The 56,453-nt window shown below is 63.0% G+C and carries 53 protein-coding genes (2 of these 53 cut by a window edge); 31 read left to right on the forward strand and 22 right to left on the reverse strand.

Annotated features, from left to right (window positions below):
- On the forward strand, positions 1-1,366 hold the 3' portion of the coding sequence (locus CUR21_RS17255; protein ID WP_100198314.1) for a YifB family Mg chelatase-like AAA ATPase. It extends 149 nt beyond the left edge of the window; the window shows 1,366 of its 1,515 coding nt (coding positions 150-1,515); its start codon lies beyond the left edge, outside the window; the stop codon is at positions 1,364-1,366.
- A gap of 76 nt (positions 1,367-1,442) precedes the next feature.
- Here CUR21_RS17255 and gshB read toward each other — a convergent pair whose 3' ends face one another.
- Genes gshB through rsmI form a run of 3 tightly spaced genes read right to left on the reverse strand, consistent with a single transcriptional unit; the run spans position 1,443 to position 3,706 of the window.
- Positions 1,443-2,387 carry a glutathione synthase gene (gshB, locus tag CUR21_RS17260; protein ID WP_100198315.1) on the reverse strand — a complete coding sequence of 315 codons (945 nt, stop codon included), beginning with the start codon at positions 2,385-2,387 and terminating at the stop codon, positions 1,443-1,445.
- A 57-nt stretch (positions 2,388-2,444) separates the two neighbouring features.
- Positions 2,445-2,798, reverse strand: a complete 354-nt coding sequence (locus tag CUR21_RS17265) for a YraN family protein (protein ID WP_100198316.1) — start codon at positions 2,796-2,798, stop codon at positions 2,445-2,447.
- Entirely contained in the window at positions 2,795-3,706 is a 912-nt protein-coding gene (gene rsmI, locus CUR21_RS17270; RefSeq protein WP_232622846.1) for a 16S rRNA (cytidine(1402)-2'-O)-methyltransferase, read from the reverse strand. Before rsmI ends, CUR21_RS17265 begins: the two co-directional genes overlap by 4 nt.
- An 87-nt stretch (positions 3,707-3,793) precedes the next feature.
- Between rsmI and CUR21_RS17275 the strand changes: the two genes are divergently transcribed.
- From CUR21_RS17275 to murJ, 3 genes are all read left to right on the forward strand, one after another.
- A complete protein-coding gene (locus CUR21_RS17275) occupies positions 3,794-4,972 on the forward strand; it encodes a penicillin-binding protein activator (RefSeq protein ID WP_100198317.1) in 1,179 nt (392 codons plus the stop codon).
- A 108-nt stretch (positions 4,973-5,080) separates the two neighbouring features.
- Positions 5,081-7,816: a [protein-PII] uridylyltransferase gene (locus CUR21_RS17280; protein ID WP_232622857.1), complete on the forward strand. Its 2,736-nt coding sequence runs from the start codon at positions 5,081-5,083 to the stop codon at positions 7,814-7,816.
- On the forward strand, positions 7,813-9,360 hold the full coding sequence (gene murJ, locus CUR21_RS17285; protein WP_100198319.1) for a murein biosynthesis integral membrane protein MurJ: 1,548 nt from the start codon (positions 7,813-7,815) through the stop codon (positions 9,358-9,360). The genes CUR21_RS17280 and murJ overlap by 4 nt, the downstream gene beginning before the upstream one ends.
- A gap of 124 nt (positions 9,361-9,484) precedes the next feature.
- Here murJ and CUR21_RS17290 read toward each other — a convergent pair whose 3' ends face one another.
- Positions 9,485-10,171, reverse strand: coding sequence for a rhomboid family intramembrane serine protease (locus CUR21_RS17290; RefSeq protein ID WP_100198320.1), 687 nt, complete (start codon positions 10,169-10,171; stop codon positions 9,485-9,487).
- Between the two features lie 89 nt (positions 10,172-10,260).
- Here CUR21_RS17290 and trpS point away from each other — a divergent pair, with 89 nt between their 5' ends.
- From trpS to CUR21_RS17370, 16 genes are all read left to right on the forward strand, one after another.
- Positions 10,261-11,307, forward strand: a complete 1,047-nt coding sequence (gene trpS, locus CUR21_RS17295) for a tryptophan--tRNA ligase (RefSeq protein WP_100198436.1) — start codon at positions 10,261-10,263, stop codon at positions 11,305-11,307.
- 82 nt (positions 11,308-11,389) lie between these two features.
- A complete protein-coding gene (locus CUR21_RS17300) occupies positions 11,390-12,442 on the forward strand; it encodes a hypothetical protein (protein ID WP_100198321.1) in 1,053 nt (350 codons plus the stop codon).
- Positions 12,443-12,662: 220 nt separating this feature from the next.
- Positions 12,663-13,145: a VOC family protein gene (locus CUR21_RS17305; protein ID WP_100198322.1), complete on the forward strand. Its 483-nt coding sequence runs from the start codon at positions 12,663-12,665 to the stop codon at positions 13,143-13,145.
- A 70-nt stretch (positions 13,146-13,215) separates the two neighbouring features.
- Positions 13,216-14,472 (forward strand): Hsp70 family protein, encoded by a 1,257-nt coding sequence (locus CUR21_RS17310; RefSeq protein WP_100198323.1) that lies wholly within the window; start codon positions 13,216-13,218, stop codon positions 14,470-14,472.
- Positions 14,473-14,539: 67 nt separating this feature from the next.
- On the forward strand, positions 14,540-14,995 hold the full coding sequence (locus tag CUR21_RS17315) for a universal stress protein (protein ID WP_100198324.1): 456 nt from the start codon (positions 14,540-14,542) through the stop codon (positions 14,993-14,995).
- A gap of 102 nt (positions 14,996-15,097) precedes the next feature.
- The gene (locus tag CUR21_RS17320; protein WP_100198325.1) at positions 15,098-15,313 is read left to right on the forward strand and encodes a hypothetical protein; all 216 of its coding nucleotides are present in this window, start codon (positions 15,098-15,100) and stop codon (positions 15,311-15,313) included.
- Between the two features lie 67 nt (positions 15,314-15,380).
- A complete protein-coding gene (locus CUR21_RS17325) occupies positions 15,381-15,944 on the forward strand; it encodes a NifU family protein (protein ID WP_100198326.1) in 564 nt (187 codons plus the stop codon).
- Positions 15,934-16,563 carry a tRNA (adenosine(37)-N6)-threonylcarbamoyltransferase complex dimerization subunit type 1 TsaB gene (gene tsaB, locus CUR21_RS17330; RefSeq protein ID WP_198431741.1) on the forward strand — a complete coding sequence of 210 codons (630 nt, stop codon included), beginning with the start codon at positions 15,934-15,936 and terminating at the stop codon, positions 16,561-16,563. The genes CUR21_RS17325 and tsaB overlap by 11 nt, the downstream gene beginning before the upstream one ends.
- The gene (locus CUR21_RS17335; RefSeq protein WP_100198327.1) at positions 16,556-16,969 is read left to right on the forward strand and encodes a GNAT family N-acetyltransferase; all 414 of its coding nucleotides are present in this window, start codon (positions 16,556-16,558) and stop codon (positions 16,967-16,969) included. The genes tsaB and CUR21_RS17335 overlap by 8 nt, the downstream gene beginning before the upstream one ends.
- A 191-nt stretch (positions 16,970-17,160) precedes the next feature.
- Positions 17,161-18,165 (forward strand): BMP family protein, encoded by a 1,005-nt coding sequence (locus CUR21_RS17340; RefSeq protein WP_100198328.1) that lies wholly within the window; start codon positions 17,161-17,163, stop codon positions 18,163-18,165.
- A complete protein-coding gene (locus CUR21_RS17345) occupies positions 18,165-19,760 on the forward strand; it encodes an ABC transporter ATP-binding protein (RefSeq protein WP_100198329.1) in 1,596 nt (531 codons plus the stop codon). Before CUR21_RS17340 ends, CUR21_RS17345 begins: the two co-directional genes overlap by 1 nt.
- Positions 19,760-20,863 (forward strand): ABC transporter permease, encoded by a 1,104-nt coding sequence (locus CUR21_RS17350; RefSeq protein ID WP_100198330.1) that lies wholly within the window; start codon positions 19,760-19,762, stop codon positions 20,861-20,863. The genes CUR21_RS17345 and CUR21_RS17350 overlap by 1 nt, the downstream gene beginning before the upstream one ends.
- Positions 20,863-21,831, forward strand: coding sequence for an ABC transporter permease (locus CUR21_RS17355; protein ID WP_100198331.1), 969 nt, complete (start codon positions 20,863-20,865; stop codon positions 21,829-21,831). The genes CUR21_RS17350 and CUR21_RS17355 overlap by 1 nt, the downstream gene beginning before the upstream one ends.
- A gap of 169 nt (positions 21,832-22,000) precedes the next feature.
- The gene (locus CUR21_RS17360) at positions 22,001-22,804 is read left to right on the forward strand and encodes a purine-nucleoside phosphorylase (RefSeq protein WP_100198332.1); all 804 of its coding nucleotides are present in this window, start codon (positions 22,001-22,003) and stop codon (positions 22,802-22,804) included.
- Positions 22,805-22,883: 79 nt separating this feature from the next.
- The gene (locus CUR21_RS17365; RefSeq protein WP_100198333.1) at positions 22,884-23,804 is read left to right on the forward strand and encodes a sulfite exporter TauE/SafE family protein; all 921 of its coding nucleotides are present in this window, start codon (positions 22,884-22,886) and stop codon (positions 23,802-23,804) included.
- Positions 23,801-24,559 carry a TIGR02186 family protein gene (locus tag CUR21_RS17370; RefSeq protein WP_100198334.1) on the forward strand — a complete coding sequence of 253 codons (759 nt, stop codon included), beginning with the start codon at positions 23,801-23,803 and terminating at the stop codon, positions 24,557-24,559. The genes CUR21_RS17365 and CUR21_RS17370 overlap by 4 nt, the downstream gene beginning before the upstream one ends.
- A 15-nt stretch (positions 24,560-24,574) precedes the next feature.
- Here the strand turns inward: CUR21_RS17370 and CUR21_RS17375 are convergent, their stop codons facing one another.
- Together CUR21_RS17375 and CUR21_RS17380 are read right to left on the reverse strand one after the other, a co-directional pair.
- Complete coding sequence (locus CUR21_RS17375; RefSeq protein ID WP_100198335.1) at positions 24,575-25,090, reverse strand: PaaI family thioesterase; 516 nt, start codon at positions 25,088-25,090, stop codon at positions 24,575-24,577.
- Positions 25,087-25,521, reverse strand: coding sequence for a PaaI family thioesterase (locus CUR21_RS17380; RefSeq protein ID WP_100198336.1), 435 nt, complete (start codon positions 25,519-25,521; stop codon positions 25,087-25,089). Before CUR21_RS17380 ends, CUR21_RS17375 begins: the two co-directional genes overlap by 4 nt.
- A 116-nt stretch (positions 25,522-25,637) precedes the next feature.
- Between CUR21_RS17380 and CUR21_RS17385 the strand changes: the two genes are divergently transcribed.
- From CUR21_RS17385 to CUR21_RS17420, 8 genes are all read left to right on the forward strand, one after another.
- Positions 25,638-26,018 carry a MerR family DNA-binding transcriptional regulator gene (locus tag CUR21_RS17385; RefSeq protein WP_100198337.1) on the forward strand — a complete coding sequence of 127 codons (381 nt, stop codon included), beginning with the start codon at positions 25,638-25,640 and terminating at the stop codon, positions 26,016-26,018.
- 126 nt (positions 26,019-26,144) lie between these two features.
- Entirely contained in the window at positions 26,145-26,537 is a 393-nt protein-coding gene (locus CUR21_RS17390; RefSeq protein WP_100198438.1) for a MerR family DNA-binding transcriptional regulator, read from the forward strand.
- A gap of 30 nt (positions 26,538-26,567) precedes the next feature.
- Positions 26,568-28,343: an acyl-CoA dehydrogenase C-terminal domain-containing protein gene (locus CUR21_RS17395; RefSeq protein WP_100198338.1), complete on the forward strand. Its 1,776-nt coding sequence runs from the start codon at positions 26,568-26,570 to the stop codon at positions 28,341-28,343.
- Positions 28,344-28,408: 65 nt separating this feature from the next.
- Entirely contained in the window at positions 28,409-28,621 is a 213-nt protein-coding gene (locus CUR21_RS17400; RefSeq protein WP_100198339.1) for a hypothetical protein, read from the forward strand.
- A 105-nt stretch (positions 28,622-28,726) separates the two neighbouring features.
- The gene (locus CUR21_RS17405) at positions 28,727-29,362 is read left to right on the forward strand and encodes a glutathione S-transferase family protein (protein ID WP_100198340.1); all 636 of its coding nucleotides are present in this window, start codon (positions 28,727-28,729) and stop codon (positions 29,360-29,362) included.
- Between the two features lie 12 nt (positions 29,363-29,374).
- Positions 29,375-30,586, forward strand: a complete 1,212-nt coding sequence (locus CUR21_RS17410; protein WP_100198341.1) for an acetyl-CoA C-acetyltransferase — start codon at positions 29,375-29,377, stop codon at positions 30,584-30,586.
- A gap of 3 nt (positions 30,587-30,589) precedes the next feature.
- Positions 30,590-31,039, forward strand: coding sequence for a hypothetical protein (locus tag CUR21_RS17415; protein ID WP_100198342.1), 450 nt, complete (start codon positions 30,590-30,592; stop codon positions 31,037-31,039).
- Positions 31,036-33,222 carry a 3-hydroxyacyl-CoA dehydrogenase NAD-binding domain-containing protein gene (locus CUR21_RS17420; RefSeq protein ID WP_100198343.1) on the forward strand — a complete coding sequence of 729 codons (2,187 nt, stop codon included), beginning with the start codon at positions 31,036-31,038 and terminating at the stop codon, positions 33,220-33,222. The genes CUR21_RS17415 and CUR21_RS17420 overlap by 4 nt, the downstream gene beginning before the upstream one ends.
- On the opposite strand, the gene CUR21_RS17425 is transcribed toward CUR21_RS17420, so the two are convergent.
- The 15 genes from CUR21_RS17425 to CUR21_RS17495 all read right to left on the reverse strand — a co-directional run bounded on the left by CUR21_RS17425 (position 33,219) and on the right by CUR21_RS17495 (position 51,397).
- The gene (locus tag CUR21_RS17425; RefSeq protein ID WP_100198344.1) at positions 33,219-33,836 is read right to left on the reverse strand and encodes a Hint domain-containing protein; all 618 of its coding nucleotides are present in this window, start codon (positions 33,834-33,836) and stop codon (positions 33,219-33,221) included. The genes CUR21_RS17420 and CUR21_RS17425 overlap by 4 nt on opposite strands.
- Positions 33,837-34,004: 168 nt before the next feature.
- Positions 34,005-34,952 carry a D-glycerate dehydrogenase gene (locus CUR21_RS17430; protein ID WP_100198345.1) on the reverse strand — a complete coding sequence of 316 codons (948 nt, stop codon included), beginning with the start codon at positions 34,950-34,952 and terminating at the stop codon, positions 34,005-34,007.
- Positions 34,952-35,284 (reverse strand): tRNA-binding protein, encoded by a 333-nt coding sequence (locus CUR21_RS17435; protein WP_100198346.1) that lies wholly within the window; start codon positions 35,282-35,284, stop codon positions 34,952-34,954. Before CUR21_RS17435 ends, CUR21_RS17430 begins: the two co-directional genes overlap by 1 nt.
- Positions 35,281-36,102, reverse strand: coding sequence for a pyrroline-5-carboxylate reductase (proC, locus tag CUR21_RS17440; RefSeq protein WP_100198347.1), 822 nt, complete (start codon positions 36,100-36,102; stop codon positions 35,281-35,283). Before proC ends, CUR21_RS17435 begins: the two co-directional genes overlap by 4 nt.
- 27 nt (positions 36,103-36,129) lie before the next feature.
- Complete coding sequence (locus tag CUR21_RS17445) at positions 36,130-36,633, reverse strand: YbjN domain-containing protein (RefSeq protein WP_100198348.1); 504 nt, start codon at positions 36,631-36,633, stop codon at positions 36,130-36,132.
- A gap of 460 nt (positions 36,634-37,093) precedes the next feature.
- Positions 37,094-38,095, reverse strand: a complete 1,002-nt coding sequence (locus tag CUR21_RS17450) for a sensor domain-containing diguanylate cyclase (RefSeq protein WP_100198349.1) — start codon at positions 38,093-38,095, stop codon at positions 37,094-37,096.
- Positions 38,085-38,333: a hypothetical protein gene (locus CUR21_RS17455; RefSeq protein ID WP_100198350.1), complete on the reverse strand. Its 249-nt coding sequence runs from the start codon at positions 38,331-38,333 to the stop codon at positions 38,085-38,087. Before CUR21_RS17455 ends, CUR21_RS17450 begins: the two co-directional genes overlap by 11 nt.
- 293 nt (positions 38,334-38,626) lie before the next feature.
- Positions 38,627-40,237, reverse strand: coding sequence for a diguanylate cyclase (locus CUR21_RS17460; RefSeq protein ID WP_100198351.1), 1,611 nt, complete (start codon positions 40,235-40,237; stop codon positions 38,627-38,629).
- Between the two features lie 549 nt (positions 40,238-40,786).
- Positions 40,787-42,277 (reverse strand): hypothetical protein, encoded by a 1,491-nt coding sequence (locus CUR21_RS18815; protein ID WP_198431742.1) that lies wholly within the window; start codon positions 42,275-42,277, stop codon positions 40,787-40,789.
- The gene (locus CUR21_RS17470) at positions 42,274-43,368 is read right to left on the reverse strand and encodes a glycosyl hydrolase family 8 (protein ID WP_232622847.1); all 1,095 of its coding nucleotides are present in this window, start codon (positions 43,366-43,368) and stop codon (positions 42,274-42,276) included. Before CUR21_RS17470 ends, CUR21_RS18815 begins: the two co-directional genes overlap by 4 nt.
- Positions 43,365-45,731, reverse strand: a complete 2,367-nt coding sequence (locus tag CUR21_RS17475; protein ID WP_100198352.1) for a cellulose biosynthesis cyclic di-GMP-binding regulatory protein BcsB — start codon at positions 45,729-45,731, stop codon at positions 43,365-43,367. The genes CUR21_RS17470 and CUR21_RS17475 overlap by 4 nt, the downstream gene beginning before the upstream one ends.
- Positions 45,728-48,049, reverse strand: a complete 2,322-nt coding sequence (bcsA, locus tag CUR21_RS17480; protein ID WP_100198353.1) for a UDP-forming cellulose synthase catalytic subunit — start codon at positions 48,047-48,049, stop codon at positions 45,728-45,730. The genes CUR21_RS17475 and bcsA overlap by 4 nt, the downstream gene beginning before the upstream one ends.
- Positions 48,050-48,113: 64 nt before the next feature.
- Complete coding sequence (locus tag CUR21_RS17485) at positions 48,114-48,779, reverse strand: hypothetical protein (RefSeq protein ID WP_100198354.1); 666 nt, start codon at positions 48,777-48,779, stop codon at positions 48,114-48,116.
- Positions 48,780-48,911: 132 nt separating this feature from the next.
- Positions 48,912-50,228 carry an EAL domain-containing protein gene (locus tag CUR21_RS17490; RefSeq protein ID WP_100198355.1) on the reverse strand — a complete coding sequence of 439 codons (1,317 nt, stop codon included), beginning with the start codon at positions 50,226-50,228 and terminating at the stop codon, positions 48,912-48,914.
- 290 nt (positions 50,229-50,518) lie between these two features.
- A complete protein-coding gene (locus CUR21_RS17495) occupies positions 50,519-51,397 on the reverse strand; it encodes a LysR family transcriptional regulator (protein WP_100198356.1) in 879 nt (292 codons plus the stop codon).
- Between the two features lie 102 nt (positions 51,398-51,499).
- Between CUR21_RS17495 and CUR21_RS17500 the strand changes: the two genes are divergently transcribed.
- The 3 genes from CUR21_RS17500 (at position 51,500) to CUR21_RS17510 (ending at position 56,047) form a co-directional block, all read left to right on the forward strand.
- Positions 51,500-53,050 (forward strand): proton-conducting transporter membrane subunit, encoded by a 1,551-nt coding sequence (locus tag CUR21_RS17500; protein ID WP_369802548.1) that lies wholly within the window; start codon positions 51,500-51,502, stop codon positions 53,048-53,050.
- A 24-nt stretch (positions 53,051-53,074) separates the two neighbouring features.
- Complete coding sequence (locus CUR21_RS17505) at positions 53,075-55,480, forward strand: YbcC family protein (RefSeq protein WP_100198357.1); 2,406 nt, start codon at positions 53,075-53,077, stop codon at positions 55,478-55,480.
- A 312-nt stretch (positions 55,481-55,792) separates the two neighbouring features.
- The gene (locus CUR21_RS17510; RefSeq protein ID WP_100198358.1) at positions 55,793-56,047 is read left to right on the forward strand and encodes a hypothetical protein; all 255 of its coding nucleotides are present in this window, start codon (positions 55,793-55,795) and stop codon (positions 56,045-56,047) included.
- A 113-nt stretch (positions 56,048-56,160) separates the two neighbouring features.
- Here CUR21_RS17510 and CUR21_RS17515 read toward each other — a convergent pair whose 3' ends face one another.
- Positions 56,161-56,453, reverse strand: partial view of an ABC transporter permease gene (locus CUR21_RS17515; RefSeq protein WP_100198359.1) — the end only. It continues 823 nt past the right edge of the window; 293 of the gene's 1,116 nt are visible here — the last part of the coding sequence; its start codon lies off the right edge, out of view — the gene reads right to left on this strand; the stop codon is at positions 56,161-56,163.

The following is a 56,453-nucleotide window of genomic DNA, read 5'->3' on the forward strand; positions in this document are numbered from 1 at the left end:
CGCGCTCAGCGCCATGTCGATCGCGCTTCCGACCAAGAAAATCACCATCAACCTCTCGCCCGCCGACCTGCCGAAAGAAGGGTCACACTTCGATCTGCCCATCGCACTGGCCTTGCTGGCCGCCATCGACATCCTGCCCCGGGATGAGGTGGAGGGCACGGTGGCCTTGGGAGAACTCGCGCTGGATGGCCGCCTGATCGCGGTGATCGGCGCCCTGCCCGCCGCCATGGCCGCCGCCGACAGCGACCGCGCGCTGCTCTGCCCGCGCGCCTGCGGCGCCGAAGCGGCATGGGTGGGGGCCACCGAAGTGCTCGCCGCCGCCTCGCTGGACGAGGTGGTGCGCCACTACACCGGGCAAAGCCCCCTCCCCCCCGCCGAAGCGGGCGAGGTGGTCTCGGCCCGCAACGGCCGCGACATGGCCGAGGTCAAAGGCCAAGAACGCGCCAAGCGCGCGCTGGAAATCGCAGCGGCCGGCCGCCACCACATGCTGATGGTGGGCACGCCCGGTTCTGGCAAATCGATGCTGGCCGCCCGCCTGCCCGGCATCCTGCCCCCCCTCTCGGCGGTCGAGGCCTTGGAAACCTCGATGATCCACTCGCTGGCAGGGCTTTTGTCCGAAGGCGGCATCTCCCGCGACCGCCCGTTTCGCGAACCCCACCACACCGCCTCGATGGCCGCGATCGTGGGCGGCGGCAAAGGCGCCAAACCCGGTGAGATCTCGCTGGCCCATAACGGGGTGCTGTTTCTGGACGAATTCCCCGAATTCCCGCGTCAGGTTCTGGAAACCCTGCGCCAACCCATCGAAACCGGCGAGGTGATGGTGGCCCGCGCCAATGCGCATATCCGTTATCCCTGCCGCTTCCTGCTGCTCGCCGCCGCCAACCCCTGCCGCTGCGGCTATCTCTCCGATCCGGCCCGCGCCTGCGCCAAGGCCCCGCTCTGCGGCGACGACTATCTGGGACGCATCTCCGGCCCGCTGATGGACCGCTTCGATCTGCGCGTCGATGTGCCCCCCGTCGCCTATGCCGATCTCGACCTGCCCGCAACGGGCGACTCATCGGCCAGCATCGCGGCCCGCGTGGCCGCGGCCCGCGCCCGCCAAGCCAGCCGCTACGCCGACACCCCCGGCCTGCGTGTGAACGCCGATCTCGAAGGCCACCGGCTGGAAGAGGTGGCCACCCCCGATGCCCAAGGCCGCGCGCTGATCACCCGCGTCGCCGAGCGCATGGGCCTCACCGCACGCGGCTATCACCGTGTGCTGCGGGTGGCGCGCACCATCGCCGACCTCGACGCCTCCGCCCAAGTCCGCGCGCCCCATGTGGCCGAAGCGGTCAGCTACCGCTTCTCGCCCACCGCCAAAGAATAGCACCCCCGGCCACAAATTTTCTGCGAAAATTTGCTCTCTGCCCCACCCCCGAATTTTCGCAGAAAATTCGTATCAGCTAGGCCCGGCGCTTCGCCTCGATCACCTCCCAGATCCGCGCCGCCGTATTGGTGCCGTCGAATCGCTCCAGCTCCTGTATCCCGGTGGGCGAGGTCACGTTGATCTCGGTCAGCCAATCACCGATCACGTCAATGCCCACAAACACCTGCCCATTGTCGCGCAGCACCGGACCGATCTTGGCACAGATCTCCAGATCCCGCGCGGTCAGCCCCACCTTCTCGGGGCGCCCGCCCGCATGCATGTTTGACCGGGTCTCGCCGTCCTGTGGCACGCGGTTGATCGCCCCGACCGGCTCCCCGTTGACCAGAATCACCCGCTTGTCCCCTGCCGAAACCGCCGGCAAGAACTTCTGCACGATCAGCGGCTCGCGGTTCATGCCAGTGAACATCTCATGCAGACTGGCCAAATTGCGGTCATTCGGGTCCAGCCGAAACACCCCCGCGCCCCCATTTCCATACAGCGGCTTCAGGATGATATCGCCATGCCGCGCCTTGAAGGCACGGATCGTCTGCAAATCCCGCGCAATCGCCGTCGGCGGCGTCAACTCCGGAAAGCGCAGCACCAGCAGCTTCTCCGGGAAGTTGCGCACCCAGAACGGATCATTCACCACCAAGGTCCGCGGATGAATCATCTCAAGCAGATGCGTCGTCGTGATATAGCCCATGTCAAACGGCGGGTCTTGCCGAAGCCAGACCACATCCATCTCCGACAGGTCCACCTCCACCTCGGGCCCGTAACTCACATGGTTCCCGACCTCGCGCCGCAGCTCGATCCAGAACCCCCGCGCCATCACCCGACCTTCAACAAAGGCCAAGCGGTCTGGCGTGTAATAAAACAACGTATGGCCCCGCGCCTGCGCCTCCAGCGCAATGCGGAACGTGCTGTCGGCATTGATATTGACCGACCCGATCGGGTCCATCTGCAAGGCAACCTTGAGCGGCATGGGCAATCCTCCGTGATCGCGCAAGCTTTGGCGCAAACCCAAGGAAGATGCAAACCGTCAGGCCGCGAAGGCGTTTTCCAACACCGCGATCCGGCCGGCGCCATCCACCAGCGCCACGTCAAACCGCACAGGCGTGGCCTGCCCTGCAGGCTCCCCCCCCAGAAAACAGGCGGCCGAGGCCGTGATTCGCGCCATCTGCCGCGCAGTCACCCGCTCGGCCGCGATGGCATGGCTGCGCGCCTGCTTCACTTCGATGAAAATCACCTCGGCGCCGTCACGCGCGATCAGGTCGATCTCTCCGCCGGGCCCGCGCCAGCGCCGCGCCACCACCGGACGGCCGGACCGATCGTAAAGCCGCGCCACCTGATCTTCGGCGGCAACCCCGGCATGAAAGCTTCTGCGCCCTGTCATTCTGCCTCCTCCCCCGCGCGTCCCCGCGCCAAAGCAAGTTGATACACATCACGCTTTGGCATGCCGAACGCATCGGCGATGGCCGCAGCGGCATCTTTCACCGTCATCGTGGCCAAGGCGCGGTCCAGCGCCGCCTCCACCGTTCCGGCATCGGCCTGCACCGCTTCCCCGCGATCAATCAGCAACACGATTTCGCCCTTCACATCCCGCCCTTCATAGGCGGCCACAAGTTCGCCCAAGGTGCCCCGGGTGACCTCTTCAAACCGTTTCGTCAGTTCCCGGCACACCACCGCCTGTCTCTCTTCTCCGAAGCATTGCACGCTGACCATTAATGTTTCCCGAATTCTCTTCGGGCTTTCATACAAAATCACCGTCGCCCCGACATGGGCGAGTCCGCTCAGAAAGCTGCGGCGCGCGGCCTTGGCGCTTGGGGGAAAGCCTGCGAACAAGAAGCGGTCCGAGGGCAGGCCCGACACGGTCAGCGCGCACAGCACCGCCGAAGCGCCGGGGGCGGCCAGCACCGGCAGCCCCGCGCCGATCGCCGCGCGGGCCAGGCCGAAGCCGGGGTCCGAGATCAGCGGCGTGCCCGCCTCGGAGGCATAGACCACCGATTTTCCCTCCTGCAGCGCCCGCATCAAGCGCGGCAGCGCCTGCGCCTCATTGTGCTCATGATAGGGCACCAGCGGCCGGTCTTTCAGCGCAACGCCATGAATTTCCATCAGATGTCTCAGGCTGCGCGTGTCTTCTGCCGCAAGCACATCCGCCCCCGCCAGCAGATCCAGCGCCCGCAGCGTGATGTCGCGGGCCGCACCGATCGGGGTCGCGATGAAATGCAGTCCCGGCGCGATCTGGCGGGCCGCGGCCACAAAGGCAGGCATATCGGGCAGGTTTGGGCTTTCGGCTGGCATCGGGCTGGTCCTGACAAGTTTACTTCGTCCGCCATTGCCCGTAAGTTCAGCCTCAGAAGCTGCGCCTTTCGGGAAAAGGAAGTCCTTATGTTGTCTGTTCTGAGCCGGGCCCGCAAGTCGCTGGGTCGTGCCGCCATTGCTGCCGCAGCGCTTGCCTTGGCGGCCTGCCAACCCGCTGCCGGCCCGGGGGCCAGCGGTCCTGCCATCGATTCGTCCGCCCCTGTCGTCGTCGCGCTTCTGGTGCCCTCGGGCTCCGGTCAGGCCAGTGACGAGCTTCTGGCGCGCTCCTTGCAGAATGCGGCGCGGCTCGCCGTCTCGGATCTGGGCACCAACCGCATCGACCTGCGCGTCTACAACACGTCCGGCCAGCCGGCGACCGCACAGGCGATGACCACGCAGGCCATCGCCGACGGGGCAAAGATCATCCTCGGCCCGGTGTTCGCGCAAGAGGCCAATGCCGCCGGGGCCGCCGCGCGCGCCCAAGGGGTCAATGTGCTGGCCTTTTCCAACAATCCCGATATCGCGGGGGGCAATGTCTTCATCCTCGGCCCCACCTTCGGCAACACCGCCGCGCGTCTGGCCACCTATGCCGTGCGCAACGGCAAGCGCCGGATCATGGTGGTGCATGACCAGAACACCGCAGGCCAGCTGGGCCGCGCCGCCATCGAACAGGGCGTTGCCCGCGCCGGTGGCACGGTGGTCGGGGTCGATTCCTATGAATTCTCGCAAAACGGCGTCGTGTCGGCCGCGCCGCGCATCGCCGCCACCGCGCGCGACACCAGCGCCGATGCCGTCTTCCTCACCGCCGATACCGCAGGCGCCCTGCCGCTGATCAGCCAGTTGCTGGCCGACAATGGCATGGGTCCCGCCGCCACCCAGTTCATCGGCCTGACCCGCTGGGATATCCCGCAGGCGACCCTCGCGCTGCCGGGCGTGCAAGGGGGCTGGTTCGCCCTGCCGGATCCGGCGCTTTACCAGCAGTATCAGTCGCGCTATCAGGCCGCCTTCGGCGAGGCACCGCACCCGATTTCAGGCCTTGCCTATGATGGCATCGCGGCAATCGGCGCGCTGCTCAAGCAAGGCCGCGCCACGGCGCTGACCGGACAGGCGCTCACCCAATCGGCAGGCTTCGTGGGGGTCAACGGCATCTTCCGCCTGCGCTCCGATGGGCAGAACGAACGCGGGCTCGCAGTGGCCGAGATCCGCAACAATCAGGTCATGATCATTGACCCCGCCCCGCGCAGCTTCGGCGGCGCCGGCTTCTAAGGCGGCACCCCGCCGATGGCGCAGGCCCATCCGCCGTCGCAGCCCCTCTCTGGCGCCGCCCTTACGGCTGCGCCAGAGAGCGATCTTGTCGCCGCTCCCCTGCCCGACATGCTGCTCCCCCCCGCGCAGATCTTCGACCCGAAGGCCTGCCTCTCCGCGATTGCCGCCGAGGCCGCCACCGCGCCCGACAGCCGGGCGCTGCGCAGCCTTGCCGTGCAGCACCTGAGCGAGGCGCGCCACCGTGGCAACGCCGCGCTGGCCGAGGCCTTCACCCGCCGCCCGCGTGACGCACGCGCGCTGGTGCTGGGCCAGTCGGTGTTGACCGATGGGCTGGTGCGCGTGGCGCTCGAAGTCGCCTGCCGCTGGCTCCACCCGCTCCCGAACCCCACCGAGTCCGAGCGCATCGCCGTCGTCGCCGTCGGCGGCTATGGCCGCGCCGAGATGGCCCCCGCCTCCGACGTCGATCTGCTCTTCCTCACCCCGTGGAAGACCACGCCTTGGGCAGAGAGCGTGGTGGAATCCATGCTCTACATCCTGTGGGACCTGAAGCTGAAGGTCGGTCACGCCACCCGCACCGTCAAGGATTGCATCCGGCTCGGGCGCGAGGACATCACCATCCGCACCGCCTTGCTCGAACACCGTTTCATCGCCGGTCACCAGCCGCTGGCCACCGAACTCGGCGACCGGCTCTGGGCCGAACTGTTCCGCAACTCCGGCCCCGAATTCATCGAAGCCAAGCTCACCGAACGCGCCGAGCGTCACAAACGCCAAGGCGGTCAGCGCTATGTGCTGGAACCCAACGTCAAAGAGGGCAAGGGCGGCCTGCGCGATCTGCAAACCCTCTACTGGATCGGCAAATACCTGCACCGCGTCCCCGCCGCCCGCGAACTCGTCGCCATCGGCCTGTTCCGCCCCGAGGAATATGAAACCTTCCGCACCGCCGAAGAATTCCTCTGGGCCGTGCGCTGCCATCTGCATTACATCACCGGCCGCGCCATGGACCAGCTCACCTTCGACCTTCAGGTCGAAGTCGCCGACCGCATGGGCTACCGCGATGCCGGTGGCCGCCGCGCGGTGGAAATCTTCATGCAGGATTACTTCCGCCACGCCACCCGCGTGGGCGAGCTGACCCGCATCTTCCTCACCGAACTCGAAGCCCGCCACGCCAAGCCCGAAGCCAGCCTCTTCGGCATCTTCAAGCGCAAGAAACGCGTCCGCGAAGGCTACCGCCTGATCCAAGGCCGCATCGATGTGGTGGATGAGGTCGCCTTCCTGCAAGACCCGCTCAACCTCTTGCGCATCTTCGAAGAAGCCCTGCGCACCGGCTATCTGCTGCACCCCAACGTGATGCGGATGATCGCCGCCAATCTTTCACTCATCGACGATTCGGTGCGCGACACCCCCGAGGCCGTGCGGCTCTTCACCGACATGCTGCTCAAACACGGCAACCCCGAACGCGCGCTGCGCCGGATGAACGAGCTTGGCGTGCTCGGCGCCTTCATCCCCGATTTCGAACGCATCGTCGCCATGATGCAGTTCAACGTCTACCACCACTACACGGTGGACGAACACATCATCCAATGCATCTCCGTCCTCGCCCAGATCGAACGCGGCGAGCTGGTGGAAGAACTGCCCATCGCCTCGCGCATCCTCGCGGGCGGCGTCAACCGCAAGGTGCTCTACGTCGCCCTTTTGCTGCATGACATCGGCAAGGGCCGCCCCGAAGACCATTCCATCATCGGCGCGCAGATGGCGCGGCGCATCGCGCCCCGGCTTGGCCTCACGGCGGAAGAGGTGGAAACCGTCGAATGGCTGGTGCGCTATCACCTCTTGATGTCGGATGTCGCGCAAAAGCGTGACATCGGCGATCCGCGCACGCTGCGCGATTTTGCCAAGGCGGTGAAAACCCGCAAACGGCTCGATCTGCTGACCGTGCTCACCGTCTGCGACATCCGTGGCGTCGGCCCCGGCACGTGGAACAACTGGAAAGCCATGCTGCTGCGCAGGCTTTACAACGAAACCGCCGAGGCGCTGGAAAACGGGCTGGAAAACGTCAACCGCACCAAGCGCGAGGATGAAGGCAAAAAGGCGCTGCGCATCGCGCTGGCCGATTGGCCACAGGCCGATATCCGCGCCGAACTGGCCCGCCATTACCCGCCCTATTGGCAAGGCCTGCCCACGGAAACCCAAGCCGTCTTTGCCCGTCTCTTGCGCGGACTGGGCGATGATGAAATCCGCATCGACCTGCACCCCGAGCCCGACCGCGATGCCACCCGCGCCGCCTTTGCGCTGGCCGATCATCCGGGCATCTTCTCGCGCCTTGCCGGTGCGCTGGCGCTTGTGGGCGCCAATGTGGTGGATGCGCGCACCTATACCTCGAAAGATGGCTATGCCACCGCCGTTTTCTGGGTGCAGGACAGCGAAGGCAAACCCTATGACGAAGCCCGCCTGCCCCGCCTGCGCAGCATGATCGACAAAACCCTGCGCGGTCAGGTCGTCGCCCGCGACGCGCTCAAGGACCGCGACAAGGTGAAAAAGCGCGAAAGCGAATTCCGCTTTCCCACCCATATCACCTTCGACAACGAAGGCTCGGATATCTACACCATCATCGAGGTCGATACCCGCGACCGTCCCGGTCTGCTCTATGATCTCACCCGCACGCTGGCCAACAACAACATCTATATTGCCTCCGCCGTGATCGCGACCTATGGCGCGCAGGTGGTCGACAGCTTTTACGTCAAGGATATGTTCGGGTTGAAAATGCACGCCAAACCCAAGCAGGACGCCTTGGAAAAGAAACTGCGCCAAGCCATCCTCGAAGGCCGGGAGCGCGCCGCCACATGAAACCCATCCGCCTGATCCGCTCGATCATGGTGGTCGGCGGCTGGACGTTGCTGTCGCGCGGCGCGGGCTTTGCCCGCGACATCCTGATGGCCGCCTATCTTGGTTCCGGCCCGGTGGCGCAGGCCTTTCTGATCGCCTTCTCCTTGCCCAATATGTTCCGCCGCTTCTTTGCCGAAGGCGCCTTCAACATGGCTTTCGTGCCGATGTTCGCCAAAAAGCTGGAAGCCGGCGAAGACCCCAAAACCTTTGCCCGCGATGCGTTCAGCGGGCTTGCGGGCATCTTGCTGGTGTTTTCGGTGCTGGGCACCTTGGCAATGCCTTGGCTGGTCTGGGCCATGGCCTCGGGCTTTGCGGGCGATGAACGCTTTGATCTGGCCGTGCTTTATGGCCGGATCGGCTTTTCCTACATTCTCTTCATCAGCCTCGTCGCGCTGCTCTCGGGCGTGCTCAATGCCTTTGGCCGCTTCACCGAAGCCTCTTTCGTGCCCGTGCTGATGAACCTCATGTTCATCGCCGCCATGCTCATGGCCGACCGCTTCGGCTGGGATATGGGCCTGACACTGGCGTGGACGGTGCCGATCACCGGTGTGGCGCAATTCGCCTTCACGTGGTGGGCGGCAGCCCGCATGGGCTTTGCGCTGGTGCCGACATGGCCAAAGCTCACGCCCGAACTGAAGCGCCTGTTCGTCATCGCCGCCCCGGCTGTGCTGGCGGGCGGGGTGGTGCAGATCAACCTGCTTGTGGGGCGTCAGGTCGCCAGCTTCACCGATGGCGCGGTCGCTTGGCTGTCTTACGCCGACCGGCTTTATCAGCTTCCCTTGGGCGTGGTGGGCATCGCCATCGGCACCGTGCTCCTGCCCGATCTCTCGCGCCGCCTGCGGGCGGGGGATGCCCAAGGCGGGCGGGACAGCTTCAACCGGGGCAGCGAATTCGCCATGGTGCTGACGGTTCCTTCGGCGGTGGCGCTGGTGGTGATCGCGATGCCGCTCTGCGCGGTGCTGTTCGAGCGCGGCGCCTTTGGCCCCGATGACACCGCCAATACCGCGATGGCCTTGGCGGTCTATGGTCTGGGCCTTCCCGCCTTCATGCTGCAAAAGATGCTGCAACCGCTGTATTATGCGCGCGAAGATACGAAACGGCCGTTCCGCTATGCCGTGATCTGCATGATCGTGAATGCGATCATCGCCGTGGGCCTGTTGCCGCTGATCGGTTTTGTCGCGGCGGCACTGGCCACCACGCTCTCGGCTTGGGTCATGGTCTGGCAACTCTGGCGCGGAAGCCGTGGCATGGGGCCCGAAGCGCAGTTCGATGACCGCTTTCGCGCGCGGGCGTGGCGGATCGTGCTGGCGGCGCTGGGGATGGGCGGGGTGCTGTTCGTCGCGATGATGGCGCTGGCGCCGATGCTGGGCACCGACGGGCTGCGCTACCCGGCGCTGGCGCTGCTGATCCTCGCAGGGGTGCTGGCCTATTTCGGCGCGGGCACCCTGCTCGGGGCGTTTCACTTGTCTGATTTCAGATCGGCGCTGCGCCGCAACCGCGGCTGACCCGCCGCGACTGCGCCTGTGCCTGCGCTTGCGCTTGCCCTCGCGCCAAACCTTAACAGAGCCTTAAATCGAAATCCTAACCCCTTGATTTCACCGCACTGCCCTGCGTGTAACACAGCGGGCACTACCGCTGGCGGAGTTTCTCAAGCACCCGCCCCCAGCCCCCCGGGCTGACCACGAAAGACAGGGCAAATCCGGTGGCAAAACCGGTCAGGTCCGCCACCCACTCATACCCGCCCCCGAACAGCAGCCCAAAGATCAGCTGGATGCCCAGCAGGAACCCGATGAGCGTGAAGGCCCGGTATTTGTTGGCCCCCACCGCCGCAAGGTTCACCCACAACAGGAAGGTGAACCCTCCGATCAACCCATAGACCGAAGGATACCCCCCGATCAAAGGCGCGCGCACCCCCGGCAGAACCAGCGTGTAGACCAAGGCCCCCACGATGGCCGAGGCAAAGAAGATGAGCAGCACCGCCCACCACCGGAACACCTCCCCCACCATCTTCCCCAAGGCCAGCAGGATGACGACCACGAACAGCACATGCGTCACCCCCCCATGCACGAAGGGATAGCTCACCAACCGATGCAGCCCCTCCAGCGGATACTGCCCGGTGTCGAGGAAATACCGCATCAACTCGGGCGAGAAGGCAAAGCGCTCCAGCGCCTGCAACCGCCAGCCGATCCCCTCCGCCCCGCCCACCAGCCCCGCGCCCGCAGCGCTCAGGACCAATTCCATCGCGATCATCGGCAAGGCCAGCACCCACACCACCACCGGCAACGGGTTCAAAGGGGCGGCGTTTGTGTTCTGCATGGCATGCTCCTGCGCGAAGGCGCCCCGATTGACGCCCCCTTGCCCATGGATTACGCCAGCCTCAGCACTTTATCCAGATGGAGACGACCATGTCAGAGCCTTCGGCGGTCCAAACGCCGCAAGCCTTTCCGCCGCGGATTTTCTCAGGCATCCAGCCCTCGGGCGGGCTCACGCTTGGCAATTACCTCGGCGCTCTGAAACGCTTCGCCGAAAAGCAGAACGAAGGCATCGAGACAATCTATTGCCTCGTCGACATGCATGCGATCACCGTCTGGCAAGATCCGGCCAAGCTGCGCCAGCAAACCCGCGAAGGCGCGGCGGCCTTCATCGCCTCGGGCGTCGATCCGGCGCGGTCCATCCTGTTCAACCAAAGCCAAGTCTCTGCCCATGCCGAACTGGCGTGGATCTTTAACTGCGTGGCGCGTCTGGGCTGGATGAACCGGATGACCCAGTTCAAGGACAAGGCGGGCAAGAATGCCGAAGCCGCCTCTCTTGGGCTTTACGCCTACCCGGCGCTGATGGCCGCCGACATCATGGCCTATCACGCCACCCATGTGCCCGTGGGCGAGGATCAGAAGCAGCATCTGGAACTGACCCGCGACATCGCGGCCAAGTTCAACCATGACTTCGGCGTCGATTTCTTCCCCATCGTCGAGCCGCTGATCGAGGGCGCCGCGACGCGCGTGATGTCCTTGCGCGACGGCACCAAGAAGATGTCGAAATCCGACCCGTCCGACCAAAGCCGCATCAACCTGACCGATGATGCCGATGCCATCGCCACCAAGATCCGCAAGGCCAAAACCGACCCGGAGCCGCTGCCAGCGCACCTTGACGGCTTGAAGGACCGCCCCGAGGCGCGAAACCTCGTGAACATTTACGCGGCCCTGTCTGGCATGACCGCGGCAGAGGTGATCGCCGAGAACGCGGGCGCGCAATTCGGCACCTTCAAGCCCAAGCTGGCCGATCTGGCCGTCTCGGTGATGGCGCCGATCACCACCGAGATGAACCGGCTGATGCAGGACCCGGCCGAGATCGACCGTATATTGGGCGAAGGCGCAGGCCGGGCGGAGGCCATTGCACGGCCCGTTCTGGACCAAGTCTACGACATCGTCGGCATGATCCGCAAAGCACGCTGATGCGCGGGGGGGCATCTTGCCGCCCCCGTTTCCCCACGGGGAAAGTTGATGCCCGGACCACCCACTCTGGCAGGGTAACGCGATGAAACGTCTGGCGCGTCTTGTCTTGTTCTTGCTGTTTGTTGGCTCGGTCGGGCTGACGCTGCGGTCGGCGGCGGAGATAAGCGCATCCCCGGCCCTTCAGCCCGTGATCACCCGCAGTGCTGCCGAGATCGAGGCGGTGACTGATCGCATGATGGCGCGCGCGGCGACGCCAGAGCGGCTGAACACCCTGATCGAGGCGCGGCTGGCCGAGGTGCCGCGCAACTGGGTGGCCTTGCAGGCACTGGCCGAGGTGGTCGAGGCGCAGGGGCATCCGCTGCCCGCCGCCTATGCACAGGCTTGGGACGACGAGTCCGGCCTGATGGCGCTGTCGGGGAACTGTCTGGCCTGTATCTGGGACATCGGCACCTGCTCCCTGTCCACCGCCTTGATCTGCAAGGCACCGATCCTGTTGACCCCGGTCGAGGATCTGCGCGGCGTGGTCAAGGCGGGGGCGGATTACACGTTTGGCAACCCGATTGATCAGCTGGATCTGGGCCTGTCGGTGCTGGGGCTGGGGGCGACGGCGGCCTTTGTGGCGACGGGCGGCACCTCGGCCACCGTGAAGGCCGGCACGGCAACGATCCGGCTGGCGCGCGGGATGGGGCGGCTTTCGCCCGCGCTCGCAGCGCGGATGGGGGCCGCGGTGACCGATGGCATCCGCTGGGCGGATTTGCCGATGGTGCGCAGTGCCGATGATGCGGCTGCCCTGCTGCGCACCGATGCCTTGCGCCCGATGATCGACACGGTGGCCGATCTTGGTCGGGTCGCCGATGCCACCGGGCCGGTGCCTGCGCTGCATCTGCTGCCCTTGGTGGATGATGCTTCCGACGCGCGGCGGCTGGCACACGCCGCCGAGGCTTTGGGGCCAAAGACGGTCTCACGTGCGGAAGTCTTGGGAAAATCGCGGCTTTTGCGCGCCACCTTGCGCTATGGCGATGAGGCGGTTGCACTGATTGTGGGGATGGTGGGGGCGCTGTTGTCTTTGGCGCTGATGCTGGCCGGAGCGGTGCAAAGCGCAATGCTGCGCTGGCTGCAGGCCCGTGTCACATGACTGACGCCAATCCGCGCTAAGACAACAGACGGCGGGTCTGTCCCCTCTCTGCTGCTGATCGGGGCGTCCCCTGCCCCGTGGCGTCCCGCCTTTTGCCCCCGGATCGCCTTGGCGACACGGGGGCCTTTTTCACACGAGTTGTGCATTCTTGGAGGCTTGGTCGGTGGCAAAAGCCCGGCTATCCTGCTGCTGAAAGACTTTCAGCCCAAGGGAGGGCACCATGACCAGTATTCACCCCGGAACCCGCGTCGGCCATGTCCATCTGAAGGTGGCGGATCTGGACCGTGCCATTGGGTTTTACTCTGGCTTGCTGGGGTTTGGCGTGACACAGCGCTATGGGCCACAGGCGGCCTTTCTGGCGGCAGGCGGCTATCATCATCACATCGGGCTGAACACATGGGAGAGCGCCGGGGGCACACCGCCGCCGCCCGGGCACACCGGGCTGTATCACACCGCCTTTCTGTTCCCCGACCGCAAGGCGCTGGCGCAAGTGTTCAAGCGGCTGGTCACAGCAGGCTGGCCGATTGACGGCGCGGCCGACCATGGGGTGAGCGAGGCGATCTACCTGCGCGATCCCGACAACAATGGGGTCGAGCTTTACGTAGACCGCCCCGAGAGCGACTGGCCGCGCGATGCGCAGGGCACGCTGGCGATGGTGAACAGGCGCTTTGACCTCGCGGCCCTGTTGTCCGAAGCCGACTGACCGCACCCGGCAGGGGTTTACAGAAAGGAGCAAAGCGCTTACCTCCGCCCGCTTGCGATCAGGGGGCATCATGGCACAGGCACGCGTTTGCGGGGTGGATTTCGGCACCTCAAACTCCACCGTCTCAATTCCCGCCGACAGCGGCGCGCGGCTGATTGCGCTGGAGGGCGCTCATGTCACCCTACCCTCGGCAGTGTTCTGGGATGCCGAAGGCGCGCCGCCTCAGTTCGGACGCGCGGCGATGGCGGCCTATATCGAAGGCGATGACGGGCGGCTGATGCGCGGTCTGAAATCTGCGCTGGGGTCGGATCTCATTCATGAAAAGACCAAGGTCGGCAACCGGGCGATTGCCTTCACGCAGATCATCGGTCGCTTCTTTGCGCATCTGCGCACCAAGCTGGAGGCAGAGCAGCCGGACACCGACCATGTGGTGCTGGGCCGTCCGGTGCATTTCGTGGACGATGACCCCGAAGGCGACAAGGCGGCGCAGGATGTGCTGGAGACAATCGCGCGCGAACAGGGCTTCCGCCAGATCGGATTTCAGTATGAACCCATCGCGGCGGCGCTGGATTATGAAAGCCGGGTCAGCGCAGAGGAATTGGTGCTCATCGTCGACATCGGCGGCGGCACCACCGATTTTTCGGTGATCCGCGTGTCACCGGGCGCCGCGCAGCGGGCCGACAGGGCCGGAGATATTCTTGCCAACCATGGGTTGCGACTGGGAGGCACCGATCTGGACCGGATGCTCAGCCTAGACCACATCATGCCCGATCTGGGGCTTGGCAGTCTGGTGCATGGCGGCAAGGCCGCGATGCCGCAGCATTATTACCTTGATCTGGCAAGCTGGCACCGCATCAACGCCATGTATGCGCCGGGGGTGGCGCGCGAGATCAAGGAGCTGCGCCAGCGTGCGATGCAGCCAGAACTGTTGGAGCGGATGCTGTCGGTGCTGGAAAACCGGCAGGGCCACGCGCTTGCGATGGCGGCAGAGGCGGCCAAGATCGATCTGTCGGATCGCCAGACCACTCAGATCGCGCTTGCCCGGTTGACGGGCGGGCGGGACAGAACATTGTCGCGCACAGGCTTTGAGGAAACCGTCGCCCAGTCTGTCCTGCGGCTGACCGGCGGGCTCGCAGAGGTGCTGCGGCGGGCGGGCGTGACCCCTCACGAGATCGGGACAGTCTTCATGACCGGGGGCTCTGCCAGCCTGCCGGTGCTGCGCGAGGCAGTGACCCGCTGCCTGCCCGGCACCCCGATCGCCACGGGAGACATGTTTGGCAGCGTCGGCACCGGGCTCGCCCTTGATGCCGCCCGGCGATTTGCCTGACGCGCAGGGAAGGCTTGCCAGCCCCCCCGGCCATCCGCCATGATGCCCGCTCTTGGGGAGATCACAGATGCGGAAGTTTCTTGTCGTGCTGGACGACAGTCGGGAATGCCTCAACGCCATGCGCTTTGCCGCGTTGCGGGCGTCACATACGGGGGCCGGGGTGACCATCCTCTCGGTCATCCCGCCCGAGGAGTATCAGCACTGGATGGGGGTGGCAGATCTGATGCGGGCCGAAGCCCGCGAGAGGATCGAGGCGCATTTCGAGGTGTTTGCCAAATGGATGCGGGACAAGCAGGGGGTGAACCCGGATCTGGTCATCCGCGAAGGCGATCCGGTCACAGAAATCTTGAAGCTGGTGAACGAAGAGCCACAGATCGGCGTTCTGGTGCTGGGCGCAGGCAGCGACAAATCCGGGCCGGGGCCGCTGGTCACACAGATGTCGAAGAATGCCGGGAACTTGCCCATTCCAATCACCATTGTTCCGGGCGAAATGTCCAAGGAACGGTTGGAAAAGATCACCTGAGCCTTGCGCGGGGTGCAGAACGGGGATGCGAAGGTGAGCCTTTTCCGGCCTTTGCGCAGTGACTAGTTCTCGGTCAGGGCGGAGCAGACTGAAAAGGCACAGATGATGACCGCCCTTCCCAAACCGCACAGCTTTCTTGACACCCCGACGCCCGCGATGCGCAACGCGCGCGCCTTGGCGCGGGCCGAGACAGGAACGCTTGACTATTGCACCTCGCTGACATCGGAGCTGCCCGCAAAACCTGTGCGCGCGCTGACCCCGCTTGAGGCGATGTATGCCTATTTCGGGTCCGATGAGGCCTCGGCCGGAGCCTCTTGACCCGGGCCCCAAGGTTGACTTGTTCTCGGCAAAGGCCCATATCCGAGCAGAACTGTCGGAGATAGCCATGTTCATCCAGACCGAGTCGACCCCGAATCCCGCAACGCTGAAGTTCCTGCCCGGCCAGACCGTGCTGGACTTGGGCACCGCTGATTTCCCGAATGCCGAAGCGGCGAGCAAGTCGCCGCTGGCGCGTCGCATCTTTGCAGCCGGCGGCGTGACAGGCGTCTTCTTCGGCGCGGACTTCGTGACTGTGACCAAGGCGGATGACACCGATTGGCAACACATCAAGCCAGCCATTCTGGGCGCCATCATGGAGCATTACCAATCTGGTGCCCCAGTGATGGAAGGCGAAGCAAAGGCCGCTGGCGGCCATGCCGAGCACACCGGTGAAGATGGCGATATTGTGCGCCAGATCAAGGAATTGCTTGATACCCGGGTCCGGCCCGCAGTGGCGCAGGATGGCGGCGATATCACGTTCCACGGCTTTGAGCGCGGCGTGGTCTACCTGCATATGCAAGGCGCCTGCGCGGGCTGCCCGTCTTCGACGCTGACCCTGAAGATGGGGATCGAAAACCTGCTGCGCCATTACATCCCCGAGGTCACCGAGGTGCGCCCGGTTGCCGCCTGACATCGTTTTGGCCTTTGACACATCGGCGGCGCATTGCGCCGCCGCTTTGCTTTTGCCCGATGGATCTTGCCTGATCCGGCAAGAGGAGATGGCCAAGGGGCAGGCCGAGCGGCTTTTGCCGCTGCTGGACGCGCTTCTTGCCGAGGCGGGGCTTCACTGGGGCGATCTGTCGGGGATCGGCGTGGGCACGGGGCCGGGAAATTTCACAGGGGTGCGCATCTCTGTCGCTGCGGCACGCGGATTGGCGTTGTCTTTGGGCATCCCCGCCATTGGGGTGACACGGTTGGAGGCCTTGGCGCATGGCCTGCCGCATCCTGTCACCGTGGTCGAGGATGCGCGGCGCGACGAAGCCTATGTCCAATCTTTCCGCGCCGAAGGTGCCGATCCGGCGCGGTTGGTTGCGTTGGCAGAGCTGAAGGTTGCCGGACCGGTGACAGGCTCGGCGGCGGCGGGTCTGCAAGGCCCGGTGCTGCCTGCGGCGATGCCACTGGTCGAGGCGACCGCACGGCTGGCGGCACAGCGTTTGAACAGCCCCCAGCCGCGCCCTGCCCCGTTTTACCTGCGCGGCGCGGATGCGGCTCCACCAAGCGATCCACCGCCGGTGATTCTTGATGACTGACGCGGCAGACTTGGCGGCGATCCACCAAAGCAGCTTTACCCTGCCCCGGCCATGGTCGACCTTGGAAATCAGCGCCTTATTGCAAAGCCCGCATGTTTTCCTCCATGCCGAACCCGGCGGGTTTCTGATCGGACGGGCCGTGGCGGGGGAAGCCGAATTGCTGACCGTCGCCGTTTTGCCCTCGTCCCGTCGGCAGGGCATTGGCACCCGGCTGGTGCGGCAGTTTATGACCGAATCTCGCAGACGCGCCGCCACAGAGGCGTTTTTGGAAGTGGCCGCCGATAACAGCGGCGCGCTTGGGCTGTATCAGGCAGAGGGATTCGTGATTGTTGGCCACAGAAGCGGCTATTACACAGGACCGGATGGTCGGCAGGTCGATGCGCTTGTTCTCTCCTGCGCCTTGTGACGCAAGGTCACAGGCGCCGCGAACCGCCTTGGTTTTGATCGGAAGATCAAAAGTCGCGGAGGGGATTTCAAATGGCTCTTGACCCTTTCACGCGACCCTGACCTAAATTGGCAATGATCCGGGCGCGGCGAAGCGGCGCGTCTTGGGCTAGAAAAAGCGTAATCGTCGCAATGACAACCGGGAGACTTTCCATGACCATGATGAAGCAGCTTTTGGGCGCAGCGGGCGCGCTGGCCCTGACCGCTGGCGCGGCCAGTGCGGAACCGGCGCTGATCTACGATCTGGGCGGCAAATTCGACAAATCCTTCAACGAAGCTGCCTACACCGGTGCCGAACGCTGGGCGCAGGAAACGGGCGGCACCTACAAGGAAATCGAGATGCAGAACGAGGCCCAGCGTGAGCAGGCCCTGCGTCGCTTGGCCGAGGCCGGGTCGAACCCGATCGTCACCACCGGTTTCGGGATGTCCGACCCGATTGCCACCGTCTCGAAAGACTTCCCCGACACCAAATTCGTCACCATCGACGGTTTTGTCGACCCGGCCGAGCATCCGAATGTGCTGAGCATCGGCTTTGCCGAGCATGAAGGGTCGTATCTGGTCGGCATGATGGCCGCCTTGGCCAGCAAGACCGGCACCGTCAGCTTTGTCGGCGGCATGGACATTCCGCTGATCCGCAACTTCGCTTGCGGCTACGCACAAGGCGCCAAAGCGGTGAATCCGGACATCACCTTCATCTCGAACATGACTGGCACCACGCCTGCGGCTTGGAATGACCCGGTAAAGGGGTCGGAACTGGCCAAGGCACAGAAATCGCAAGGCTCGGACGTGATCTTTGCGGCAGCGGGCGGCACCGGTCTGGGCGTTCTGCAAGCCGCCGCGGATGAGGGCATCCTGTCGATCGGCGTAGACAGCAACCAGAACCACCTGCACCCCGGATCGGTCCTGACCTCTATGCTCAAGCGCGTGGACGTGGCCGTCTACAATTCGATGAAAGCAGGTGCCGAGCTTGACACCACCCCTCAGGCGCTGAACCTTGCGTCGGATGGCGTAGGCTATGCGATGGACGAAAACAACGCCGAGCTGGTGACCGCAGAAATGCAGGCGACCGTTGACGCCGCCGCCGAAAAGATCAAGTCGGGTGAACTGGTTGTGCACGACTACCGCACCGACGACACCTGCCCGGCAGCGACGTTCTGATGGCCGCTTTGGCTGACACCTTGGGGCGGCAGGAAACTGCCGCCCCCTTTGCCATCGAACTGAGAGGCATTTCCAAAGCCTTTGGCCCGGTGCAGGCAAACAAAGACATCAACATCGCGGTGCCCAAGGGCACGATCCACGGCATCATCGGAGAGAACGGCGCCGGGAAATCGACGCTGATGTCGATCCTTTACGGGTTTTACAAAGCTGACTCGGGGCAGATCCTTGTCGGCGGCCATCCCACGCCGATTCCCGACAGCCAAAGCGCCATCCGCGCCGGTATCGGGATGGTGTTCCAGCACTTCAAACTGGTGCAGAATTTTACCGTGCTTGAGAACATCGTGCTCGGCGCCGAGGAAGGCGCCCTGCTGAACACCTCGCTGGGCAAGGCGCGGCAGGTTCTCAAATCCCTTGCGCAGGAATACGGGCTGAACGTCGACCCGGATGCCCTGATCGAAGATCTGTCGGTCGGGCATCAGCAGAGGGTGGAAATCCTCAAGGCCCTGTATCGTCAGGCCGACATCCTTATTCTGGACGAGCCGACCGGCGTTCTGACGCCGGATGAGGCTGACCATCTTTTTCGCATCCTGCGCGGGCTGCGCGATCAGGGCAAGACGATCATCCTGATCACCCACAAACTGCGCGAGATCATGGAGGCCACCGACAACGTGAGCGTCATGCGACGCGGCACCATGGTGGCCACGGTAAAGACAAGCGAGACCAGCCCAGAACAGCTGGCCGAACTGATGGTGGGCCGTAAGGTCCTGCTGGAGGTGCAAAAGACCCCGCCCGTTCCGGGCAAGGTGGTGCTTTCCGTCGAAAATCTGCGGGTGCGAGACGAAGACGGGGTAGAACGTCTGCGCGGCGTCAGCCTTGAAATCCGCGCGGGTGAAATCTTGGGCATCGCGGGCGTGGCTGGCAATGGTCAGTCAGAGTTGCTGGCGGCCTTGGGCGGCATGGTCAAGGCCAGCGGCGTGGCCTTGCTGAACGGGGCGCCACTGCCCTTGGCCGGACCGGGCGCAGATGGTCAGAGTCGGCGGGAGGCGGGCGTGGCCCATGTGCCCGAAGACCGCCACCATCACGGTCTTATCCTTGACTTCGCGGCTTGGGAAAACGTGGCCTTTGGCTATCACAACGACCCGAAGTATCAGAAGTCGGCCCTCTTCATGGACAATGCCGCGCTGCGTGCGGATACCGAGCGCAAGATGGCCACCTATGATGTGCGCCCGCCGATCCCGACGCTGGAGGCCAAGAACTTCTCGGGCGGCAACCAGCAGAAGATTGTGGTCGCGCGCGAGGTCGAGCAGAACCCAGACCTTTTGCTGATCGGCCAGCCGACCCGGGGCGTGGACATTGGGGCCATCGAATTCATTCACAAGCAGCTTGTCGCGCTGCGCGATGCCGGCAAGGCGATCCTGCTGGTGAGTGTGGAACTGGATGAGATCATGTCGCTGTCCGACCGGATCGCGGTGATGTTTGATGGTCAGATCATGGGCATGCGCGATCCGGCGCGCACAGATGAACGCGAACTGGGCTTGCTGATGGCAGGGATGACAGGCGAAAACGCCGGTGCGATGAAGAAAGAGGCCCATTGATGGACCGTTTGCCAAGATGGGCCGACCTGACGCTGGTGCCGCTGGTGAGCCTGCTGTTTGCCGCGATCATCTCTGCACTGGTCTTGCTGGCCATCGGTCAAAGCCCGACCGAAGCGCTCAAGGTGATGGTCGACGGTGCATTGGGTTCGCCCTATGGCTGGGGGTACACCCTTTATTACGCGACCAGCTTCATCTTTACCGGGCTCGCGGTCACGGTGGCCTTTCACGCGGGATTGTTCAACATTGGCGGCGAAGGCCAAGCCCAACTGGGCGGGCTGGGCGTCGCATTGGTGTGCCTGTCGTTGCCTTGGCCACATTGGACGGTCGCTTTGCTTGCGGCAACATGCGGAGCCGCGCTGTTTGGCGCGGCGTGGGCGGCGATTCCGGCCTATCTTCAGGCCAAGCGCGGCAGCCATATCGTGATCACCACGATCATGTTCAACTACATCGCGGCGGCCTTGCTCGTCTTTGTTCTGGTGGATGTGCTGCGCCCGACCGGCCAGATGGACCCGGCCTCGGCGCGTTTCCCCGTAGGCGCACAACTGCCCGCCTTGAACGACATCCCCGGCTTCAACCTGATCTTTCAGCGCCCTGTCCCGGCCAATGTGACCCTGCTGATCGCTCTGGCGATGGCGGTGGTGGTCTGGGCGCTGTTGTGGCGCACCCGGCTGGGCTATCAGATCCGCGCCTTCGGCAAATCCGAGGCGGCAGCGAAATACGCCGGGATCAACCCCGTGCGCATCACGATCATCGCCATGCTGATCTCGGGCGGGCTGGCCGGCATGATGAGCATCAACAACGTCATGGGCGAGGCCGAGCGTCTCTTGCAGAACTCGTCTGAAGGCGCTGGCTTCATCGGGATCGCCGTCGCGCTGATGGGGCGGAACCATCCGTTTGGTGTGGTGCTTGCGGCGCTCCTCTTCGGCTTTCTCTATCAGGGCGGTGCCGAGCTTGGCCTTTGGACCAGCATTCCGATCGAGATGCGCATCGTGGTGCAGGGGCTTGTGATCCTGTTCACCGGCGCGCTTGACATGATGGTGCGTATGCTCTTGGAGCGTGTGTTTGGCCTGTTCCGATCGGCCAAGGCGGTGAGGGCAGGCTGATGGATTACGCAACACTTCTTCAGGTGCTTGACACCACCGTGCGCTTGGCCACGCCGCTTTTGCTGGCCTGTCTTGCCGGGCTTTACTCTGAACGTGCGGGCATCTTTGACATCGGACTGGAAGGCAAGATGCTTTCGGCCGCGATGTCGGCAGGGGCAGTCGCGGCCTTGACGGGCTCGGCCTGGGCCGGCTTGCTGGCCGGGATCGGGGCCTCGATGCTCTTCGCCCTGCTGCATGGCATTGCCGCGATCACCTTCCGGGGGAATCAGCTGATCTCGGGGGTCGCTCTGAACTTTCTGGCCTCAGGGCTGACCGTGCTGATCGCGCAGGCGCTGTTCCGCCAAGGCGGGCGCACGCCGCCGCTCACCGGGGAGGCACGGTTCAACCCGGTCACCCTGCCGGGGGCCGAGGCGCTGCGCGAGGTGCCGCTCATCGGACCGCTGTATTTTGAGGTGATCTCGGGCCATTCTGTTCTGGTCTACATCGCCTTCCTGATCGTGCCTCTGACATGGTGGGTCTTGTTTCGCACGCGCTTTGGTCTGCGCTTGCGCGCTGTGGGTGAAAACCCCGCAGCCGTCGACACCGCAGGCGTGTCGGTGATCGGGCTGCGCTTTGCAGCCGTGGCGATCACTGGCGTCCTCTGCGGCTTGGCAGGCGCCTATATGGCGACGGCGCTGCAAGCAGGGTTTGGCCGCGAGATGACGGCGGGCCGGGGTTATATCGCGCTCGCCGCACTGATCTTTGCCAAGTGGCGCCCGGTGGCGGCCATGTGGGCCTGTCTGCTGTTCGGCTTCTTTCAGGCACTCGCCTTGCGCCCCGACGTGGTGCAGGCCGTGGTGCAGGTGAAGGTGCCGGTGCCTCTTCTGGATGCCCTGCCCTATATTCTGACCGTGCTGGTGCTGGCAGGCTTCGTCGGCAAGGCCATCCCGCCCCGCGCCGGCGGCCAACCCTATGTGAAAGAACGCTGATCGCAGCCCCCGACGCCCCGCAGACGGGGGCTTCACGCCCCCGCCCCCTGTGGGATATTTCGATACAGAGGAAGAACGCTTCCATGTGCCCTTTACCTGGTCCAAATATCCTCTGGGGGTCCGGGGGGCGAAGCGCCCCCGGCGGTGCCGCAAGACAAAGGAAAGAAGAATGAGCCTCACGTCCGACGCCCTCAAAGCGATTCATGACCGCGCAGGCACGGCACCTGTCAGGCTTGGCCTGATCTTGGGCTCAGGCCTCGGCCATCTGGCGCAGGCGGTGGATGGGGTCGCCATTCCTTACGCCGATCTGCCCGGCTTTCCCCATGCGGCTGTCTCAGGACACAATCCACACCTGCATATCGGCACGCTCGAAGGCGTGCGGGTGGCCGTTTTCGGGGCGCGGGAACATTACTATGAAAAGGGCAATCCGGCGGCCATGCGGCGCGCGCTCGACGTTCTCAAACGACTGGGCGCCACCGATCTGATCCTGACGAATGCGGCGGGCTCGATGCGGCCTGATGTGCCTCCGGGAGATCTGATGCTGCTGTCCGATCACATCAATTACAGCGGGCTCAACCCTCTGATCGGAGAGCCGACGGATGCGCGCTTCGTTCCGATGACCGATGCGCATAACCCCGACTTGCGCGCGGCGCTCCGTGCCAGCGCGCAGGCCGTGGGGATCGACATCAAGGATGGCGTCTATGCCTGGTATTCCGGCCCCTCGTTCGAAACCCCGGCCGAGATCCGCATGCTGAAGATGCTGGGCGCCGATGCGGTGGGAATGTCGACGGTGCCCGAGATCATTCTGGCGCGTTTTTTCGGCCTGCGCTGTGCGGCGATTTCCACCATCACCAATATGGCGGCAGGCATGTCAGATGAAAAGATCAGCCATGAGCACACCAAGGCCATGGCGCCCTTGGGTGCGGCAAAACTGGAACGCATCCTGCGGCATTTCCTGGCCACGCTCCGATGAGGGCGTTCGGGATTTGACACCGAGGCCAAAGACGCGCAAGCCTTTGGTCTGACCGCCCTTTCGCCTTCCGGGGCCCGACATGCAGATCTTTCTCCCCATCGCCGATATCTCGGTCAATCTTTTCCTTCTTCTGGGGATCGGCGGAGTTGTGGGCTTTCTGTCCGGCCTGTTCGGTGTGGGAGGCGGATTTCTGATCACGCCCTTGCTCTTTTTCATCGGTATCCCGCCCGCCATCGCGGTCGCCACCGGGGCGAACCAAGTGGTGGCGTCTTCGGTGTCCGGCGTTCTGGCGCAGCTCAAGCGCAAGGCGGTGGATTTCCCCATGGGCTTTGTGCTGCTGGCGGGGGGGATGGTCGGCTCGGCAAGCGGGGTCTGGGTCTTCGCCCGGTTGACGGCGGCGGGCCAAGTCGATCTGTTCGTGCAACTGTCTTACGTGCTGTTCCTCGGCCTGATCGGCTTGACCATGTTCTGGGAATCGCTCAATGCGCTGCGGCGGACGCGCAAGGTGGGGGCGCCGATCCGGCGGTCTCATACGCATAACTGGGTGCATGGACTGCCCTTCAAGATGAAGTTCCGGGCTTCAGGGCTTTACATCTCCGTCTTGCCGCCTTTGGCAGTGGGGGCACTGGTCGGCTTTCTGGCGGCGATCATGGGGGTGGGCGGCGGCTTCATCATGGTGCCCGCAATGATCTATTTTCTGGGCATGCCCACCAAGGTGGTGATTGGCACCTCGCTGTTCCAGATCATTTTCGTCACCGCCTTTACCACCGTGATGCACGCTGTCACCGCCAACACGGTGGATATGATGCTGGCGGTGTTGCTGATTTTGGGCGGCGTGATCGGGGCGCAGGTGGGCGCGCAGGTGAGCGGCAAGTTGAAGGCCGAGCAATTGCGCATCTTGCTGTCGCTTCTGGTGCTTGGCGTGGCCTTCAAGATCGCGCTGGATCTGCTGCTGCGCCCTTCCGAGCTTTACACCATCACACCGGGATTGCTGCCATGATCCGCGTGCTGCTTTTCTGGTGCTTGGCGTGCCTGCCCGCCGCTGCCGCAACCGAGGATATTGTCGCGGGGCTGAGCCAGAACCGGGTGTCCATCACCGCAGATTTCGAAGGGTCAGAGATCCTGATCTACGGCGCGGTGCGGCGCACGGCTCCGGCACCCGAAGGCCAGCTGCATGTGATCATCACGGTCGAAGGACCTTCGGCACCGATCACCGTGCGCAAGAAAGACCGGACCGCGGGCATCTGGATCAACCGAGAGTCGGTGCAGATCGCCAGCGCGCCCTCATTCTACGCCATCGCGACCACCGGGCATCTGAAAGACATTTTGTCCGAAACAGAGAACCTGCGGCATCAGATCACCATTCCACGCGCCATTCGCGCGGTGGGCATTTCACAGCAGGCCGGAAATGCGCCGGAGTTTCTGGAAGCGCTGATCCGCGTGCGCGAGAGCGAGGACAAATACCGGCTGAGCGAACGCTCGGTGCAGTTCACGCAAGCCACGCTGTTCCGATCGGATGTGGTGCTGCCTGCGAACCTCACCGAAGGGCTTTACCGGGTGCGGATCTTCCTCACCCGCGACGGGCAGGTGGTGGACCGCATCGAACGGCAAATCAATGTGCGCAAGGAAGGGTTGGAACGCTTTCTGTTCAACCTTTCGCGCGACCAGCCGCTGATCTATGGTTTTTTGTCGCTGCTGATCGCAGTGGTGGCAGGCTATGCAGCCTCGGCCGGCTTTAGATTGTTCAAGCGCTAAGGCAGAGAGATCTGTTCACTCTCCGGATGCGCCCAAGGCTGGGGGCATCAGGAAGTGCCCGGTGCCTTGCGCAAAAAGCCGGGATCGGTTGTCCTGCCACGCCTCGACATGCACCGAGGCATAGCGCCGCCCCGACCGATTGATGCGGGCCCGCGCATAGGCATCACGCGGGAGGCCAGAGCGCAGATAGTCGACTGTGAAGTCGATGGTCTTGGGAAGGCGCACCTTCCCCATATCCGCGACCGGATCGACCCGGCCCGCTTCCATCTCGTCCCACATGCTGCCCCAGGCAAGTTCGATGATGGCCGCCACTTCCAGAAATGCAGCGGTGACGCCGCCATGCAGCGCAGGCAAAGCGGGGTTGCCGATCAGCTTTTCGTCAAAGGGCAGGATCGCCGTCAACTCATCGCCGCGCCGGTCGAACTGGATGCCCAGATAGGCGATGTAGGGCACGCCAGACAGCAGGCCGCGCAGCGCGGCATCTCGGCGGTGCTTGACCACCTGAACGGGTTCTGGGCGAGACGGGTTCATGCGGTCTCCTTGCGTGGCCGGTCGAGCGTGAAGGCACCGGTCGCTGCGGCCACGGGCCGTGCCGCATCCTCATCGGTGGCCGTGACCCGGACAAAGGCCACGGAACGGGTCACATGATAGCATTCGGCCCTGGCGGTGATGGCCTGCCCCGGCGTTGCCGCACGGAAGTAGTCGATCCGCAAATCGAGGGTCGCCGTCGAGGTGGGCCCGGTCGGGTGGCACATGACGGCGGCCCCCGATGCGGTGTCCATCAGTGCGGACACAGCACCGCCATGAATAACACCCGTCGCGGGATCACCCACAAAGCGCGGATCATAAGGCATGGAAATCACAGCCTTGCCATCTCCGAGGCTTTCAAAGGCCATGCCGAGTGCACGGGCATGAGGGATGGCCTCGATGAATTGGCGGGCGATGCGGATGATGTCGGTCATGATGGCTCCTTGGCGACATAATCGCCGCTTCCCGCGCCGCCGCAAGTCGGGAAATGCATCCGCAGACGTTGCACCCAAGGTGAAGCGCGCTTACTCTTGAAGGACGGAGGATCAGAATGACCGATACCAGCCGCCTCAGCTTTAAGGAAATGTGCGCGCGGTTCGACGTCACGCCGCGCACGCTCCGCTATTACGAATACATCGAACTCCTTTCACCGGAAAAGGAAGGGCGTGCACGGTTTTACGGTCCGCGTGAACTGGCGCGCATGACCTTGATCCTGCGGGGGCGGCGTTTCGGCTTTAGTCTGGAAGAAATCCGGCAATGGCTTTTGATGTATCGCCAGCAGGGCAGCCGTCCGCAGTATGAGACCTTTCTTGGTCTTGCCGACCGCCAGTTGGAGGCGCTGGAACGCCAAAAAGCCGAGTTGGATGCCACCATCGAAGACCTGCGCGCGCTGCGGGCGACCACGGTGGAGACATTGGACAAGTTGGACTGACCTGACATCACGTCACCCGGTTCTCTGACGTGACGTTACATTTACGTTAACGTCAAGCACTCTAGTATGCTCTGAAGAAAGCACACATCTGCCTGTCAGAACGTGTGTGTCCGAAAGTGCATGACGATGACAAATGACCTGATGACCATTCGCCAGATGTGTGACGCCTTTGATGTCACGCCGCGCACCCTGCGGTTCTATGAGGCGAAGGAACTGCTGTTCCCGCAGCGCGATGGCACCCGTCGCCTGTTCACCCGCAGCGACCGGGCGCGTCTGAAGCTGATCCTGCGGGGCAAGCGGTTTGGCTTCAGCCTAGAGGACATTCGCCAGATCCTGGACCTGTATGACCGGGATGGGTCTAATCATGCGCAAACGCTGCGCACCTATGATCTGGCGCGTCAACGTCTGGCGCAAATGGAAGCGCAGCGGGCCGAGCTTGACGAGGCCATCACCGAATTGAAAGCCGAACTTGACGCAGGCGAAGCGATGATCGCTGGCCTGCGCCGCGCGGCGGAATGAACCAGACACCGACCAAGGGAGAGAGCCAAGATGCCGACCTACACCGCCCCCGTTAAGGACATGCAATTCCTGCTGCACAAGGTCCTGAAGGTCACGACAGCGGACACACCCGGCTATGCCGAATTGGACGAAGGCTTTACCGCCGCTGTGCTTGAAGAGGCGGGAAAGGTGGCGACAGATGTGCTTGCGCCGCTGAACGCGGTGGGCGACCGTGAAGGCTGCGTTCTGGAAAATGGCGTCGTGCGCACCCCCAAGGGGTTTGACGCAGCTTTCAAGGCCATGAAAGACGGCGGCTGGACCGCGCTGGACTGCGATCCCGATTACGGCGGTCAAGGCCTTCCCTATCTCATGGGGTCTGCCGTGGGTGAAATCTTCGTTTCGGCGAATATGGCGTTCAACATGTATCAGGGCCTGACGCATGGGGCCTATTCCGCGATCCATACCCATGGCACGGCCGATCAGAAGGCGAAGTATCTGCCCAAGATGGTGTCCTGTGACTGGACCGGCACCATGAACCTGACTGAACCGCATTGCGGCACGGATCTGGGTCTGATGCGCACCAAGGCCGAGCCTCAGGAGGACGGCAGCTATCTGATCACCGGCCAAAAGATCTTTATTTCGGCTGGCGAGCATGATCTGGCGGAAAACATCATCCATCTGGTGCTTGCCAAGGCCCCCGGTGGCGGCGAGGGCACCAAAGGCATCTCGCTCTTTATCGTGCCGAAGTTTCTTGTGAATGAAGACGGCTCCTTGGGCGCACGCAACAGCTTGTCGTGCGGCAAGATCGAAGAAAAGATGGGCATTCATGGCAATGCCACCTGCGTGATGAACTATGACGGCGCCACTGGCTGGCTGCTGGGCGACCTGCATAAGGGCATGCGGGCGATGTTCACCATGATGAACGAAGCGCGTCTGGGGGTGGGGCTGCAAGGCTATGCACAGGCCGCCGCCGCCTATGAAAACGCTCTGGCCTATGCCAAGGACCGTTTGCAAGGCCGCGACGTGACGGGGGCGAAGAACCCGAATGGGCCAGCCGATCCGCTGATCGTGCATCCCGACATCCGCCGCAACCTGATGGAACAAAAAAGCTTTGTCGAAGGCGCACGCGCGCTGACCTTCTGGGCCGCGCATCTGATTGACCGTTCGGTCCGCCAGAAGGATGCCGCCGCCGAAGGGTTGGTCAGCCTGATGATCCCGGTCATCAAGGGCTTCCAGACCGACAAGGGTTTCGACATGGCCGTGCAGGCTCAGCAAGTGTTTGGTGGGCACGGTTACATTGAAGAATGGGGCATGTCGCAATTCGCACGCGATGCACGGATCGCCATGATCTATGAAGGTGCGAATGGCGTGCAGGCGCTGGATTTGGTGGGGCGCAAGCTGGCACAGGATGGCGGCAAGCATGTGATGGCCTTCTTCGAAATGGTGAAGGCCGAGTGCAAGGCGCATGACGGAGACGAGCGCATGAAAGGCTTCACCGAAGCCTTGAAAGTGGCGTCCAAACAGTTGCAGCAGGCAGGCATGTTCTTCATGCAAAACGGCATGAAGAACCCCAATGCGGCGCTCTCGGGAAGCTACGACTTCATGCACCTGATGGGCCATGTCTGCTTGGGCCTGATGTGGACCCGGATGGCGAAGGCCGCCTATGAGGCCTTGGACGCCGGGGACGGCGACCGCGACTATCTGGAAGCCAAGATTGCCACCGGGCGTTTTTACATGGCGCGGCAATTGCCGGCCTGCAGCATGCACCTTGCGCGGATTGAAAGCGGCGCAGAGACGGTGATGGCCTTGCCCGCCGAGGCGTTCTAAGCTGGGCACCTGCGGCGCAGAGCTTTCTGCGAAAGATCTGCGCCGATCCAAGCCGGAGACCCCCGATGCCAAAACGCTTTCGCCTGACTCGCCGCTTCCCTGTCGCCATGACCGAGGACGGGTATCGAAGGCTCAAACGTTTTGCCGCCGAGGCTGGGCTGGACGAAGGCGAGGCGCTGTCGTTCCTGTTTGAACATTTCGACAGCGTCACCCACAGCGAAAACCTTGGCCACAGGTTACGGCTGTTCAACTCGGAACTTGAAGACCGCAAGCGCTGACGCAGAGGACCCAGCGGCCTTCTTCTGTTCCCCAATGCCCTCCGGCGAACCGGAGGGAAAACTTTCCCGGCGCATCCGCCGGGCGCAACGCGGGAGGACGGGGCGATGACGGCTGAGCTTTACTGCTTTGGCGAAAGCGGAAATGCCTATAAATGCGCTTTGGCGCTGAGCTTGACAGGGCAGCCATGGCACCCGCGTTTCGTCGATTTTTTCAACGGCGAAACGCGCACTGCCGCGTTTCGCGCGATCAACCCGATGGGCGAAGTGCCTGTGCTGGTCGACGGCACCCAGACCCTGACGCAATCGGGGACCATCTTGCTTCACATCACGGCGCGCAGCGGCCAATTGGGCGGGAAGTCCGCAGCCGAGACAGCGGAAATCCTTCGCTGGCTTTTCTGGGACAATCACAAGCTTTCCACCCAGATCGGCACCGTCCGATTTTTGATGAACTTTCTGCCCGAGGCCAAGCGGCCACCGGGTGTGGTTCCTTTCCTGCAAGGTCGCCTGAAGGCGGCCTATGATGTGCTCAATGATCATCTGGCCGTGCGCGACTGGATGGTTGGGGATGGTCCGACCATCGCCGACCTGTCCTGCTGCGGCTATCTTTATTACCCCGAACCCTTTGGCTTTGACCGCAAGGACTGGCCGCATATCGACGCTTGGCTGGATCGCATCAGCGCTCTGCCGGGCTGGAAACACCCCTATGAATTGATGCCCGGCAATCCTTCGGACCGGGCATAAGGAGAGGACACCATGCAAGACGCTTATATCTATGACGCCGTTCGCAGCCCGCGTGGCAAAGGCCGCCCCGATGGCAGCCTGCACGAGCTGAGCTCGGTCGCCCTGTCGGCAAAGATCCTGAATGCGGTGAAAGAGCGCAACGGGTTGAACGGTCATGCCGTCGAGGATGTGATTTGGGGCAACGTGACCCAAGTGGGCGAGCAAGGGGGCTGCCTCGCACGCTCGGCCGTTTTGTTGTCTGATCTGGATGAATCCATTCCGGGGCTGGCCATCAACCGTTTCTGCGCAAGCGGGATGGAAGCGGTGAACCTTGCCGCCAATCAGGTCAAGGCGGGTGCGGGCCAAGCCTATATCGCGGGCGGCGTCGAGATGATGGGCCGCGTGGCCATGGGCAGTGATGGCGCCGCGATTGCGGTTGATCCTTCGCTCGCGATGAAAACATATTTTGTGCCGCAGGGCATCTCGGCCGATATCATCGCCACGGAATACGGCTTTACCCGTGACATGGCAGACGCTTTGGCGATGGAGTCGCAGCGCCGCGCCGCTGCGGCGTGGAAGGACAACCGGTTTGAAAAATCGGTCGTCACCATCCGGGATCAGAACGGCCTGCCGATCCTGAGCCATGACGAATACATGCGCCCCGGCACCGACATGCAGGCCCTTGGATCCTTGAAACCCGCGTTCAAGGACATGGGCGAGGTGATGCCGGGCTTCGACAAGATCGCCTTGATGAAATACCCGCATCTGGAGCGGATCAACCACATTCACCACGCCGGAAACTCGTCGGGGATCGTCGATGGTGCGGCGGCGGTGCTGATCGGCTCGAAGGAATTCGGCGAAGCCCATGGGCTGAAGCCGCGCGCGCGCATCCGGGCGACGGCCAAAATTGGCACCGACCCCACCATCATGCTGACCGGCCCGGTCCCGGTGACCGAGAAGATCCTGAAGGACAGCGGCATGAGCATCAGCGACATCGACCTCTTCGAGGTGAATGAAGCCTTTGCCAGTGTGGTCCTGCGGTTCATGCAGGCGTTCAACGTCGACTCGGACCGGGTGAACGTGAATGGCGGCTCAATCGCCATGGGCCACCCCTTGGGCGCCACCGGGGCCATCATCATCGGCACCTTGCTGGATGAACTGGAGCGGTCGGGCAAAGGGGTTGGTCTTGCCACGCTGTGTATCGCCTCTGGCATGGGTGCCGCCACGATCATCGAGCGGATCTGATCCATGCAGTCGGGCACCATCCTGCAAACCTATCTTGATGAGATTGCCAAGGCCGTCATGGCGGGCGATTTTGCATCCTATCAGGCCGGGGTGGCATTGCCCTTTCATCTGGTGACCCACAGCGCAAACCTGACAATCACCACGGAAGCGGCGTTGCGCGAAGGTTTTGAGGCCTTTCGCGCGATGCTGCAGACCCGTCGGGTGACGGATTACATCCGGCTTGTCGAAATCTCTCAGTTTCTTGACCCGGAGCTGATGACCGGCCGCTACGTCACCCATCTGATTTCTGGCGGAATGCGCGTGCTCGACCCGTTTCAGTCCCAGATCACACTCCGCCTTGTCGAAGGCCGCTGGCGTGCGGCCTCGATCACCAACGCTCTCGCCAATTCTCGCTGGCCGTTCCTGATCTCCAGCTCTGGCATGACCGCCCCATCTAAAGGACCGGAAGAATGACCGATTTCACCATGAAGATTGACGCCGATGGCGTCGCCACCATCACCTGGGATGTGCCGGGAAAGTCGATGAACGTGATGTCCCTCGCGGGCTTTGCGGAACTGAACAGTCACATCGATGCCGCCCTTGCCGATAGCGGGGTGAAGGGCATCATCATCACCAGCGGCAAGAAGGATTTTGCCGGGGGGATGGACCTGAACGTGATCGCCAAGATGCGCGACGAAGGCGGGGCCGAGGGGATTTTCAACGGCGTGATGGAGATGCACGCCATTCTGCGCAAGATCGAACGTGCAGGCATGGACCCCAAGACGCTGAAAGGCGGCAAGCCGATCGTGGCCGCCCTGCCCGGCACCGCGCTTGGCATCGGGCTGGAAGTGCCGCTGTCGTGCCATCGCATCATCGCAGCCGACAACCCCAAGGCCAAGATCGGTCTGCCGGAAATCATGGTCGGGATCTTCCCCGGCGCGGGCGGCACCACGCGGCTTGTGCGCAAGATGGGCGCGATGATGGCGGCTCCCTATCTGCTGGAAGGAAAACTGTCGGACCCCAAGGGCGCCAAGGCAGGCGGGCTGATCGATGAGGTCGTGGCCCCCGAAGAACTGCTGGACCGCGCCAAGGCGTGGGTGCTTGCAGCCAAGGAAGCCGATCTGGTCAAGCCTTGGGATGCCAAAGGCTACAAGATGCCGGGCGGCACGCCCTATCATCCCGCAGGGTTCATGACCTTTGTCGGTGCGTCCGCCATGGTGCATGGCAAGACGATGGGGGTTTACCCGGCGGCCAAGGCGCTGTTGAGCGCGGTCTACGAAGGCGCCTTGGTGCCCTTCGACACCGCGCTGAAGATCGAGGCGCGCAACTTTACGTCCGTGCTGATGAACCCGTCCTCCAGTGCGATGATCCGCAGTCTGTTCATCAACAAGGAAGCCTTGGAGAAAGGCGCGAACCGACCGCAGGCGCCAGACCAGACCGTCAAGAAAGTGGGCATTCTGGGCGCAGGCATGATGGGCGCAGGCATCGCCTATGTCTCGGCCAATGCGGGGATCGAGGTGGTGCTGATCGATGCGGCCCAAGAGGCTGCCGATCGTGGCAAGGCTTATTCTGAAGGCATTCTGGACAAGGGGATTTCCCGCCGCAAGGTGACGGCCGAAAAGAAGGCCGAAGTGCTGGGCCGGATCACGGCGACGACCGATTATGCCGCTCTGTCAGGCTGCGATCTGATCGTCGAAGCCGTGTTCGAGGATATGAAAGTCAAGGCCGAGGTGACCGCCAAGGTCGAGGCTGTGGTCGGTGCGGATTGCATCTTTGCCTCCAACACCTCGACCCTGCCGATTTCGGAACTCGCCAAAGCCAGCCAGCGGCCTGCGCAGTTCATCGGCATCCACTTCTTCTCGCCCGTCGACAAGATGATGCTTGTGGAAATCATCCGCGGCAAGGAAACCGGGGATGTGGCGGTGGCCAAGGCGCTGGATTACGTGCGCCAAATCCGCAAGACGCCCATCGTGGTCAATGACGCGCGGTTCTTCTACGCGAACCGCTGCATCATTCCCTACATCAACGAAGGCATCCGGATGGTGGCCGAAGGCGTGGAACCTGCGCTGGTCGAGAATGCCGCCAAGCTGGTCGGAATGCCTTTGGGGCCGCTGCAACTGGTGGATGAAACCTCGATCGATCTGGGCGTCAAGATCGCCAAGGCGACCAAACTGGCGATGGGCGACGCCTATCCTGATGGCGCGGTGGATGACGTGCTGTTCTGGATGGCCGATCAAGGCCGCATGGGCAAAAAGGCAAATGCCGGGTTTTACACCTATGATGCGGCAGGCAAGCGGGAAGGCCTGTGGGCAGGTTTGGCCGAGCAGTATCCGGTCGCCGACACGCAACCCGACCTGACGCATGTCCAGCATCGGCTGCTGATGGCACAGGTGCTGGAAGCGGTGCGCGCTTTGGAAGATGGTGTCCTCACCGATATCCGCGAAGGCGATGTCGGCGCCATCCTTGGCTGGGGTTTCGCGCCATGGTCGGGCGGCCCCTTCGGCTGGCTGGACATCATCGGGGCGGCGCGCGCGGTCGAAATCTGCGACGCGCTTACAGCACGCGAAGGCACCCGTTTTGCGACAACCGACCTGCTGCGTGAGATGGCCCGTGAAGGCACAACCTTCTACGGCGCATCGGCCCGCAAAGCCGCCTAAGCCGGGAAGCCGGACCGGCGCTGCTCTGCCTTGCGCAGGGCAGCGCCCGCTTCTTCTGCCATCAAACAAAAGACCAGATGCCGCGCCTGCGTCAAACTACAGGCACTGTAATCCTGCGGTGCCGCCATATCCTCTGACAGCGCATCCCCCGGACAGGACAGCAGGAGGCCCCGGCTGGCATAGACCAATTGGTGTCGCGCAAACTGCAACTGCACCGTGACCAGATGCGGCGGCGGCCGAAACCGCTCTATGCCGCGCCACCCCTCCAGCGCCCGCGCGGGAATGAGCGCGAAGGGATCGCCAAACAGGTCTTCGGCACAATCCGCCTCGATCAACAGTTTCTGATCGGGCAAGAGCATCACCTCTGCGCGATTGTCCAATGCACCGCATGGCACGCGCAGCGGCCAAAAGTCTGGCGGGGCTGACTCCAGTGGCAGCTTCAGCGCATGGATCAACCTCTGGATGCCGCCATCGAAGGTGACCACCTGCATGCCAACGCTCAGATCGCCTGCACAACACCAGCCATCGGGTGTGGCAATCGGCGTGGTGGCGACGATTCCTTCGGCAACAAGGATGGGGCCCTCCCCTGCCCTCTCGGGCGGTGACCAGATCATCTTCTATACCCCATCCGCACTCCGTTTTCTGACCCCGCCACAAGTGTCTTCAGACCTGCGGCGCGGGCAAGACCCTTCCAAGGCGGGGCCTCGGCAAAACCGAGGCAGATTGTTGGGAACAGAGCAATCCGCGCCCAGCCAGAACCGGATCGGCAGGGCGCGGAGGCTTCAGACAGGGTTTGGCAAGGCTTTGCCGTCTGCAAAGGCGATCAGGTTCTCCACCGCCATCATGCCCATATTGCTGCGCACCTCCAGCGCGGCAGTGCCCAGATGCGGCAGCAAGGTGACGTTCTCGAGCGTCATGAGCGCCGGATTGATCTGCGGCTCGAACTCATAGACATCAAGCCCGGCACCGGCGATGTGCCCACGGATCAGCGCGGCAGCAAGCGCCGCCTCATCCACGACATCGCCGCGGCTGATGTTGATCAGAATGGCATGGGGGCGCATATGCGCCAAGGTGGTTGCGTTCACCAGATGATGCGTCTCCTTGCCGCCGGGCACGGCCAACACAACCACGTCCGCCCCCATGGCTTCGGCAAGACTGACCTGCCGCGCCGGAACGCCTGCATCGGCCACGGGCGAGCGGTTGAAGAACACCACCTCCATGCCAAAACCCGCCTGAGCGCGCCGGGCAATCGCCTTGCCGATCCGCCCCATCCCAATGATGCCGACGCGTTTTCCCGAGACATGCATGCCAAGCATCTGGGTTGGGTGCCAGCCTTCCCAAGCACCCGCGCGCACCATCCGCTCCCCTTCGCCCGCGCGCCGGGCTGTCATCAGCATCAGGGTCATTGCGATATCGGCAGTGGCATCCGTGACGGCACCGGGCGTGTTCGACACCTGAAGCCCGGCCGCGCGGGCCGCACCGACGTCGATATGATTGTAGCCCACACCAAAATTGGCCAGCATCCGTGCGCGCGGATTGGGCACGTCGGCAAAGACATCGGCTTGGTATCGATCGCCCAAAGTGGGCAGCACAAGATCGAAGTCACGCAGGCTGGCGCGCATCTCGTCGCCCGACATCGGGCGCGTGCTGTCTCGTGCTGTGACATCAAATCGGGCCGATGCCGCTTGAACCACAGACTCGGGCAAGGGGCGGGTGATCAACAGTTTCATCAAAACATCCTTCCGCCCGCGGGCACTTTCTGGTCGGGGGTCAGCAACACCACCTCACCGTCTTCATCTGGCACGCCCAGAACAAGCACTTCGGACAGCACCTTGCCAATCTGTCGGGGCGGAAAATTGACCACCGCCATCACGTGCCGGCCGATCAGTGCCTCTGGCGTATAATGCCGGGTCAGCTGTGCGCTCGAGCGTTTTTCTCCGATGTCGCTGCCAAAATCCACCCAAAGCTTGATGGCTGGTTTGCGGGCTTCGGGAAAAGCTTCGGCACGCGTGACCACACCCACCCGTATGTCCACCTTCTGAAAATCGTCATAGCTGATCATTTGCCCAACTCCCGCCCCCGATCCGCCGCTGCCTTCACCGCCCGCTGCAACAAGGCGGGAAAGCCGCTGTCAGGGTCCATCAGCACCGAGAGCGCCGCCGCTGTTGTGCCTCCGGGAGAGGTGACATTGACCCGCAGCTGTGCGGCAGTCTCGGGCGCGCGGTGCGCCAGCTCTCCGGCGCCAGTCACGGTAGCGCGCGCCAGTTGCATGGCGAGATCCGACGGCAACCCTTCGGCCTCGCCCGCGGCGGCGAGGGCTTCGATCAGGTGAAAGACATAGGCCGGGCCAGAGCCCGAAACCGCGGTGACGGCATCCATCTGATGCTCGCCCTCCAGCCGAACCACTTGCCCGACGGCCGAAAGCAAATCTTCGGCAAGATCGAGATCGGCCGCCGTGCTGGCCGCGTTGCCGATGAGTGCGCTGATGCCACGCCCAACCGCTGCGGGCGTGTTCGGCATTGCGCGAACAATATGCGTCGTGGCCCCGAATGCCGCCTCATAACTGGCCAGCGTGGTTCCGGCGGCAACAGTCACGATCAGCGTGTCACCGCCGCCGAACTTCGCAATCTGCGGCAAGGCAGCGCCCATCATCTGCGGCTTTACGGCGATCAGCACCACGGCAGGAGACTCTGGCATCCCCGCGTTTAACTGTAGCCCCTTCTGGGCAAGGCTCTTGACCCAATCCGAGGGGTTCGGGTCGATCACCCATGTGGCCTGCGGCAAAAGCCCCTGCCCCAGCCAGCCTTCCAGCATGGCCGACCCCATCTTGCCGCAGCCCAGAAGCACCAGACCCCGGCGGTTGATCATATCCAAGTTCATCACATTCCCCGTCTTGACGGGGCAAGGTTAGGCGCGACCGTAAGCCTCGGCAATGGCAACCTTCATCGCGTCGGCAGGTGCTTTGTCGCCCCAGCCAACCAGCTGAAATGCCGGATAGAAGCGCTCTGCCGCCATCACCGCGCTGGAGATCAGCCGATCAATCTGCTCGGGCCCCGCCATCTGCCCGCCGGCAAGCACAAGACCATAGCGCCAGACCATCAGCTTTTGCTCGGTCCAATAGGTAAAGGCTCCGGTCCAGACCATATCATTGCAGCGGTTCAGCACATCCAGCAGCCCGGGCAACTTGCCTTCTGGCGGCTCCATCTCAAAGGTGCAGATCAGACGCAATGTCTCATCCTGTGCCGACCATGCCAGCGTCAGCGAATAGGTGCGCCACTGACCTTCGACCGCCATGGCGATCTGATCATCGGTGACCCTGTCAAACTCCCAAGCATGGTGTTCGGCCAGCGTTTCAACGATGTCGATCGGATGCGTGTCGTCTGTGCTGAGAAAATCTTCCGTAAGTGACATGCCCGACCTCTTGATGATGCCCGCCGCGGGGGCCAACCCACGACATGCTGAGCGTCTGGCAAGGCTCTGCGATTACCCGACGACACCATACTAAATATGGTGTTGCAGAAGCGAAACCCTGTAAAGCGATTTCTGAACAAATCTCTTGTGGACAACCTTGGATGCGTCTTTCCACACGGGCATCCGTGGCATGTTGCCAGCTTTAGGCGGGGCATTTCACCAGCCACCCCCAGCCTTTACCTGCATTCTGGCAAGACCGGACACGTCAAGGTGCTTCTCCGCGATCCGGGCCGGGGGTGCAAGCCCTGTGGCGGCCAACGTCCGCGACATCCGCAGTGCAAAGCGCTACAGAGGGTGACGCACGTTCAAAAAAATCGGATTGGGACCAAAGGACGGCGCGGCAAGCCGCCTTCCGCCCCGCTCAGGCAAAGCGCCTGAAGTTTGACCCAAGGTCTGCTGCTCAGCACATGCTGACGGTTGCTTCGGCCTTCGCCTCGCAACGGTTACGCCCTTTGGCCTTGGCCTGATACAGCATGGCGTCCGCGACGCTGACCCACGCATCGACATCCTTTATGGCCGTAGTGCGCGACGAGACGCCAAAGCTTGCAGTGACCGAGAGCGCGACGCCGTTTACCGTGATTGGCGTGTCGGCGATCTGGCGGCGCAGGCGTTCCGCAAAGTTCAAGGCTCCGACGGCATCGGTGGAGGGCAGCAAGATCGCGAATTCTTCCCCACCAACCCTGCCAAGGCTGTCTGCGTCGCGCAGCGTTTCGGCGCAGCGCTGCACGACAGCACGCAAGACTTCGTCGCCCGCAGGATGGCCATGCGTGTCGTTGATGCGTTTGAAATGGTCAATGTCAAACAGGATTAGCGAGGCTGGCGCGCCATAGCGCAGGCTGCGCTCGAATTCGCTTTCGCAGGCCTCCATCCACTTGCGCCGTGTCATGGCGCCTGTCAGGCCGTCCGTGTTGGCGATCTGCCGCAACTCCAGCTCATTCAACACCAGCTTTGCGAAGCTTGACAGAATGGCAATCTCATTCGGGGAAAAGTCCCGTGGCTTGAAGTCTATCGCGCAAAGTGCGCCAAGGTTGTAACCATCAGGCGTTTCCAGCGGGATGCCCAGATAACTCCGAACGAAGGGTTCCCCTGTCACCATCGGATTTTTGGCAAAGCGAAGGTCCAATGTTGCGTCGGGAACGACCATCGGCTCGCGGCGCTGGATGGCATGCGCGCAGAAAGAAAGATCCCGCGACATCTCGCAGGCTTCCAAACCAGAGATCGATTTGAACCACTGCCGCTTTTCATCAATCAAGCTGACGGCTGCGATCGGCACCGAAAGCACCTTGCGCACCAGCTCGGTCAGCCGGTCGAAAGGTTCTTCTGGCGGCGTATCAAGCACATCATACCGACGCAAAGCCGCAAGGCGCCCGTCTTCATCTTTCAGTTGCCGCTCAGTTCTCATTTTGCTCCCTCAAGGCGAGGATCGTGGCTGTCAATTCATCCCGATACGACGCACAGGCATGGTCGACAATGGACCGCACTTGGCTTTCGTCCATGCCCGAGTCCAGAAGCGCAATGGCAAGGCCCATCAGCTTTTCGCTCTGCCGCTGGATGTTGGCGCGCAACACCTGCGGCACGTCGAACTCGGCAATCGGCCGCATCGCTGCGGCGACGACATTCTCTGGAAGACTTCCGACCATCTCTGGGCTTTCGCTGCGCTGCACTTTCCGGCACGCCATGTTGGAGGGCGGCCCCGAAGCCTCTGCCTGCGGGTGACTCGTTTGATCAAAGCACTCGTAACACTTGATTAACCAAACTTTAACACCCTGACTGACAGTCGATTGCGGCATTTTCAGGGCATCGCCCGGACACCGGGCGAAGGATCGGCAAAGGCCGCCACGCGCAGGCAGGAAAAGGCCCGGCTGGTTTTGCAAGCTGAGAAAAAGGGCGATCGAAATCGATCGCCCTCATCACACCGGCTTGGCTCTGCCGATCAGGCCGACTTTGTTGACGGCACAAGGCTCAGGATCGCTGTCTTGGTGCCAATGGTCCGGTCACGGCCTCTTGTCTTGGCGATATACAAACGCTTGTCCGCGACATCATAGGCCTCATCAAAGGCGTCTTGCTCACCGTTCCATGCCGAGACACCGGCAGAGAACTTGATCGCAATCGGCGTGCTGTTGCCCAGTTCATGGCGGATCAGGTCGAGACGGACATTCAGTTCAATCTCGCTCATCCCGGGCAGCATCACCAGAAACTCCTCTCCCCCGGTGCGGAAAATGAGGTCAGAGCTGCGGAAGTGGCGCATCGCCGCCTCGGCAAAGCGCCGCAACACGGCATCGCCCGCGCTGTGCCCGTGCTGATCGTTGATCATCTTGAAATGGTCAATGTCCAGCACCGCAAGCAGGATCTCTTGTTCCCGCGCGTTTGCATCGCGTCTGAAGCTGGCCAGCCAGTTTTCCAAGGCACGGCGGTTCGACAGGCCGGTCAATGTGTCGGTGGTGGCTTGCGTGCGCAGTTCATCCAGCAATGTCGCGGCGGCGCTGCGCCGTCTTTCGCTGTGGCGCAGCGCATATTCCAGATGCAGCGCTTGAAGCTTCAGGGCCGTCACATCCTTGAGCAGGATCATCCAGCCAGCAGGTTCGCCCGATGTCGAGAAAGGCGCCTCCAGCACGGCCACCTGCGCCTCATAATGATGTGACGCGATGGGCAAGACTTTTGTCGCATCGCCCATGTTCTGAATCTTCGGCAGCTGCGCCAGAAGTTCGGGATGCCACTGGCTCTCGCCGGACTCACCGATCAGCCGCAACTTGTCGGCCGCTGGGTTTGCGTTGACGATCTGGCCGCCTGCGCCGACGAACAACACGGGCTCCTGCAGCCGCTCCATCAGAACGCGGTTTCCAATCGGCAACAGGCTGAACATCTGATCCGAGAGCAAAAGCCAAGAAAAAGCCGCCGAAGCCAGCAGAAAGGCAAGCGGGGTTGCATCCAAGCCGAAGAACCGCACACCAAAGACCACATAGGAAATATGGGTGATGACCGGCAGCAGTGTCAAAGCCAGCATCGCCCTGAACCGGGTGCGATGCAGTCGCGTCGCAAACAAGGCCCCCTGCGTCATGATGGCCGTGCTGCAAGCCATGACGCCGTACAAATACCCCACGCAAAGGACGAAGAGCCAGCCCATGTCTTGCACGTCGCGTGGAAGCAAGGGGGCGCCACTCACTTCTACAGCCGGTCCGGCAAAGGACAGATGCAACGGGTGGGTCGCCGCAGCAGACAGCACGACGATGGGAACCAAGGTCAGCGCCACGCCTTCGGGCCAGCGGATCTCGCCACGGATGTTGTTGATGTAGCGGTAGATGAACAGGCTCCACGCTGTCGGCGTGACAACGATGGCCAGCCAAGACAGGTTTGACCACAGCGTGCGCAGTTCCGGCGTCTGCGCGACCATGCCAGCGATCACCGCAAGAACCCAAGCTGTGCCGCCCACCTGCGTCAGGATCAGGAACGGCTTGCCGTGAAACTCCGACATGCGCCCGACCACAATCGCCAGTGCCACAGATGCCACGCAAAACACCGCCAAGATAAGGATCGTCATCGTCATCTGCCGACACCTGCCAAGTTGAGTGTGCGCAGCACCGGGCTGCTTTCCGTCTTTCACCCCTGCCCGTCAGGACCGAGATTCCTCTTGATGTGGCAGGGATTAGTGGCGGGATCATGGCAAACCCATGCCTTGATCGGGACAGCATTTCATGGACGAAAAACCTTAACGTCCAGCACGCGGCAACTGTGGGCCCGCGCCAACCGGATCGGCCACGCCGCCCCCACCCGTGCGGCGGCCAGCATCTGCCCGGTCAAACATCACCGGGCCTGCATCACGCGGTTTCTTGCACAGACGCACACAACGGGCTGCACTTGCCCGCAAAGGTGAATGGACCGTCTCCCATGTGGTCACGACCGGCCAAGGCCATCATGCCATCACGGCAGTGCTTGCAAAAAGCGCCGATGACATCGGATCGCAACAGGCGATCACGCGGCCATGGCAGGCCGGATAGAGAACGGCCTGCGCCTGTCCATGCCAAGCGCAGGCCGCCATGCCGCCCGATCGACAGTGTAGATTTGCGCCGACGTCGATGCGCGGCGCGGGCGCTCCTTACCGCGAGGCGTCGAGCGCCATGTTGGTTTCCGTGGTTGCAAGCTGATCGTGCAAGTCCTGAAACAGGCTCCGCGCTTTTGCTCGGTTGCCCGAGTTCAGGTAAGAATAGCCACGCAGAATGGCCAGATCCCGCCGCAACTTGCCGGAAATCTGCTCCAGCGCATCGAAATAGCCAATGGCCTTGCGGTATTGCTTTTTCTTGTAGGCCAACACACCGCGTTGATCGAGGATGATCGACTCTGTATCCACCCGCTGCTGATGGGTCAGCTGCGTGGTTGCGGCAATGCGGGCGGCTTCTTCTGTCATGTTCATCTTGAGATAGGACAGCGCCATCCCAAACCGCGCATCGCGCCGCTGATCGCCCGACAGGCGTGCCTCTGCACTTTGGAAGGCGGCCAAGGCATCCATCGGACGGTCCAGATTATAGGCGCACCAGCCACGCTCGGCCAAGCGCGACGGGGATGTGGCCCCATTCGTGGCCGCAAGGCATTGCGCACCGCTGCCCCCCGAGGAGCCGCCCCCAGTGTTCGCTGGCGGCGGCGGCGGAGGCGCCTCGCGCATCACCTCGACCACCACCGGGGCGCTTGCCACCCGCGCGGGGGGGGCCGCTGGGGCGGGCGCGGGGACTGGGGCCGGGGCTTGGGTCGCGGCCGGGGCCACGGCATTTGTGTCCGCAGTCTCGCGGGAACGTGGCCGCACGCTGGGCTCAGAGGCAATCGCAATGTCGCCGGTCTGCAATCCCCGGCCTGCCATGAGCCGCGCCTTCAAGGCCTCCAGATCTTCGGTTGAGTCCGGGAAACGCGAAGCGGCAACCGCAAACAACTCGTCCAACTCCCCTTGCGAGGCGACGGCATCAGACTTTTCCAGCGTGGCGACGATGTTCGCAAATCCGGTGCACGCCCGGACAATGGCGCTATAGGTGCCCAAGGCAGCAGAAGACGCCTGCTGCGCCGCCTGAGCCTCTGCAATCCGCCACGCATTGTTGACCCGATCACAGCGCAACAAACCGTCGGTGTTGCTGGCGATCTCCAGCGCCTCTGCTGCATTCCCGGCGTCCAGCGCCTTGTCCAGCAGGATCTGACCTTCTGCGGTCTCCAGCAGGCGGATCATATCGGCGGGCGGCACCCAATTCATATAGGCCGCTTGCGTGCTGCGAATGGTTTCGCGCGCTTCGGCCAATTGGCCCGCCGCAATCTGCCGATACACCGTGTCAATCTCGGTGGAGGGTTGAGTGATGCTGAGGGTCCGCAGATCTTCCGGCGGCACCCATTCAGGGAATTTTGTTCTCAGCCGACGCAGCTCTGCCTCGACAGAAACCTGATCATTCTGCTGAAGATAGAAGTTGAGGGCCTGAACATCGGTGTAGCTGGGCGTCGCAGCGGCTGTCGGCGCCGGAGCTGGGGCCGCGCTCCCTTCCGGGGCGGTCTGCGCAAACAGCGGCGGCGCCGCAAAGGTCAATGCCAAGGCAAGATATGCGTATCGGATCATATGGGCACACATTGAGGATAGATTTCTGCCTGAGCGACAAGCGCCATGAGATGCAAAGTCGCGGGATAGTAGGGCTGTTCTGTCGTGAATGCGGGCATCGCTGCGCCCACATTACCCGAAGCGGCACAAGCCACCAAGCCTGCAACCGCCTGATAGCCGCGATGCGGGCTGCGTTCGAGCGAAACACCAGAGGCACGCTCGAAGATGGTCGTTGCGTCTTCGGCGGGTTCCAACTCGGTGGCGGTGACAAAGCGGCTGACGGCAAGATGGTCAGGCGTTCCCGACCAGACCGCAAAAAGTGGGACGCGGACGGCTTCATAGCCCGCGTTGAACGAAAAACGCTCGGGCGGCGGTCCCCATCCATCGGCGCGGATCGTCACCCAATCCGGGACAAGCCCCGCCTCGGCGATCTGCCCCATCAGGGTCACCCCATCATCGGCAAGACGTTGCAAGGCCGCATTGCCGGTTGCTGCCGCCAGTTCACGCATGGCGCGCGGCATGTAATAGGACGGATTGATGACAAGTCCCTCATCCGAGATGAAACCCTGCTGCGCGGGCAGCAACAGCATCAGACCGCTGCCATTGGGATGCGGCACACTGCACAGGCGCACCAGATCCTGCGCGATGGCCCGGGCACGGTCCAGAAGGGCTGGCCGTTGATAGCGTTCCGCCATCGCCGCCAAGGCCCAAGCGTAGAACAGATCGCCGTCGCTTGCATTGTTGTAATCGGGCACATGCGGACGCTGGTCATGCCGCCAACGCCACGCCAGAAGCGCATCGTCCCTTATGGCGAGATTTTCCTCGGTCCAGACGCGAATGCTTTCAAAAGCCTCGCGGTCGTCAAACACGGCTGCGAGTGTCAGCCCGTAGCTCTGGCTTTCCGAATGGCTGTCCGCATTCTGGAACCCGTCGATCACCCGCCCTTCCGGCGTCAGGCACAGCGCTTTCCAAGCACGCCAAGACTCTTGCAAAGGGTGATCGGCGGGGATCACCCCGGCAATCGACTGCGCCTGCTGCGACCAAGCCTTTGAGGCAAAGGTCAAGGCCGAACAGGCCGCAGCCATGGTTGCGACAAACTGGCGACGATTCATGTTCTGCTCCCTGAACGGCGGGTCATCAGCACAAAGAGCAGTGCCGGAATGATGGAAAGCAGCGCCAAGATCAAAGTCAGCGCTGTAAATGTCAAAGGCGACCAAGACGCGTAATTCCCAAGCACCGTGCGCATGTTGCGCAGGGACAGTGGCTCAAGCAACTCGGGACGCCGCATTTCTGACCAAGTGATCCAAGTGCGATCTGCCTGAAGCAATGCGGCCTGCACATGCGTATCGCTGCGCGCACTGCGGCGGAACGTGTCGACTTGCCGTGCAAGATCGGTCATCGCGATATTCGGCCCGGCAATCAGCCAAATGTCATTGGGTGTGTCCGGATCAAGCTGCAACAGCAAGGCCTCACCACTCTTGCCTTCCAGCCATTCTTCCAGACTGACCGCGCCCGGCAGCATAAAGGCGCGCAACTCCGCCAATTTCTGCGACACCCATGATCCCGCACCACCCAGCGCGCGATCTGCCGCCGCAGAGGCAGGTGCCGGCGCGGCAGGCGCCGGGCTTGCAGCTTGGCCGCCCGCTGCGGGCGCCAGTCTGAAGCCCGGAGACGCGGGCACGGGCTCCGCCACAGAAGGCAAAGCACCGGAACTTGCCAGCGACGGATACACCGCATCCTGCAACATGCGCCGCGTGACCTCTGTCTGCCCGGTTGGAACCAAGCCCACGGTGTCAAGGCTCACGATGTTCAGCTGTGCGGTCACGTCATCTGCGACCAAGGGCTGCAGCAGCGCGCCGAAAGCCAGCAGGGCCGATGACGACGCCGAAGCATTCGGAACCACGACACTGGCGCCCCCCACGCGCGACAGACCGCGCAGCATATCGGCCTGCTGCATCTTGGGCGATGGGGGCACGTTCAGGTTGCTGTCCGCCAACACCACAAGCATATCGGTCGTCCGCGGGGTGCAAGGCAAATCCGGCGGATCGCCGGGCACTGTCATCTCAAGGGTCAAGGTATTGATCCCCGGGTTCAGCAAATTCGCTCGGAAGCTGATGGACAGGGGCGGCAGAATCTCGCCGCCATCGCGGTCCAGCGGCAGCAGCCGGATCGTTTCGCCATTGATCTTCACAAGAAGCAGCGCGCCTTGTGCCAAACCAGCCGAAAACCCGTAGTGGATGTTGAATTCCGCTTTCTGGGATGCCAGCAGCAACCAGTCATCGGGCAAGCGAAAATCGATATCGCGCCTGAAGTAATGGGTATTGGCAAGAATGTCTGCGCTCCCCAAGGCCTGAAGCGTGGTCACTTCTCCGGGCGCAAGCATCGGAACATTGGGCGCATTCAGGCTGTCGGGAAGCATGGCAGAAATGTCAGGGCCGGTGTCCCCGACATGCTCGACCTGCAACACGACAGCGCCGCCGGCCCCACGCCGCACCGAGGCCCGGGGCTCATCCGCGCTGATCAGGGCAATGCGCGCGCGCGCCTCTGGACCGGACTGCATGGCATAAAACGGGATCACCTCCAGTCGCGGCGCGCCCCCCAACAGATGCGTGACCCGGCTCGCAACTTCGCGGATCAGGCCTGCATCGGTGGTCTCGTCGGCAACGATCTCGACAGCGCCACCGCGCGCCACCTGTGCCTTCATCGCAGCCAGAAAACCGTCTGCATTCAAGGGAATTGTCGCGGGATCAATCAGGATGCCGCTGTTGCCAAGGTCGACCTCGGTCCAGACCGCAAAGGAGGCATCCGGACCGCAAAAGATGCGATGCGCTTGAACAGCGCGCAGGGTGATGCTGTTCACACCGGGAACAAGCGCCGTGGTCTCAATGACTTTCTCGGAGAAATCTCCGAAGCCGTCCAAGGTGATGACACCGGCGTCGGTTCCGTTGATCTGCACCGCCAAGGTGGATGTATCGGGCAGGACGTTCACGCTTGATCGCAGCGAAAGTCGCAGTTCTGTCGGCGGGGGCGCCCCTTCCGGCAAAGTCAGCGAAAACGCGGCATCGGCCTCTTCCCCGCTCAAACGAAAGACGCGCGGCGTCGGCATGCTGCCACCAATGCGCACTTCGGTGGGGATATTCTGAGCCGACGGCGAAAGCGCCACAAGCCAGCCCTCTGGCGGCAGCGACGCGGCTGCGGTCTCGCCGGGCAGACCCGGCCCAGCCCCATCCCTGTCCAAGGGTTCCGGCGGAGCCACGGCCGCAGGCTGTCCTTCGCCAGCGGTCATCGGAGCCAGATCGATCCGGGGGGCCTCGCCCGTGTCTTCGGACGCTTCGGAGGCTGTTTGCGGGGCGGACGGTGACACCGGTGCCGACGGCGTCATCGGGGCAAGCTGGATCGTGGGATTGTCTGTGTCCTGCGCAAAGGCACCGGAGGGCATCAGCAGGGCAATGGCGAATGCACGAACGGCCTTCATCGCGGATCTCCGCCGATAAATGCTGCGCTTTTGAAGGTCGCCGGATCTTCAGACGGCAGGTCTTCTTGGAAATCGGCACCGAATGCAACCAGATGGGCCGCTTTCCGTTGATGACCGGCAGTCTGTGCCGCCCGCCGACGACGATCGGGTTCTTTCAGAAAATCTACGATCGTGCGCGGCAAGGACGAAAGGCTGAGCCAGACCACATAGCAGATCCCGGCAATCAGCCCTTTCTTGGCGCGGGTCGCCTCGCGCAGCTTCAGCCAGTTCTCACTGGACCCGAAGATCAGGAAAGACACGGTCTCGCGCACTTCCATCGGCTGATCGGGAAGGAACAGCAGACCAAGCACCGGCCCGCTGGGCGTTTCGGTGATCATGCGGACCACCGCTTTCACGGGGCGCTCCAGATGTGGCGCATCCGAGAAGATGGGCCTGAATTGGACGGTTTCCCCCTTTGTCACCATCCGCGCGCCTTGCTTGCCCGAGGTCACCCGAATGCGGGCGCCACTTGTGGACGCATCCAGAACGATCCCATCAAGCGGGGTCTCCCCCGACCCCTCCCACCATAGGGTCGTCGGCGCTTCCATCTCCACGCGCGGAGAACTGCGGCGTTGCTGCTTTTCCGCCACCGCGCGCAACGACAAGGACACGAGCAAGAAGTTGATCACGGCCCATGTGCCCACCACGCCCAAAACACTGCGGTCGCCCGGGAAGACAATCCAGCGCGTAACCAGCGCCACCATGCCCGCAACCATCAACGCAAAAAGAACCAGCAAGGGCGCGTAGATCGGCGAGATGTAATCATTCGCCAGCGTTTCGTCTTTTGCCGTCACGTTGAACTTTGCGCCGCGCGGCTTCAGGATGGTGCGGAAGATCGCCATGGCGAGATAGGGCGCTTGGGCGACCTCGTAGACCTCTGAAATCAAGGGCCATCGATAGCGTGCAAACAGGGCGTTTTGGATCAGGAAGCTCACCGCCATGTAGCTCAGGGTGTAGACCATCGCATCCTGGAAGGTAGAGACGAAAATCTCGACCCCGAAGAAAAGATAGGTCAGCGGCGCGAGCAGATAGACCAGCCGGATGATCGGGAACAGCCAGAAGGACATCGAGTTGATGTAACAAAGCCGCTGCAAAAAGTGCAGACCGCTGCGGAACAGCGGGTTCTTCAACATCAGCATCTGCATCATGCCAGCCGCCCACCGGCCGCGTTGCTGGATGAACGAAGCGAATGTCTCTGGCTGAAGTCCGGCGATCATCGCCCGATCAAGGTAAAGACTGCGCCAACCGTTGGAATGGATTTCAAGAGCCGTTTCGGCATCTTCGGTGATCGTCTCACCCGCAAATCCACCCACCGAGTCCAAGGCCTTGCGGCGCAGAACGGCCGCCGAGCCGCAAAAGAACGCCCCGCCCCACCGATCCAGCCCCCGGTGGATCATGGAATAGAACATCTCGTTTTCCGGCGGACATTTCAGGCCAAGGTTCCGCTCGATCGGGTCCTTGTTGATGAAAAAGTGGGGTGTCTGAACCAGAAAAAGCTTGGGGTCATCCACAAAGTAACCCACGGTGCGCGCGAGAAAATCACGCGAAGGCACATGGTCCGCGTCGAAAACGACCACAAGATCACCGTCGAGCTTGGCCAAGGCCGCACTCATGTTGCCGGCCTTTGCATGTTCGTTGCGCGCGCGGGTGGAATACATGACGCCAAGATCGCTGCACAGCTTTTGCAGCTCGGCCCGCCGTTCTTGGGATTTGCGCGCCAATTCCGGGTCGGGCGAATTGCAGCGCTGATCGGTGCCGCCGTCGTCGCAGAGCACCACCACACGCTTGTCGCGCGGGTAGATCATGTTCTTCGCCGCCGACAAGGTGACGGCGAGCATCTCCGGCGGCTCGTTGTAGGACGGCACAAGCACATTGACCGTGGGCAGCTTGTCCAACGCGACCTTCGGCGGCAATGCGCGTTGGGTGGGGTCCGCTGTGATCACGGTGTTCAGGAAAAAGACCATGATCGAATAGGTTTCGATCACAAACAGGATGATTGCCAGAACAAAGGACGGGGTCAGGCCCGGCTCTGGCAGGGTGTCGGTCAACCGCCACATCCAGTAGCGCATGACGATCACGCTCGACACCGCCATCAGCGCGAAGCGTGCAAGTGTATTGGTGGCAAAAGGCTTGAGTAGAACGACAATGACAATGGCCACAATGCCCAACAGGCCCTGCGCGGCGGTGGAGGACGGCACCGACGCCAGAACAATCGTGGGGGCGATCAGCAAGGCCCAGATCAGAAGCAGGCCAAGCCCGCTGAGACGGCGCTGTTTCACCGAGTCTCACTCCTTGAAAATAGATCGAAGACGCACTCGGAAAATACCAGCTTAAAAATCAGTTTCATCGCGGCGTCGGGCCTGCCAAGGGGGACAGCATCTCGATTCTTCCCCGCGTCTCCGCCGCACCAACCCCGGACACATAGCCGATGCTGCTGGCCAACAATGGTGCCAGCGCCTGTTCGGCGTCGCCGTTCACACAGTTGCGCAGCATCACATCCATGACGTTGGTGTTGCCGGGCATCTGGCGAAAGCCGGTGCCAAGGCGGCGCAGGCCCAGCACGCACACCGTGTTCGCGCCCAGACGGCTTTCCCCCCAGAAATAGGTGCCAAGCTCATCTTCGCCCGTCAAAAGATCGCCCGCCTGCAAAGTGGTGAACGGCTCGGGCAGGCCACCGATGCGGCGCAGGAACTCCTCATAACGGAAGCGCCCTTCTTGCTGGCCCTGTGCAACCCGCGCCCGCAAGGTCATGACGTTGTCGCCGCTGACGGTGGTCCGGTTCGCAAGACCGATCCGCTGCTCGCGGCTGTTGACCAGGCCCCGCTCGGTGACCAGCACCGCCTCGGGCACATTCACCCATGCCCGAGACAAGGGCACCGTCGCGAAAGCTGTCGTTTCTTCGACTTCGTCGAGCATCGGAGACAGTTGCGGTGGCACCACATTGCAAGCGGCAAGCGCCAGGGCAGCCAGCAAGACTGCGAGGCGGCGGGCAATAGAACAATTGAACATTTGATTCTTGCTTCGCATCTCGGATCCTGTTGTCAGCAGACTAGCTGATGGATTGCGGACAAGCTCAATTCATAAACAAATTCTGACCTCGACTGAACCGTCAAGCGTGCGCAAAAAGCCACAACTTAAGGGTCAAGAGAGCAACTTTTCAAACATCTCACGAAAAGGACGGGGTTCAGAAATGAGATATCCTTGCACTTTTTGAACACCAAGGTCACGCAAGGTGGCCAAAATTTCGGCGCTGTCCACATGTTCCGCAACAACCGTCAGCCTCAGGTCGCGGGCGACCTGCACGATGGCACGGACGATCGCGCGATCCTTGCTTTCCGGGTCGGTAACATGCGCGACGAAGGCCCCGTCAATTTTGATGCAATCGACCGGGAATGTGCGCAGATAGACAAAGCTCGACAAACCAGACCCAAAATCATCCAAGGCCACCTTGCAGCCCATGGCGCGCACGGATTGCACGAACTTCATCGCGGCCGGCATGTTGCTGATGGCCGAGGTTTCGGTGATTTCAAACTGAATGCGGGAGGCGGCCACATCGGACTGCGCAAAAAGCCCCGACACATAGGGCCATAAGCCCGGGTCCGACAGCGACATGCCCGAGAGATTGAGCGAAAGGGTCACATTCGGATGACGGCGCAGCAGATCGGCATGATCAACAAGCGCCGCCTTTACCACCCACCGATCCAGCCCCCGGATGAACCCATGTCGTTCCGCCGCAGGAATGATCGCAGAGGGCGGGAATTCCCGCCCGTCCACGTCGATCATATGCACCAGCAATTCGAACTCCAGAACGTCGCCCGCCGATGGATCAAGGCTAAAAATCTCTTGCGCATAAAGCCGGAGCCGATCTGCACTCACCGCCGACTGCAGCCCGGTCATGATGCGCGCATCGGCACGATGGCGATCCAGCGCCCCGTTGGTGTCGTCCGAGGTCAGGATGGTGCCGGGACGAATGTCTTTCGCAGCACAGCAGGCGATCATCGCGGCATGAAGCGCATTTGCGGGTGGCGCGCCCTGCCGCACTGCAGCAAGACCAGCGCAAGCGGTAAAGCTGAACGCCTGATCCTCCCAATCCAGGCGATAGGCGGCCAGCGCTTCCATCAGCGCCGCCGCATCCTTGCGCGCCGTGGGCATATCCGCCCCGGGGAACAACACCGAGAATTCATCATCGCCAGTGCGCGCCATCAATCCGCCCGGACCAAGATGCGCGTGCAAAACCTCCGCGATTTGCCCAAGCGCAATATCCGCCACCCGGTTTCCAACCGCCGCGTTGAGAAACCTGAACTTGTCGATGTCCAACACGCACAGGACGGCATCGCATTTTTCCCTTTGCAGATGCGCGACGACATCCCGAAGAAACTGGCTGCGCCAAGACAAGCCGTCCGCAGAACCGCCCTCTTCGCTCACGGTACAGAGCGATGCTGTCGTGGTGGCGCACATCTAAAGCCCTAAGTCTCCCAGTTGCAGGAATATGAAGAAGTCATTCGCCGCGCTATGTCCACAAAAAACCCGCAGCGGGGAATTTTCTTTTCAGCACAAATGCATAGGGAAGATGGTCCCCCTCTGACAAGAGCGGCGGCAGGGATTGGGATGCAAAACACGGCTTGCCGTAACGGAACCCGCCGCATCCTGCGGCGGCGGCATCGTCACCGGCCACGCATCTGAAAGCTGTTGGTCCTTACCTTGCCCCTGCCGCCTTTGGCGCGCAGCCCAGCGCCCTCCGACCGCAGTCAGGCGCTCATTTCAAGCAAGGGGGCCAACAGCGCGTTGGGAAAGCGCCTTTCCCGCGTCACGGCGAAAAAGGACTCGGCCAAACCGTCCAGTTTTGCGGCCTCAATCAGAATGCCGCGAGCAAGTTCGTCCTGCACGACGATGGGCGGGATGACAGCCAACCCCGCATCCTCACGCGCCAAAAGGCGCAACATCGCCATATCGTCAACCTCTGCCGCAAACGAGGGCAAGATCCCAAGACGGCTGACCAACGCATCAAATCCGTCGCGCAAGGCTGTTTCGCGCGTCGGCAGCACAATCGGCTCCCGCGCCAGCAGATCTTTCAGATGCCACGGGCCGGTGCCAAGCCGGGACGGCGTGCCGATCAGGCTGACGGGCTGCTCAGACAGGCGGTGCACCAACCAAGGGCTGGCGGCATCCCGGGGGGGCGCAAGATTGGTAAGGACAACATCCAGCGCCGTCGCCGACAAGCCACGCAACAGCTCTGCCTGACTGCCCGACCGCAAAACGACCTCCACATCGGCCCGCCCGATCAGCGGCTGCAAGAATCGCAGCTGGAAGTTGCGTGACAGCGTTGCAAGCGCGCCGACCCGCAACACCTGCCTGCTGCGCCCGGTTTCGCGCAGTGTCGCACTCAGATCCTCGGCGGTGCGAAAGATGGCCTCGGCATGGTCAAGGGCAATGCGACCCGCCTCGGTCAACACCAAAACCCGCCCCCGGCGCTCAAACAAATCATGGCCAAGTGTTTGTTCCAACGTGCGAATCTGCGTCGACAACGCAGACTGCGACAGGTTGAGCCGCCGCGCGGCGGCGGTAAGCGACTCCTCCGTCGCCACGGCGCGAAACAGACGCAAGTGATGCAGGTTGATCTGAGCCATCGTTCTATTTTATCAAAGTTATTCGCAGATAATATGTATTTTTCTGATTTCACGCCAGCGACTATCTCCTCCTCAGCCCCCTGTTCTGATGCGGAGATGATCATGGACCCTCTGTCGCTGGCCCCCTTGCCGCTTACCGCGGCTGCTGCCTTTGCCGCGCTGCGGCCCGGCCGCCGACCGCAGGCCGTTCCCCTGCTGGCCGAGGCTGCGGCCCTGTCGGCACTGGCCCTCTCTGTGGCCGCCGCTGTCTGGCTGATCCTGACCGGCCCTTCCACGTTGACCTTGGGCACCGGCCCTCTGCTCTTGGCGCTCCGCCTTGATGCGGTCAGCGCGGCCATGGGCCTTTTGGTCAGCTTTATCGGATGGATCGTGCTGCGCTACGCGCGCCGGTATATCGATGGGGAGGCCCGCGAGGGCCGGTTCCATGCGCTGATGCTGGCGACATTGGCGGCCGTTCTGGTGCTGGTCCAATCGGCAAGCCTTGCCATGCTGGTGCTGAGCTTTCTGACCACCGGCCTGTGTCTGCGCCAGCTTCTTCTGTTTTACCCCGAGCGGCCGCAAGCGCAGCGCGCCGCGCGCAAGTTTACGCTGGTTTGGGGCGCAGGCGATGCGGCGCTTGCGGGGGCGGCTTTGCTGCTCTGGTTTGCGTTCGGCACAGCCGATGTGCAGGCCATCCAGACGGCAGCCGCCGCTGGCCTGCCACCGCTTGCTCAGGGTGCGGCGGCGCTTCTGGTTCTTGCGGCCATTCTCAAGACTGCGGCCTTTCCGGTGCATGGCTGGCTCACCGAGGTGATGGAAGCGCCCACCCCCGTGTCGGCCGTGCTGCATGCCGGGGTTATCAACGCCGGTGGATTGCTGTTGATCCGGATGGCCGATGTGGTTCAGTCAAGCCCCGGTGCGATGGCGGCGCTTGTGATGATCGGCGGGCTTACCGCCCTGTTTGGTGCGGTCGTCATGCTGACGCAATCCGCGGTCAAAACAGCGCTCGCTTGGTCGACCGTGTCGCAGATGGGCTTTTTGCTGCTGCAATGCGGCCTCGGCCTCTGGGCCTTGGCGCTGCTCCACATCGTGGCGCATGCGCTGTACAAGGCCCACGCCTTCCTCTCGTCGGGCAGCGCGATCCAAAGGATCGCGGCGGCGCGCAAGGCGGGGCCTGTTGCTGTGCCCGGGCTCCGGGCCGTCGCTCTGGCGTTCCTGTTTGCCATTCTGCTTTTCACGGGCGTGGCCACCGCATTCATCGCGATGGGCGGCGAGAAATCTTTGCAAGCCCTCGCGCTGGGCATGATCCTCGTGTTCGGTGTTGCCTATCTGGTGGCGCAGGGCCTTGCGGACACCGCCCCCTTGGCCTTGACCTTGCGCACCGCTGCCGCCTCTGTCGGCGCTGCCACTGCCTATTTCACCTTCCACACGCTCGCAGCCGCGCTTTGGGGCCATGCAGTGCCCCCGGCACCCAGCGTCGGACCTTTGGAGTGGGCGCTTCTCGTGCTGGCCCTTTTGTCCTTCGGGGCTGTGGCGGTCGCACAATCATTGCTCCCGCACTGGGCGCACCATCCTGCGGTGGCAGGGCTGCGGGTGCATCTGGCAAATGGGCTGTATCTGAACGCGCTGTTTGACCGGCTGATCCACAGCCCGAACACGAACAAATCCCTTTAATCCCCCCAGCCCCGGAGATCTTCCATGTTTCATGCACCGATCACCATTGCCCCTGCCCGGATCGCGGGTCTGCTGAAGGCCGCCACATCTGCCGCGCGCGCCATCCCCCCTGCCTTCCCTCTCACCGCGACCGTCGCCGTCAACCCTTTCCTTGGGCAGACCGATGAAGATCTGGCCACCGCCGCCGCGCGCCTTGAACGGGTCGCGGGCGCAAGGCTGACACGGCCACGCCCGGCGGTCGCATCTGACGTTTTGGCAGGAAAGATCAGCGATGACGATCTGGCCACCGCCCTTCTGGCCAGCCGCGCGCCGCTCAAGCCGCGTGATCTTGCCTTGCTCAAGGCGAAACTGGCCACAGACGCGCCGCCGCCCAAGTCGCTGCCCACAGTGGCGGATCTGGCAGCCCGGGCCACCGGCACGGACTGGCCCGACCTGATCGAGCGCAGCTTCGGGCTTTGGGCGGCCGCTTACTTTGATCTTGGTCAGGCCTTCTGGACCCCTGCCCCGCGGCAAGGTGCCCTTGCCGCTTGGCGCGACTGGGCGGCGCATGATCTGTCGCCCGAGATCGCAGGGCTTCACGGTTTTTGCGCCTCTGCCGCCGCCTCTCCCGACAACGCGCAAGGCGTTATCCTGCGCGCGGCAGAAACCTTGCAGATCACCGAAGCGGCGGCTCCCACGCTGTTTCACCGGCTTTACATGGAAATGGGCGGCTGGGCGCAGCACGCGCGCTGGCTTTTGTGGGAAGCCGAGCGCAAGGGCAGCAGTGACACAACCCTGCTTGATCTGCTTGCGATCCGCCTGATCTGGGAAGAGGCGCTCCTGCAACATGCCCCGCAAGTGACCGCGAAATGGGCTGAAACACGCGCCCGGCACACGGCCCCCGTCGCCCCGACAGCGGATCATGTGCTTGATGCGATTTTGCAGGAGGCGTCAGAACGGGCCCATCAGCGCTGGCTCTCCGGGCAGGTCGCACGGCCAAAGGCCGAGACGGGCCGCCCGCTCCTTCAGGCCGCATTCTGCATCGATGTGCGCTCCGAGGTGTTTCGCCGCGCCCTCGAGACCGTAGACCCACGCATCGCCACCATTGGCTTTGCGGGCTTCTTTGGCCTGCCGCTGGCCCATCGGGCCCATGGGTCTGCCGAAGTCACAGCACATTTGCCGGTCCTTCTGGCGCCGAGCCTGACCTCCTCCAACCAAGCCTCCCCCGCAGTCGAGGACGCCACACGCATCGTGGCACGCGCAACCCGGGCTTGGGGGCGCTTCCGGCAAGCCGCCGTCTCCTCCTTTGCTTTCGTCGAGGCGGCTGGACCCGTTTACGGGATGAAGCTGATGAAAGATGCGCTGGGGCGGCACGAAAAGGCGCAACCCACACCCGCGCCGCGCTTTGACACAGCATGGTCGCCCGAGGCCAAGGTGGCCACCGCGGCGGCGATCCTCAAGGCCATGAGCATGACGACAGGTCATGCCCGGCTTGTGCTGCTGCTCGGGCATGGCGCCACGGCGCGGAATAACCCCCATGAAAGCGCCTATCATTGCGGCGCTTGCGGCGGGCAAACGGGTGAGGTTTCGGCACGCCTACTGGCAACCTTGCTGAACGATCCCGAAACGCGGGCCGGACTGCCTGCGCATGGGATTGTGCTGCCCGCAGATACGGTTTTCCTTGCTGGCTTGCACGACACAACCACCGACCACATCACCCTTCATGAAGACGGTCTCGGGGCGGACCATGCGGCCGACCTGCAGGCGGCGCAAAAGATGCTGGCGCGCGCGGCGGAATTGGCGCGGGCGGAACGGGCCTTCCGGCTCCCGGGTGCGACGGCTCAAACCGTCGCCAAACGCGCGCATGACTGGGCCGAGGTGCGCCCGGAATGGGGGCTTGCTGGCTGTTCCGCCTTTATCGCCGCGCCGCGCGCGATCACGGCAGGGTCAGATTTGCAAGGCCGCGCCTTTCTTCACAGCTATGACTGGCAGACAGACACCGATTTCTCCACGCTCAATCTGATCCTCACCGCGCCCGTGGTGGTCGCAAGCTGGATCAGCCTGCAATACTACGCCTCGACCGTCGCGCCGGAAACCTTTGGGGGCGGCAACAAGCTGCTCCACAATGTCGTGGGCGGGATCGGCGTGGTGCAAGGCAATGGCGGGATGTTGCGCGCGGGCCTGCCATGGCAAAGCGTTCATGACGGCATGCAGCCCGTCCATGACCCGCTGCGCCTGTCTGTCCTGATCGAAGCGCCAACGGCCGCCATGTCCGATATTTTGGCGCGCCACAACGAGCTGCGCCACCTGTTCGACAATGGTTGGCTGCATCTTCTGGCCTTGGAGGACGGAAAAATCGTTGCCCGCTACCGCCCGGGACTTGTGTGGGAGCCAGAAAGACCGGCGGCGCTGGCGGAGGAAGCGCCGCGCACACTGCCCTTTGTCGCCTGACGTCACGGCGCGCATGCCCGCTCTTGGCAGGCTTGCGCGCCCTGAGCACTCTTGTGGGTGCCAACGCTTCGCCGTTCAGATCTTCCGGCGCTCCCCTTCCCTGCAAGCGTGCTTCGGACTCATCCGCCAAAGCGCGGGTTTTTGCACCGCTTGCGGACCTTCGCCGCAAATACTGCCTTGCGCGGGCATCAGGCCTGATGCCCGCACTCTGCCCCTGACGTCTCATCAGCGGATGCGCCCACGTCGCAGGACCCACGGAACCAATCCCGCCCCCATGGATTGGTTCAGCACCCCAAGTGACAGGAGCATCCCATGGCTGAACGTGACAAAACAACCGTGCCTTCCGAAACCACGCGGCCAGAAGATGAGCAGGTGCCTGTGTTTGACCGAGCGCAAGATGATCTTCCTTGGCCGCAGGAAGACACGCTCAATGCCGACAGCGAAGGCAATGTGCTGCCCGGCAACGATCCTCTGGACGAAGACCCGACCGACAATGGCGATCAAGAGCAATTCGATCCGGAAGACATCGCCCGCAAACGCGCTTTGGGCTCACCTCTCAAACCCTAAGCGTCGGGTCTTGTCGCCACGCGCGCGCAGCCCCGTCGTCGGGCGTTTCGGTGGACCGGAGGGACACCCGGCAAGCGCCGAAATCCCGCCATGCACAACAGCCCGAGGCCCGCTCAAAAGCGCCTCGGGCGCTCCGTCAACAACGCGATACAGGCAAAGCACGCTGTGAGCCCCCAAAGGTGCCACAGGCCGCTTTGCAGATCCGCCAACGATGCCCCCATCTGGGTCACACGCACCAAGGCATCAATCGCAGGCGTTGACGGAATGACTTGCGCCACAAGGTTCAGACCGGGCGGAATCGCCTCCACCGGCCATGCAAAGCCGGACAGGAAAAAGAACGGCAGCCCCACCGCCAGCAGCACCACCTGCACCACTTCGCCGCGCCGGAAAATCGCCGCAACGATTT

The organism is Pseudorhodobacter sp. MZDSW-24AT (assembly GCF_002794355.1).
Taxonomy (GTDB): Bacteria; Pseudomonadota; Alphaproteobacteria; order Rhodobacterales; family Rhodobacteraceae; genus Pseudotabrizicola.

Excerpts from the sequence above, each read along its gene's own strand:
- gshB (WP_100198315.1), bottom strand. The coding sequence starts at position 2,387 with ATGCCGCTCAAGGTTGCCTTGCAGATGGACCCGATCGGGTCGGTCAAT.
- CUR21_RS17265 (WP_100198316.1), bottom strand. The coding sequence starts at position 2,798 with ATGACAGGGCGCAGAAGCTTTCATGCCGGGGTTGCCGCCGAAGATCAG.
- rsmI (WP_232622846.1), bottom strand. The coding sequence starts at position 3,706 with ATGCCAGCCGAAAGCCCAAACCTGCCCGATATGCCTGCCTTTGTGGCC.
- CUR21_RS17275 (WP_100198317.1), top strand. The coding sequence starts at position 3,794 with ATGTTGTCTGTTCTGAGCCGGGCCCGCAAGTCGCTGGGTCGTGCCGCC.
- CUR21_RS17280 (WP_232622857.1), top strand. The coding sequence starts at position 5,081 with ATGCTGCTCCCCCCCGCGCAGATCTTCGACCCGAAGGCCTGCCTCTCC.
- murJ (WP_100198319.1), top strand. The coding sequence starts at position 7,813 with ATGAAACCCATCCGCCTGATCCGCTCGATCATGGTGGTCGGCGGCTGG.
- CUR21_RS17290 (WP_100198320.1), bottom strand. The coding sequence starts at position 10,171 with ATGCAGAACACAAACGCCGCCCCTTTGAACCCGTTGCCGGTGGTGGTG.
- trpS (WP_100198436.1), top strand. The coding sequence starts at position 10,261 with ATGTCAGAGCCTTCGGCGGTCCAAACGCCGCAAGCCTTTCCGCCGCGG.
- CUR21_RS17300 (WP_100198321.1), top strand. The coding sequence starts at position 11,390 with ATGAAACGTCTGGCGCGTCTTGTCTTGTTCTTGCTGTTTGTTGGCTCG.
- CUR21_RS17305 (WP_100198322.1), top strand. The coding sequence starts at position 12,663 with ATGACCAGTATTCACCCCGGAACCCGCGTCGGCCATGTCCATCTGAAG.
- CUR21_RS17310 (WP_100198323.1), top strand. The coding sequence starts at position 13,216 with ATGGCACAGGCACGCGTTTGCGGGGTGGATTTCGGCACCTCAAACTCC.
- CUR21_RS17315 (WP_100198324.1), top strand. The coding sequence starts at position 14,540 with ATGCGGAAGTTTCTTGTCGTGCTGGACGACAGTCGGGAATGCCTCAAC.
- CUR21_RS17320 (WP_100198325.1), top strand. The coding sequence starts at position 15,098 with ATGATGACCGCCCTTCCCAAACCGCACAGCTTTCTTGACACCCCGACG.
- CUR21_RS17325 (WP_100198326.1), top strand. The coding sequence starts at position 15,381 with ATGTTCATCCAGACCGAGTCGACCCCGAATCCCGCAACGCTGAAGTTC.
- CUR21_RS17335 (WP_100198327.1), top strand. The coding sequence starts at position 16,556 with ATGACTGACGCGGCAGACTTGGCGGCGATCCACCAAAGCAGCTTTACC.
- CUR21_RS17340 (WP_100198328.1), top strand. The coding sequence starts at position 17,161 with ATGACCATGATGAAGCAGCTTTTGGGCGCAGCGGGCGCGCTGGCCCTG.
- CUR21_RS17345 (WP_100198329.1), top strand. The coding sequence starts at position 18,165 with ATGGCCGCTTTGGCTGACACCTTGGGGCGGCAGGAAACTGCCGCCCCC.
- CUR21_RS17350 (WP_100198330.1), top strand. The coding sequence starts at position 19,760 with ATGGACCGTTTGCCAAGATGGGCCGACCTGACGCTGGTGCCGCTGGTG.
- CUR21_RS17355 (WP_100198331.1), top strand. The coding sequence starts at position 20,863 with ATGGATTACGCAACACTTCTTCAGGTGCTTGACACCACCGTGCGCTTG.
- CUR21_RS17360 (WP_100198332.1), top strand. The coding sequence starts at position 22,001 with ATGAGCCTCACGTCCGACGCCCTCAAAGCGATTCATGACCGCGCAGGC.
- CUR21_RS17365 (WP_100198333.1), top strand. The coding sequence starts at position 22,884 with ATGCAGATCTTTCTCCCCATCGCCGATATCTCGGTCAATCTTTTCCTT.
- CUR21_RS17370 (WP_100198334.1), top strand. The coding sequence starts at position 23,801 with ATGATCCGCGTGCTGCTTTTCTGGTGCTTGGCGTGCCTGCCCGCCGCT.
- CUR21_RS17375 (WP_100198335.1), bottom strand. The coding sequence starts at position 25,090 with ATGAACCCGTCTCGCCCAGAACCCGTTCAGGTGGTCAAGCACCGCCGA.
- CUR21_RS17380 (WP_100198336.1), bottom strand. The coding sequence starts at position 25,521 with ATGACCGACATCATCCGCATCGCCCGCCAATTCATCGAGGCCATCCCT.
- CUR21_RS17385 (WP_100198337.1), top strand. The coding sequence starts at position 25,638 with ATGACCGATACCAGCCGCCTCAGCTTTAAGGAAATGTGCGCGCGGTTC.
- CUR21_RS17390 (WP_100198438.1), top strand. The coding sequence starts at position 26,145 with ATGACAAATGACCTGATGACCATTCGCCAGATGTGTGACGCCTTTGAT.
- CUR21_RS17395 (WP_100198338.1), top strand. The coding sequence starts at position 26,568 with ATGCCGACCTACACCGCCCCCGTTAAGGACATGCAATTCCTGCTGCAC.
- CUR21_RS17400 (WP_100198339.1), top strand. The coding sequence starts at position 28,409 with ATGCCAAAACGCTTTCGCCTGACTCGCCGCTTCCCTGTCGCCATGACC.
- CUR21_RS17405 (WP_100198340.1), top strand. The coding sequence starts at position 28,727 with ATGACGGCTGAGCTTTACTGCTTTGGCGAAAGCGGAAATGCCTATAAA.
- CUR21_RS17410 (WP_100198341.1), top strand. The coding sequence starts at position 29,375 with ATGCAAGACGCTTATATCTATGACGCCGTTCGCAGCCCGCGTGGCAAA.
- CUR21_RS17415 (WP_100198342.1), top strand. The coding sequence starts at position 30,590 with ATGCAGTCGGGCACCATCCTGCAAACCTATCTTGATGAGATTGCCAAG.
- CUR21_RS17420 (WP_100198343.1), top strand. The coding sequence starts at position 31,036 with ATGACCGATTTCACCATGAAGATTGACGCCGATGGCGTCGCCACCATC.
- CUR21_RS17425 (WP_100198344.1), bottom strand. The coding sequence starts at position 33,836 with ATGATCTGGTCACCGCCCGAGAGGGCAGGGGAGGGCCCCATCCTTGTT.
- CUR21_RS17430 (WP_100198345.1), bottom strand. The coding sequence starts at position 34,952 with ATGAAACTGTTGATCACCCGCCCCTTGCCCGAGTCTGTGGTTCAAGCG.
- CUR21_RS17435 (WP_100198346.1), bottom strand. The coding sequence starts at position 35,284 with ATGATCAGCTATGACGATTTTCAGAAGGTGGACATACGGGTGGGTGTG.
- proC (WP_100198347.1), bottom strand. The coding sequence starts at position 36,102 with ATGAACTTGGATATGATCAACCGCCGGGGTCTGGTGCTTCTGGGCTGC.
- CUR21_RS17445 (WP_100198348.1), bottom strand. The coding sequence starts at position 36,633 with ATGTCACTTACGGAAGATTTTCTCAGCACAGACGACACGCATCCGATC.
- CUR21_RS17450 (WP_100198349.1), bottom strand. The coding sequence starts at position 38,095 with ATGAGAACTGAGCGGCAACTGAAAGATGAAGACGGGCGCCTTGCGGCT.
- CUR21_RS17455 (WP_100198350.1), bottom strand. The coding sequence starts at position 38,333 with ATGGTCGGAAGTCTTCCAGAGAATGTCGTCGCCGCAGCGATGCGGCCG.
- CUR21_RS17460 (WP_100198351.1), bottom strand. The coding sequence starts at position 40,237 with ATGACGATGACGATCCTTATCTTGGCGGTGTTTTGCGTGGCATCTGTG.
- CUR21_RS18815 (WP_198431742.1), bottom strand. The coding sequence starts at position 42,277 with ATGATCCGATACGCATATCTTGCCTTGGCATTGACCTTTGCGGCGCCG.
- CUR21_RS17470 (WP_232622847.1), bottom strand. The coding sequence starts at position 43,368 with ATGAATCGTCGCCAGTTTGTCGCAACCATGGCTGCGGCCTGTTCGGCC.
- CUR21_RS17475 (WP_100198352.1), bottom strand. The coding sequence starts at position 45,731 with ATGAAGGCCGTTCGTGCATTCGCCATTGCCCTGCTGATGCCCTCCGGT.
- CUR21_RS17485 (WP_100198354.1), bottom strand. The coding sequence starts at position 48,779 with ATGTTCAATTGTTCTATTGCCCGCCGCCTCGCAGTCTTGCTGGCTGCC.
- CUR21_RS17490 (WP_100198355.1), bottom strand. The coding sequence starts at position 50,228 with ATGTGCGCCACCACGACAGCATCGCTCTGTACCGTGAGCGAAGAGGGC.
- CUR21_RS17495 (WP_100198356.1), bottom strand. The coding sequence starts at position 51,397 with ATGGCTCAGATCAACCTGCATCACTTGCGTCTGTTTCGCGCCGTGGCG.
- CUR21_RS17500 (WP_369802548.1), top strand. The coding sequence starts at position 51,500 with ATGGACCCTCTGTCGCTGGCCCCCTTGCCGCTTACCGCGGCTGCTGCC.
- CUR21_RS17505 (WP_100198357.1), top strand. The coding sequence starts at position 53,075 with ATGTTTCATGCACCGATCACCATTGCCCCTGCCCGGATCGCGGGTCTG.
- CUR21_RS17510 (WP_100198358.1), top strand. The coding sequence starts at position 55,793 with ATGGCTGAACGTGACAAAACAACCGTGCCTTCCGAAACCACGCGGCCA.